This window comes from Pseudomonas sp. FA-1, assembly GCF_056856075.1.
The window spans coordinates 225839-281581 of record NZ_JBWXTH010000001.1 but is presented as its reverse complement, the minus strand read 5'-3'; the positions used below and the strand labels follow the sequence as shown (position 1 = coordinate 281581).

54 protein-coding genes, 1 pseudogene and 1 riboswitch (2 of these 56 only partly in view) are annotated in these 55743 nt (G+C 64.8%); of the genes and pseudogenes, 17 read left to right on the top strand and 38 right to left on the bottom strand.

What is annotated here, in order from left to right:
• The 10 genes from AC1MHZ_RS01290 to ubiE all read right to left on the bottom strand — a co-directional run.
• Positions 1-1395, bottom strand: the 5' portion of a protein-coding gene (locus tag AC1MHZ_RS01290; protein WP_084853974.1) for a methyl-accepting chemotaxis protein. 207 nt of this gene lie to the left of the window's left edge; the window shows 1395 of its 1602 coding nt (coding positions 1-1395); its start codon is at positions 1393-1395; the stop codon falls past the left edge of the window.
• 94 nt (positions 1396-1489) lie between these two features.
• Positions 1490-2197 carry a 16S rRNA (uracil(1498)-N(3))-methyltransferase gene (locus tag AC1MHZ_RS01285; RefSeq protein WP_482965941.1) on the bottom strand — a complete coding sequence of 236 codons (708 nt, stop codon included), beginning with the start codon at positions 2195-2197 and terminating at the stop codon, positions 1490-1492.
• Entirely contained in the window at positions 2194-2985 is a 792-nt protein-coding gene (gene tatC / locus AC1MHZ_RS01280; protein WP_084853977.1) for a twin-arginine translocase subunit TatC, read from the bottom strand. The genes AC1MHZ_RS01285 and tatC overlap by 4 nt, the downstream gene beginning before the upstream one ends.
• A complete protein-coding gene (gene tatB / locus AC1MHZ_RS01275; protein ID WP_084853979.1) occupies positions 2982-3338 on the bottom strand; it encodes a Sec-independent protein translocase protein TatB in 357 nt (118 codons plus the stop codon). Before tatB ends, tatC begins: the two co-directional genes overlap by 4 nt.
• A 3-nt stretch (positions 3339-3341) precedes the next feature.
• A complete protein-coding gene (locus tag AC1MHZ_RS01270) occupies positions 3342-3614 on the bottom strand; it encodes a twin-arginine translocase TatA/TatE family subunit (RefSeq protein ID WP_324816465.1) in 273 nt (90 codons plus the stop codon).
• A gap of 169 nt (positions 3615-3783) precedes the next feature.
• Entirely contained in the window at positions 3784-4119 is a 336-nt protein-coding gene (locus AC1MHZ_RS01265; RefSeq protein ID WP_084853982.1) for a phosphoribosyl-ATP diphosphatase, read from the bottom strand.
• A gap of 1 nt (position 4120) precedes the next feature.
• A complete protein-coding gene (gene hisI, locus AC1MHZ_RS01260; protein ID WP_482965940.1) occupies positions 4121-4513 on the bottom strand; it encodes a phosphoribosyl-AMP cyclohydrolase in 393 nt (130 codons plus the stop codon).
• A gap of 73 nt (positions 4514-4586) precedes the next feature.
• Positions 4587-6197, bottom strand: coding sequence for a ubiquinone biosynthesis regulatory protein kinase UbiB (ubiB, locus tag AC1MHZ_RS01255; RefSeq protein ID WP_084853984.1), 1611 nt, complete (start codon positions 6195-6197; stop codon positions 4587-4589).
• Positions 6194-6817 (bottom strand): ubiquinone biosynthesis accessory factor UbiJ, encoded by a 624-nt coding sequence (locus AC1MHZ_RS01250; protein WP_224457179.1) that lies wholly within the window; start codon positions 6815-6817, stop codon positions 6194-6196. Before AC1MHZ_RS01250 ends, ubiB begins: the two co-directional genes overlap by 4 nt.
• Positions 6817-7587 (bottom strand): bifunctional demethylmenaquinone methyltransferase/2-methoxy-6-polyprenyl-1,4-benzoquinol methylase UbiE, encoded by a 771-nt coding sequence (ubiE, locus tag AC1MHZ_RS01245; protein WP_084853987.1) that lies wholly within the window; start codon positions 7585-7587, stop codon positions 6817-6819. The genes AC1MHZ_RS01250 and ubiE overlap by 1 nt, the downstream gene beginning before the upstream one ends.
• A gap of 124 nt (positions 7588-7711) precedes the next feature.
• Between ubiE and AC1MHZ_RS01240 the strand changes: the two genes are divergently transcribed.
• The 3 genes from AC1MHZ_RS01240 (at position 7712) to AC1MHZ_RS01230 (ending at position 9404) form a co-directional block, all read left to right on the top strand.
• Positions 7712-7987: a polyhydroxyalkanoic acid system family protein gene (locus tag AC1MHZ_RS01240; RefSeq protein ID WP_084853988.1), complete on the top strand. Its 276-nt coding sequence runs from the start codon at positions 7712-7714 to the stop codon at positions 7985-7987.
• 219 nt (positions 7988-8206) lie between these two features.
• Positions 8207-8629, top strand: a complete 423-nt coding sequence (locus AC1MHZ_RS01235; RefSeq protein WP_084853990.1) for a phasin family protein — start codon at positions 8207-8209, stop codon at positions 8627-8629.
• Between the two features lie 10 nt (positions 8630-8639).
• Positions 8640-9404, top strand: coding sequence for a phasin family protein (locus tag AC1MHZ_RS01230; protein WP_084853992.1), 765 nt, complete (start codon positions 8640-8642; stop codon positions 9402-9404).
• 116 nt (positions 9405-9520) lie between these two features.
• Here the strand turns inward: AC1MHZ_RS01230 and AC1MHZ_RS01225 are convergent, their stop codons facing one another.
• The 14 genes from AC1MHZ_RS01225 to gshB form a co-directional block, all read right to left on the bottom strand.
• Positions 9521-10135 (bottom strand): TetR/AcrR family transcriptional regulator, encoded by a 615-nt coding sequence (locus tag AC1MHZ_RS01225; protein ID WP_084853993.1) that lies wholly within the window; start codon positions 10133-10135, stop codon positions 9521-9523.
• A 4-nt stretch (positions 10136-10139) separates the two neighbouring features.
• Positions 10140-11822, bottom strand: coding sequence for a class II poly(R)-hydroxyalkanoic acid synthase (gene phaC / locus AC1MHZ_RS01220; protein WP_084853995.1), 1683 nt, complete (start codon positions 11820-11822; stop codon positions 10140-10142).
• A gap of 48 nt (positions 11823-11870) precedes the next feature.
• Positions 11871-12716 (bottom strand): poly(3-hydroxyalkanoate) depolymerase, encoded by an 846-nt coding sequence (gene phaZ, locus AC1MHZ_RS01215; RefSeq protein ID WP_084853997.1) that lies wholly within the window; start codon positions 12714-12716, stop codon positions 11871-11873.
• 63 nt (positions 12717-12779) lie between these two features.
• Complete coding sequence (gene phaC, locus AC1MHZ_RS01210) at positions 12780-14456, bottom strand: class II poly(R)-hydroxyalkanoic acid synthase (RefSeq protein ID WP_084853999.1); 1677 nt, start codon at positions 14454-14456, stop codon at positions 12780-12782.
• Between the two features lie 350 nt (positions 14457-14806).
• Positions 14807-15184 carry a gamma-butyrobetaine hydroxylase family protein gene (locus tag AC1MHZ_RS01205; RefSeq protein WP_084854001.1) on the bottom strand — a complete coding sequence of 126 codons (378 nt, stop codon included), beginning with the start codon at positions 15182-15184 and terminating at the stop codon, positions 14807-14809.
• 172 nt (positions 15185-15356) lie between these two features.
• On the bottom strand, positions 15357-16700 hold the full coding sequence (hslU, locus tag AC1MHZ_RS01200; protein ID WP_084854003.1) for an ATP-dependent protease ATPase subunit HslU: 1344 nt from the start codon (positions 16698-16700) through the stop codon (positions 15357-15359).
• 74 nt (positions 16701-16774) lie between these two features.
• Complete coding sequence (hslV, locus tag AC1MHZ_RS01195) at positions 16775-17305, bottom strand: ATP-dependent protease subunit HslV (RefSeq protein WP_084854004.1); 531 nt, start codon at positions 17303-17305, stop codon at positions 16775-16777.
• A 247-nt stretch (positions 17306-17552) separates the two neighbouring features.
• Positions 17553-18824, bottom strand: coding sequence for a dihydroorotase (locus AC1MHZ_RS01190; protein ID WP_084854006.1), 1272 nt, complete (start codon positions 18822-18824; stop codon positions 17553-17555).
• Entirely contained in the window at positions 18821-19825 is a 1005-nt protein-coding gene (locus AC1MHZ_RS01185) for an aspartate carbamoyltransferase catalytic subunit (RefSeq protein ID WP_224457169.1), read from the bottom strand. Before AC1MHZ_RS01185 ends, AC1MHZ_RS01190 begins: the two co-directional genes overlap by 4 nt.
• A 12-nt stretch (positions 19826-19837) precedes the next feature.
• Complete coding sequence (gene pyrR / locus AC1MHZ_RS01180; protein WP_084854009.1) at positions 19838-20356, bottom strand: bifunctional pyr operon transcriptional regulator/uracil phosphoribosyltransferase PyrR; 519 nt, start codon at positions 20354-20356, stop codon at positions 19838-19840.
• A gap of 49 nt (positions 20357-20405) precedes the next feature.
• Entirely contained in the window at positions 20406-20831 is a 426-nt protein-coding gene (gene ruvX, locus AC1MHZ_RS01175; protein ID WP_084854011.1) for a Holliday junction resolvase RuvX, read from the bottom strand.
• Entirely contained in the window at positions 20831-21400 is a 570-nt protein-coding gene (locus AC1MHZ_RS01170) for a YqgE/AlgH family protein (RefSeq protein WP_084854298.1), read from the bottom strand. Before AC1MHZ_RS01170 ends, ruvX begins: the two co-directional genes overlap by 1 nt.
• A gap of 136 nt (positions 21401-21536) precedes the next feature.
• Entirely contained in the window at positions 21537-22433 is an 897-nt protein-coding gene (locus AC1MHZ_RS01165; protein ID WP_084854012.1) for an energy transducer TonB, read from the bottom strand.
• Positions 22434-22524: 91 nt separating this feature from the next.
• Positions 22525-23478, bottom strand: a complete 954-nt coding sequence (gene gshB / locus AC1MHZ_RS01160) for a glutathione synthase (RefSeq protein WP_084854014.1) — start codon at positions 23476-23478, stop codon at positions 22525-22527.
• Between the two features lie 336 nt (positions 23479-23814).
• On the opposite strand from gshB, the gene AC1MHZ_RS01155 reads away from it, so the two are divergent.
• The 7 genes from AC1MHZ_RS01155 (at position 23815) to trhA (ending at position 33317) form a co-directional block, all read left to right on the top strand.
• On the top strand, positions 23815-24216 hold the full coding sequence (locus AC1MHZ_RS01155) for a response regulator (protein ID WP_482965939.1): 402 nt from the start codon (positions 23815-23817) through the stop codon (positions 24214-24216).
• A gap of 46 nt (positions 24217-24262) precedes the next feature.
• Positions 24263-24628: a twitching motility response regulator PilH gene (pilH, locus tag AC1MHZ_RS01150; protein WP_084854018.1), complete on the top strand. Its 366-nt coding sequence runs from the start codon at positions 24263-24265 to the stop codon at positions 24626-24628.
• A complete protein-coding gene (locus AC1MHZ_RS01145; RefSeq protein WP_084854019.1) occupies positions 24625-25179 on the top strand; it encodes a chemotaxis protein CheW in 555 nt (184 codons plus the stop codon). Before pilH ends, AC1MHZ_RS01145 begins: the two co-directional genes overlap by 4 nt.
• Before the next feature lie 50 nt (positions 25180-25229).
• A complete protein-coding gene (locus AC1MHZ_RS01140; protein ID WP_253249299.1) occupies positions 25230-27254 on the top strand; it encodes a methyl-accepting chemotaxis protein in 2025 nt (674 codons plus the stop codon).
• Positions 27255-27264: 10 nt separating this feature from the next.
• The gene (locus AC1MHZ_RS01135) at positions 27265-32160 is read left to right on the top strand and encodes an Hpt domain-containing protein (RefSeq protein ID WP_482965938.1); all 4896 of its coding nucleotides are present in this window, start codon (positions 27265-27267) and stop codon (positions 32158-32160) included.
• Positions 32153-32626 (top strand): chemotaxis protein CheW, encoded by a 474-nt coding sequence (locus AC1MHZ_RS01130; protein ID WP_084854022.1) that lies wholly within the window; start codon positions 32153-32155, stop codon positions 32624-32626. The genes AC1MHZ_RS01135 and AC1MHZ_RS01130 overlap by 8 nt, the downstream gene beginning before the upstream one ends.
• 73 nt (positions 32627-32699) lie before the next feature.
• A complete protein-coding gene (gene trhA / locus AC1MHZ_RS01125) occupies positions 32700-33317 on the top strand; it encodes a PAQR family membrane homeostasis protein TrhA (protein ID WP_084854024.1) in 618 nt (205 codons plus the stop codon).
• A 67-nt stretch (positions 33318-33384) separates the two neighbouring features.
• Here trhA and AC1MHZ_RS01120 read toward each other — a convergent pair whose 3' ends face one another.
• Both AC1MHZ_RS01120 and AC1MHZ_RS01115 read right to left on the bottom strand, forming a co-directional pair.
• On the bottom strand, positions 33385-34104 hold the full coding sequence (locus tag AC1MHZ_RS01120; protein WP_084854026.1) for a 16S rRNA (uracil(1498)-N(3))-methyltransferase: 720 nt from the start codon (positions 34102-34104) through the stop codon (positions 33385-33387).
• A 173-nt stretch (positions 34105-34277) separates the two neighbouring features.
• A complete protein-coding gene (locus tag AC1MHZ_RS01115) occupies positions 34278-35684 on the bottom strand; it encodes an adenosylmethionine--8-amino-7-oxononanoate transaminase (RefSeq protein WP_482965937.1) in 1407 nt (468 codons plus the stop codon).
• Positions 35685-35914: 230 nt separating this feature from the next.
• Here AC1MHZ_RS01115 and AC1MHZ_RS01110 point away from each other — a divergent pair.
• The 3 genes and pseudogenes from AC1MHZ_RS01110 to AC1MHZ_RS01100 all read left to right on the top strand — a co-directional run.
• Positions 35915-37549, top strand: a pseudogene (locus AC1MHZ_RS01110) (flavin monoamine oxidase family protein); the annotation flags it as partial.
• Between the two features lie 229 nt (positions 37550-37778).
• The gene (locus tag AC1MHZ_RS01105) at positions 37779-38330 is read left to right on the top strand and encodes a cytochrome b (protein ID WP_084854029.1); all 552 of its coding nucleotides are present in this window, start codon (positions 37779-37781) and stop codon (positions 38328-38330) included.
• A 34-nt stretch (positions 38331-38364) separates the two neighbouring features.
• Complete coding sequence (locus AC1MHZ_RS01100) at positions 38365-38943, top strand: YceI family protein (protein WP_224457159.1); 579 nt, start codon at positions 38365-38367, stop codon at positions 38941-38943.
• Between the two features lie 84 nt (positions 38944-39027).
• Here the strand turns inward: AC1MHZ_RS01100 and AC1MHZ_RS01095 are convergent, their stop codons facing one another.
• The 6 genes from AC1MHZ_RS01095 to ahcY form a co-directional block, all read right to left on the bottom strand.
• Positions 39028-40554, bottom strand: coding sequence for a M60 family metallopeptidase (locus tag AC1MHZ_RS01095; protein ID WP_084854033.1), 1527 nt, complete (start codon positions 40552-40554; stop codon positions 39028-39030).
• A 253-nt stretch (positions 40555-40807) separates the two neighbouring features.
• Positions 40808-42697: an RNA helicase RhlE2 gene (gene rhlE2, locus AC1MHZ_RS01090; RefSeq protein WP_172402931.1), complete on the bottom strand. Its 1890-nt coding sequence runs from the start codon at positions 42695-42697 to the stop codon at positions 40808-40810.
• Between the two features lie 219 nt (positions 42698-42916).
• Positions 42917-43705 (bottom strand): substrate-binding periplasmic protein, encoded by a 789-nt coding sequence (locus AC1MHZ_RS01085; protein ID WP_084854035.1) that lies wholly within the window; start codon positions 43703-43705, stop codon positions 42917-42919.
• A 48-nt stretch (positions 43706-43753) separates the two neighbouring features.
• Positions 43754-44830 carry a hypothetical protein gene (locus AC1MHZ_RS01080; RefSeq protein ID WP_084854037.1) on the bottom strand — a complete coding sequence of 359 codons (1077 nt, stop codon included), beginning with the start codon at positions 44828-44830 and terminating at the stop codon, positions 43754-43756.
• Positions 44831-44923: 93 nt separating this feature from the next.
• Positions 44924-45769, bottom strand: a complete 846-nt coding sequence (metF, locus tag AC1MHZ_RS01075; RefSeq protein WP_196145954.1) for a methylenetetrahydrofolate reductase [NAD(P)H] — start codon at positions 45767-45769, stop codon at positions 44924-44926.
• A gap of 145 nt (positions 45770-45914) precedes the next feature.
• Positions 45915-47324 (bottom strand): adenosylhomocysteinase, encoded by a 1410-nt coding sequence (gene ahcY, locus AC1MHZ_RS01070; protein ID WP_084854040.1) that lies wholly within the window; start codon positions 47322-47324, stop codon positions 45915-45917.
• Between the two features lie 21 nt (positions 47325-47345).
• A riboswitch (S-adenosyl-L-homocysteine riboswitch) is annotated at positions 47346-47441 on the bottom strand.
• Between the two features lie 179 nt (positions 47442-47620).
• On the opposite strand from ahcY, the gene AC1MHZ_RS01065 reads away from it, so the two are divergent.
• The gene (locus tag AC1MHZ_RS01065; RefSeq protein ID WP_043207235.1) at positions 47621-48022 is read left to right on the top strand and encodes an acyl-CoA thioesterase; all 402 of its coding nucleotides are present in this window, start codon (positions 47621-47623) and stop codon (positions 48020-48022) included.
• Positions 48023-48090: 68 nt separating this feature from the next.
• Here the strand turns inward: AC1MHZ_RS01065 and AC1MHZ_RS01060 are convergent, their stop codons facing one another.
• Positions 48091-49326: a cation:proton antiporter gene (locus AC1MHZ_RS01060; RefSeq protein WP_084854042.1), complete on the bottom strand. Its 1236-nt coding sequence runs from the start codon at positions 49324-49326 to the stop codon at positions 48091-48093.
• 227 nt (positions 49327-49553) lie between these two features.
• Between AC1MHZ_RS01060 and AC1MHZ_RS01055 the strand changes: the two genes are divergently transcribed.
• Together AC1MHZ_RS01055 and AC1MHZ_RS01050 are read left to right on the top strand one after the other, a co-directional pair.
• Positions 49554-50387: an EamA family transporter gene (locus tag AC1MHZ_RS01055; RefSeq protein WP_196145950.1), complete on the top strand. Its 834-nt coding sequence runs from the start codon at positions 49554-49556 to the stop codon at positions 50385-50387.
• 28 nt (positions 50388-50415) lie between these two features.
• Complete coding sequence (locus tag AC1MHZ_RS01050) at positions 50416-50802, top strand: MAPEG family protein (protein WP_084854046.1); 387 nt, start codon at positions 50416-50418, stop codon at positions 50800-50802.
• Positions 50803-50907: 105 nt separating this feature from the next.
• Here the strand turns inward: AC1MHZ_RS01050 and mltA are convergent, their stop codons facing one another.
• Positions 50908-52059: a murein transglycosylase A gene (mltA, locus tag AC1MHZ_RS01045; protein WP_084854047.1), complete on the bottom strand. Its 1152-nt coding sequence runs from the start codon at positions 52057-52059 to the stop codon at positions 50908-50910.
• Between the two features lie 118 nt (positions 52060-52177).
• On the opposite strand from mltA, the gene AC1MHZ_RS01040 reads away from it, so the two are divergent.
• Positions 52178-52624 (top strand): c-type cytochrome, encoded by a 447-nt coding sequence (locus AC1MHZ_RS01040; RefSeq protein ID WP_084854049.1) that lies wholly within the window; start codon positions 52178-52180, stop codon positions 52622-52624.
• Between the two features lie 36 nt (positions 52625-52660).
• Here AC1MHZ_RS01040 and AC1MHZ_RS01035 read toward each other — a convergent pair whose 3' ends face one another.
• From AC1MHZ_RS01035 to metK, 4 genes are all read right to left on the bottom strand, one after another.
• Complete coding sequence (locus tag AC1MHZ_RS01035) at positions 52661-53056, bottom strand: DUF1090 domain-containing protein (RefSeq protein WP_084854051.1); 396 nt, start codon at positions 53054-53056, stop codon at positions 52661-52663.
• A 126-nt stretch (positions 53057-53182) separates the two neighbouring features.
• Positions 53183-53578 (bottom strand): DUF1090 domain-containing protein, encoded by a 396-nt coding sequence (locus AC1MHZ_RS01030; protein WP_482965936.1) that lies wholly within the window; start codon positions 53576-53578, stop codon positions 53183-53185.
• 61 nt (positions 53579-53639) lie between these two features.
• Positions 53640-55313, bottom strand: coding sequence for an NAD-dependent DNA ligase LigB (gene ligB / locus AC1MHZ_RS01025; RefSeq protein WP_084854055.1), 1674 nt, complete (start codon positions 55311-55313; stop codon positions 53640-53642).
• Positions 55314-55610: 297 nt separating this feature from the next.
• A protein-coding gene (gene metK, locus AC1MHZ_RS01020) for a methionine adenosyltransferase (RefSeq protein ID WP_196145943.1) crosses the window boundary here: on the bottom strand, positions 55611-55743 show its end. 1058 nt of this gene lie beyond the right edge of the window; the window shows 133 of its 1191 coding nt (coding positions 1059-1191); its start codon lies off the right edge, out of view — the gene reads right to left on this strand; its stop codon occupies positions 55611-55613.

Below are 55743 nucleotides of genomic sequence, written 5' to 3'. Positions count from 1 at the left end.
CACGGTGCGGGTGATGGTCGCCAGCGAGCCGCCGGCACGGCGGGTCAGTTCGACGCTGCTGTCGGTCAGCGCACGGCTGCCATCCATCACGCCAGCGACTCGCTGGGTGCCGTTCTGCAGGCTGGCGATCAGCTCCTCGATTTCCTCCGTGGACTGCTGGGTACGCTGGGCCAGGCTGCGTACTTCGTCGGCCACCACGGCGAAGCCTCGGCCGGCCTCGCCAGCCCGGGCCGCCTCGATAGCAGCATTGAGCGCCAGCAGGTTGGTCTGCTGGGCCACCGACTTGATCACGTCCAGCACGCTGCCGATCTTTTCGCTTTCGTCCTTGAGCTGGTTCATGGCTTCGCTGGAGTTGATCACTTCGTTGGCCAGGCGCTCGATCTGGGCGATGGCTTCACCCACCACCCGGTCCCCTTCGCGCGCCTGCTGGTCGGCTGCCACGGCAGCCTCCGAGGCTTGTTCGGCGTTGCGTGCCACCTCGTGCACCGTGGCGGCCATTTCGTTCATCGCCGTGGCCACCTGGTCGGTCTCTATCTTCTGGTTGTTGACGCCGGCACTGGTCTGCTCGGTAACGGCCGACAACTGTTCGGCGGCGCTGGCGATCTGGGTGACGCCATCGCCGATACCGCCGATCAACTCCCGTAGCCCCTGGGTCATGCGTTGCATGCTGGCCTGCAGCTGGCCCAGCTCGTCACGACGCTGCACCGGCGGCTCCTGGCGCAAGTCGCCACTGGCCACACGTTCGGCGGCGGCCAGGGTCTGGCGCAGGGGCGCTACGATCTGGCGGGTGATAGCCCAGGCGGCCAGCAGGCCGAGCAGCAGCGCCAGGGTCGTAGCCCCGGCCAGGGTCTGCTTGGCCTTGCGGGTGCCGGCATCGCGTACCGCAGTCTGCGAGGTGGTCAAGGCCTGGCTCGTATTTTTGAGCACAGTGCCTTGCGCGGCCATGTGCTCCAGGGCCTGCTGGCTGGCCGCCATGGCGTCGTCGACCAGATTGCCGCGGCGCTGGTCGGCCTGCTTGAGCCGGTCGAACGCCTGGCGATACTGGCGGGTGGCCTCGAGCTGCTGTTGCAGACGCTGCTGGTCGGCGGGCTGTTCGATCTGCCCGAGCATCGTCTGGATCTGCTGTTCCAGGTGATCGAGGGTCTTCTCCAGTTCGCCGATCGCGGCCTGGTCGTGGCTTGTCTGGTAGTTGAGCCGGGCGATGCGCAGGTCCTGGGTGGTCTCGTAGATCATCGAGATATTACCCAGCTTGTCACCCCGGTTGGTGACGTTGTCCAGGCTGATCCAGCCGGTCACGGTGATGGCCAGGGTCAAGAGCAATACCAGGCCGAAACCGAAACCCAGCTTGCGATTGACGCTCATATTCCCCAGCGACTGGTTAAACCATCGGTACATGTTCTACTCCCCGGCAACGGTAGCATTTTTGTAATGTTGCCTAGGCCATCGGCCTGGACCGGGGAAACTTGACGGGGTGAGCCTGACCCGTCCGTCAGAAAATACGCGAGAGCAGTGCCGTGACGGCGGTTTCCACGCGCAGGATGCGATCGCCCAACTGCACCGGTGCCAGGCCAGCCTTGCCCAGCAGGTCGACTTCATAGGGGATCCAGCCGCCTTCAGGGCCGATCGCCAGGGTAACCGGCTCCTCGACCGCGCGCGGGCAGGTGGGGTAGGGGCCGGGGTGGCCGACCAGGCCCAGGGTGCCGCTGGCGATCGCTGGTAGACGGTCTTCGACGAACGGCTTGAAGCGTTTTTCGATGATCACCTCGGGCAGCACCGTGTCGCGTGCCTGCTCCAGGCCCAGGATCAGGTTCTCGCGGATGCTCTCGGGGTTCAGGAACGGGGTCTGCCAGAAGCTTTTTTCGACCTTGTAGCTGTTGACCAGGATCAGCCGCGGCACCCCCAGGGTGGCGACCGTCTGGAACAGGCGGCGCAGCATCTTGGGGCGCGGTACGGCAAGGATCAGCGTCAGCGGCAGCTTGGCCGGTGGTGGCTGGTCGAAGGCGACCTGCAGCTCGGCCTCATGGCCCTCCAGGCGCAGCACGCTGGCCTGGCCCATCAGCCCGCCGATGCGGCCGACCCGCAAGGTGTCCCCCACCGCCACGCGATGGATCTCCTGCATGTGGATGAAGCGCCGATCGGCCAGCACCACACGGTCGGCCGCGATGAAATCGGCCTCCTCGAGCAACAACAGGTTCACGATTGGGTCGCTGGCGGTTGGTCGTTATGGTCGTCCGGTGCGCCTTCCTGGGCGTGGCTGCGCTTGCGGATCAGGCTGCCGCAGAGCACGCCTACCTCGAACAGCATCCACATGGGCACGGCGAGCAGGGTCTGGGAGAAGATGTCCGGTGGCGTCAGGACCATGCCAACCACGAAGCAGCCGATGATCACGTAGGGGCGGATCTTCTTCAGGTATTGCACGTCCACCACGCCGATCCACACCAGCAGCACCACGGCCACCGGAATCTCGAAGGCGACGCCGAAGGCGAAGAACAGCGTCATGACGAAGTCCAGGTAGCTGGCAATGTCCGTCATCATCGATACGCCTTCAGGCGTGGCGCTGGCGAAGAAGCCGAAGATCAGCGGGAACACCAGGAAATAGGCGAACGCCATGCCGGCGTAGAACAGCAGGATGCTCGACACCAGCAGCGGGATGGCGATGCGTTTTTCATGGCGATACAGCCCTGGCGCGATGAAGCCCCAGATCTGCTGGAGAATGAATGGGATGGCCAGGAACAGCGAGACGATCATGGTCAGCTTGAACGGCGTCAGGAACGGCGAAGCCACGTCGGTGGCGATCATCGTCGCGTTGGCCGGCAAGTGCGCGCGCAAGGGCGCCGAGACCAGGGTGTAGATCTGCTGGGCGAAGGAGAACAGCCCGGCGAAGATCAGGAAGACGGCGGCAACGCAGCGCAGCAGGCGGGTGCGCAGCTCGGTCAGGTGCGAGACCAGCGGCATCGGCTGGTCGGTTTCCGGTCTATCGCTCATGGGGCTCGTGGCGGTTGGGGAGGCTCGGATGGCGTGGCCGGGGCCGCAGGGTGGCTCGCCGTCGGGTTGGCAGGTGCTTCGGTGCTGCTCGGCTGGGCCGGTGGCGTCTGCGGGTTGAGGATGCGCCGGGCCTCCTGTTCCATCGACAGGATGTGCTCGTTGTGCAGCTGGCGGCGGATCTCGTCGGCGCCGATCTCACGCTCGACTTCCATCTTGATGCTGTTGAAGCTGCGCTTGAGCCGGCCGATCCACAGGCCTGCGGTGCGGGCGGCACCGGGCAGGCGCTCGGGGCCGAGCACCAGCAGGGCGACCAGGCCGACGAGCAGCAGCTCGCTGAAGCTGATGCCGAACATGGGTCAGTCTTTCCGCTGCGGCTCTTGGACCGGTTGGGCCTGGCCTTCGATGGTGTGGCCCTGGTTCTGCTGCGCGGTATTCTGCACGGGCTGGGCGGGTTGCGCCGGTGGCGGGGTCTGCTCGGCCGGCTTGGTCTCTTCCTCGTTCATGGCCTTGCGAAAGCCCTTGATCGATTCGCCCAGGTCGCTGCCCAGGTTCTTCAGCTTCTTGGTGCCGAAGACGAGGACCACGACGACCAGCAGGACGATCCAGTGTTTCCAGTCAAAAATACCCATTTCGTACTCCTGAAAATGTGTGTTGGTCTGTTGACCCTTGGGGCTGCGTTGCAGCCCATCGCGGCACGAGGCCGCTCCTACAGGAAACTGCGAATCTGCAAGGCGGCGCGGGCTCCTGTAGGAGCGGCCTTGCGCCGCGAAAGGGGCGCAAGGCGCCCCCGGCAATAGTTCAGGCAGACGGCTGGCGCGCGGCCTTCTCGTCATGCCCGGAAAGCCCGAAGCGGCGCTCCAGCTCGTCGAGCACCGCCTGGGGATGCTGGCCCAGGGCGCTGAGCATCACCAGGCTATGAAACCACAGGTCGGCAGTTTCATAGATGACATCGCTGTAATCCTGGCTGACGGCAGCATCCTTGGCGGCGATGATGGTCTCCACGGACTCTTCGCCGAGCTTCTCGAGGATCTTGTTCAGCCCCTTGTGGTACAGGCTGGCCACATAGGAACTGTCGGGCGCCGCCTGCTTGCGTTGCTCCAGCACCTCGGCGAGGCGGTTGAGGGTGTCGCTCATGTCAGTGTCCTGCGCTGTAGATGGCACCCGGGTCCTTCAGGACCGGGTCGACGGTTTTCCACTGGCCGTCTTCGAAGACGCGGTAGAAGCAGCTTTCACGGCCGGTATGGCAGGCGATATGGCCCAACTGCTCGACCATCAGGATGATCACGTCGGCATCGCAGTCCAGGCGCATCTCGTGCAGCTTTTGTACATGCCCCGACTCTTCGCCCTTGCGCCACAGTTTGCCACGCGAACGCGACCAGTAGATGGCACGTTGTTCGGCGGCGGTCAGGGCCAGGGATTCGCGGTTCATCCAGGCCATCATCAGTACGCGCCCGGTCTTGTGGTCCTGCGCGATCGCCGGCACCAGGCCCTCGCTGTTCCACTTGATCTCGTCCAGCCAGTCTTTCATCGTCGACTCCAAATCCGGGCCCGCGCCAGTGCCGGGCCCTTTGCGCTAGTGTGCCAGCCAGCTGCGCAGCTGGCTATTGGCGCACGACCAGGTAGAGCCCGGCCGCAAGCATCAGCCAGGCCGGCCACGCGGCCGGGGCGCTGAGGCTGGCGGCGCCGGTGGCCAGCGTGGCGCCGCCTGCGAGCAGGCCGGCGCCCAGCAGACGCAGGGCCCAGCGGTCGCCCTGGCGTCGCCGCTCGGGCATCTGCGGGTCGTGCAGGTGCGGTTGCGACAGGCGTTCGAGCAGGTCGCGGGTCATGTCGGCCAGGTGCGGCAGTTGCTCCACCTGGCTCTGCAGGTTGCCGAACACCGCCTTGGGACTCATGCGTTCGCGCATCCAACGCTCCAGGTACGGCTTGGCTGTGCTCCACAGGTCCAGGTCAGGGTACAGCTGGCGGCCCAGGCCTTCGATATTGAGCAGGGTCTTCTGCAGCAGCACCAGTTGCGGCTGGACTTCCATGTTGAAGCGCCGGGCGGTCTGGAACAGGCGCATCAGCACCTGCCCGAAGGAGATGTCCTTGAGCGGCTTTTCGAAGATCGGCTCGCACACCGTGCGGATCGCCGCCTCGAACTCATTGACCTTGGTCTGTGCCGGCACCCAGCCAGAGTCGATGTGCAACTGGGCGACACGGCGATAGTCACGCTTGAAGAACGCGATCAGGTTGCGCGCCAGGTAGTCCTGGTCTTCGCCGGTGAGGCTGCCGACGATGCCGCAGTCGATGGCGATGTATTGCGGGCTCCACGGCTTGACCGTGCTGACGAAGATGTTGCCCGGGTGCATGTCGGCGTGGAAGAAGCTGTCGCGGAACACTTGGGTGAAGAAGATCTCCACGCCGCGCTCGGCCAGCAGCTTCATGTCGGTGCGTTGGTCGGCCAGGGTGGCCAGGTCGGTGACCGGCACGCCATAGATGCGCTCCATCACCAGCACCTTGGGGCGGCACCAGTCCCAGTACACCTGGGGCACGTACATCAGTTCCGAGCCTTCGAAGTTACGACGCAGCTGACTGGCGTTGGCCGCCTCGCGCAGCAGGTCGAGCTCGTCGTAGATGGTCTTCTCGTAGTCGCTGACCACTTCGACCGGGTGCAGGCGGCGCGCGTCGGCGGACACCCGCTCGGCGCCCTTGGCGATCAGGAACAGCCAGGCCAGGTCCTGGGCGATCACCGGCTTGAGGCCCGGGCGCACCACCTTGACCACGACCTCTTCGCCGCTCTTGAGGCGCGCAGCATGTACCTGGGCCACCGAGGCCGAAGCCAGCGGTTCGACGTCGAAACGGCTGAACACCTCGCCGACCTTGGCGCCAAGCTGCTCTTCGATCAGTTCCACAGCCTTCTTCGGGTCGAAGGGCGGCACCCGGTCCTGCAGCAGCATCAGCTCATCGGCGATGTCGGTGGGCAGCAGGTCGCGGCGGGTGGACAGCAGTTGGCCGAACTTGATGAAAATCGGCCCCAGGTCCTGCAGGGCCATGCGCAGTCGCGCGCCCCGGCTGAGCGCGGACGGCTTGCGCGGCAGCCAACGCCAGGGCAGCAGCAGGCGCAGGCTCATCAGCCACCAGGGCAGGGGAAGGTCGAACAGCAGGTCATCGAGGCGGTAGCGGATCACGACGCGCTGGATGCGCAACAGACGGCGGACGGCGAGCAGCTTCATGCGTTATCGCTGGTATCAAGGGATCGGGCGAGGCGACGGATGCGTGCCTCGAGGCGTTCAATGTCGACCTTCAGGGCATCGAGCTCGCTGAAAGCCGCTTCGGCTTCGCGCCGGCCGACCAGGGTGCGGGATTCTTCGGCCAGGTATTCGGAGAGGTTCTGGCTGAAGCGTGACAGGCCCTGGCGGGTCCAGCGGGCGCGCAGGCGGATATGCCCGGCGACCAGTGCAGTGGCCACGGGGCCCAGCCAGCGCGACAGCTCGTACTCCCAGTCCAGCTCCAGGTCCTGGAGCACGCCGACCAAGTCGAGCAGTACAGCGCTGTCACCGTGCAGCTCGACCTGCGGGCTGTGCAGCACGGCGGTCTTGTCCTTGGCCAAGGCCAGTTGCGCCAGGCTGCCGGCCGGGGCGCGCAGGGTGCAATCGACCTCGCCCTCCCAGTGGGCGGCGAGCATCAGGCCTTCGTCGTCTGGCAGGATGAACAGCTGCAGGGCCGGTTGCAGGCAGTCGATCTCGACCACCTTGCCCTCGAGCGCGGCCAGGCGCGGCAGGGCCGTGCTGTCCATGCGCAGCACGCGGTTGAGCCCGTGCTCGACGCTGGCGAGCAGCCCGGCCAGGAGCATCAGGGCTTGATCCCCCGGTGCACGGCGACGATGCCGCTGGTCATGTTGTGGTACGTGACGCGGTCGAAGCCGGCGTCGACCATCATGGCCTTGAGGGTTTCCTGGTCCGGGTGCATGCGGATCGATTCGGCCAGGTAGCGGTAGCTTTCCGAGTCGTTGGTGATCAGCTTGCCGGCCAGGGGCATGAAGGCGAACGAGTAGGCGTCGTAGGCCTTGGACATGAATTTGTTGGTCGGCTTGGAGAACTCCAGCACCAGCAGGCGGCCACCGGGCTTGAGCACGCGCAGCATGGAGCGGATGGCGTCTTCCTTGTGGGTGACGTTGCGCAGGCCGAAGGCGATGGTCACGCAGTCGAAGTGGTTGTCCGGGAACGGCAGCTTCTCGGCGTCGGCCTGGACGAACTCGATGTTGCCGGCCACACCACGGTCGAGCAGACGGTCGCGGCCGACCTTGAGCATCGACTCGTTGATGTCGGCCAGCACCACCTGGCCGGTAGGGCCGACCAGGCGCGAGAACTTGGCGGCCAGGTCGCCCGTGCCGCCGGCGATATCCAGCACCCGGTTACCGCTGCGCACGCCGGACAGCTCGATGGTGAAGCGCTTCCACAACCGGTGCATGCCACCGGAAAGGACGTCGTTCATCAGGTCGTACTTGGCGGCTACGGAGTGGAACACCTCGGCGACTTTCTTCGCCTTCTGGCTCTCGGGTACGTTCTGGTAGCCGAAATGGGTGGTGGGTTCGGCGTGGTCGCCTTTGCGCTGGTCGTTCATATCGCTTCACCGGAAAAAATTACCGCCATTCTAGGGGCATCGGGCCAATTTGTCTTGGCGGGGTGCTCCGTTGGATGGGCACGGGCATAATGCGTTCATTGTGTTGATATCCAGGATTACCCGCATGACCCAGATCAGCGTTGAACGCAAGCACTCCCTCGGCCGTGAAGCCGCGCGCGCCAAGGCCGAGGCGCTGGTGGAGCGCCTGACCCGCGAATACGACCTCAAGGCCTCCTGGCAGGGCGACCGCGTCGATGTGGCGCGCAGCGGCGCCAACGGCAGCGTGCATATCGGCGAGGACACCATCCGTGTGGAGCTCAAGCTCGGCATGATGCTGTCGATGATGAGCGGCACCATCAAGGGCGAGATCGAGCGGGCGCTGGACAAGGCGCTGGCCTGATCGTCGCCTGCCGTTCGAAACAGGGCCGGGGCAGGCAACTCAAGACAGTCGCTCCCACCACTACAGCGTTGTGTGGAGCGGTCCTTGCTGCATCCTGCGGGGCATCTAGCCTGAGCCTTCCTTGTTGCTTAGGGTGAGCATTCTAATTTTTCGCCCTACCTTATGCTCGAGCCCGCATTCAATGGGCACATGTCCCTTCATGAGCATGAGGTGCCGAACATGGCCAACGTGAACGTTAGGAAAAAGGACGACGCCCCGGGCAGCACTCTGGGCGAGGTGCGCGGCTATGCGCGTAGGATCTGGCTGGCAGGCCTGGGTGCCTATGCCCGCGTTGGCCAGGAAGGTTCGGATTACTTCAAGGAGCTGGTCAAGGCCGGCGAAAGCATCGAGAAACGTGGCAAGAAACGCGTGGGTCAACAACTCGATGCGGCCAACCACCCGATCGACGAAGCGACCCTTGCAGCAAGCCGCGTACGCGGCAGGGTCGAAGTTCAACTGGACAAGATCGAAAAAGCTTTCGATGCACGGGTCGCCCGCGCCTTGAATCGCTTCGGCATTGCGTCTAAACATGACGTTGAGGCGTTGTCCATCAAACTCGAACAGCTGACCGAGTTGCTCGAGCGTGTCGCGCGCAAACCATAAGGAGAGCAGGATGGCTGGCAAGAAGAACACCGAGAAAGAAGGCGGCTCGTGGGTCGGCGGTATCGAAAAATACTCGCGCAAGATCTGGCTGGCTGGCCTGGGCATCTATTCCAAGATCGACCAGGACGGCCCCAAGCTGTTCGATTCGTTGGTCAAGGACGGCGAGAAGGCTGAAAGGCAGGCGAAGAAAAGCGCAGGCTCGGCTGCCGACACCGCCAAGTCCGCGACGTCCTCGCGGGTGTCGGATGTGAAGGAGCGTGCGCTGGGCAAATGGAGCGAGCTGGAGGAAGCTTTCGACAAGCGTCTGAACAGCGCCATTTCGCGCCTGGGTGTGCCGAGCCGCAACGAGATCAAGGCCCTGCACCAGCAGGTCGATAGCCTGACCAAGCAGATCGAGAAACTGACCGGCGCTTCGGTGGCCCCGGTTTCGAAGGCGGCAGCCAGCAAGACCACCGCCAAGCCCCTGGCCAAGGCTGCGGCCAAGCCGGCGGCCAAAACCGCTGTGGCAAAACCTGCTGCGGCAAAACCTGCTGCCAAGGCTGCGGCTAAACCTGCGGCGAAGGCCGCTGCGGCAAAACCTGCAGCCAAGACGGCTGCGGCCAAGCCAGCAGTTGCCAAGCCGGCGGCAAAGCCTGCGGCGAAAAAACCTGCAGTGAAGAAGGCGCCGGCAAAAGCGGCTGCGACGAAGGCTGCACCGGCAGTCAATGCAGCACCGGCAGCGGCACCGGCCAGCAACGTACCGGCGGCACCGGCCACTCCGGCTTCCCAGGCCTGACCGCGTCGCCTATATCGCGGGACAAGCCCGCTCCCACAGGTTCAGCGCAAACCTCCAGGAGGGCGTTGCATCTGTGGGAGCGGGCTTGTCCCGCGATTGAGCCCGCGCAGGCGGTCCTACCCTTCCAGGTATTTTCCCGCCAGTTGCTCCGCCGCTTCCCGCGCCGGCCCCACCAGGTGCGGCGCCACCAGCATCATCACCTGGTACACCACAACCCCCACATCCCCCTGCCGCCCCAGCACGCGCTGATAATCCAGCGAGAACATCAACGTCAGGGTGATCTGCTCCACCAGTTGCCCCAGCGCCTGTGTCTCACTGGTCACCTGCCCGTGTGCCTTCAGGCTGGCCAGCAGGGCGGCGAGGGTACGTTTGAGGGCATTGATCAGGCTGCGCATGTTCCGGGCCAGCTTCGGCAGCCGCCCGGTCAGGTTGGAGAGGTCCTGGAACAGGAACCGGTAGTGAGCCATCTGCTCGACGATCAGGTGCAGGAACAGCCAGTAGTCCTCGGCACCCAGGCGCACCCCGATGGGGGGATCGAGCAGCGGCATGAGCCCTTCCTCGAAGCGTTCGAACAAGCCCAGCACCAACGGCTCCTTGCCGTGGAAGTGATAGTACAGGTTGCCAGGGCTGATCCCCAGTTCGTTGGCGATTTCCAACGTCGAGACGTTCGGCTCACCCTGTTGGTTGAACAGCTGCAGGGCGCATTCGAGGATCCGGTCGCGGGTCTTCATCCGCTCAACGTGTCCGTACGTAGCTGCCCGGCGCCGGGCCCAGCGGTGGGTAGGTGGCGTTGCCCAGCTCGCTGCGCGGCGCCTTCAGCCGGCCGGAGCGCTGGGCGATCCAGGCCTGCCATTGCGGCCACCAACTGCCTTCGTGGCGCGTGGCATCATGCACCCAGGCACGTGGGTCGCTGGAAAGCGTCGGGTTCTCCAGGAAGAAGGCCTTGGGGTTGCCGGGCGGGTTGATGATGCTCTGGATATGGCCGCTGTTGGCCAGCACGAAGCGGCGATCGCCTCCGAGCAGCAGGGCCGAGCGATAGACGGCGTCCCACGGGGTGATGTGGTCGTTGCTGCCGGCGACGGTGAAACTGTCGAGGTCGACCTGGCCCAGATCGATGGGCGTGCCGCACACTTGCAGCCCTTGCGGTTGGGTCAGCGGGTTGAGCTTGAAGAAGTCCAGCAGCTCGCCGTGGAAGGCAGCGGGCAGGCGGGTGTTGTCGGCGTTCCAATAGAGGATGTCGAACGCCGGCGGCGTGCGGCCAAGCAGGTAGTTGTTGACCCAGTAGTTCCAGATCAGGTCGTTGGGCCGCATCCAGGCGAAGATCCGCGCCACCTCGCCCCCGTCCAGCACGCCACGCTGGTAGGAACGCCGTTTGGAGGCCTCGATGGTCTGTTCGTCGGCGAACAGGCTGGCGGGGCTGTCGAACTGGCTGTCCAGCAGGCTCACCAGGTAGGTGGCGCTGCGCACCCGACGCAGCTGACGCTTGGCCTGCAGGTGGCCCAGCAATGCGGCCATGGTCAACCCGCCGGCACAGGCGCCCATCAGGTTCGGGTCGCGACTGCCGGTGATGCTGCGGCATGCCGCGAGCGCCTCCTCCAGCGCCTGGACATAGCTGGACAGGCCCCACTCGCGATGACGCGGGTCCGGGTTGCGCCAGCTGACCATGAACACCTGCAGGCCACTCTTGAGCATGTACTGGACGAAGCTGTTGGTCGGTCCCAGGTCGAAGATATAGAACTTGTTGATCTGGGGCGGGATGATCAGCAGCGGCCGGGCGTACTGTTTCTCGCTCATCGGCCGGTACTGGATAAGCTCGAGCAACTCGTTGCGAAACACCACCGCGCCGGGTGTGGTTGCCAGGTTGACGCCAACCTCGAAGGCGCGTTCATCCACCTGGCGTGGCAGGCCATCGTTGTGGCGCAGGTCGTCGACCAGGTGGGCCAGGCCGCGCACCAGGCTCTGCCCGCCGGTATTGAACAGTTCCTTGACCGCCAACGGGTTGAGCAACGAATTGCTCGGTGCCAGGGCATCGTTGAGCAGGTTGAACAGGAAGTGCACCCGGGCGCGCTCGTCGTCGTCCAGCGAGCTTTCCTCGATCCATTGGCGGGTCTGCTTCTGCCACGCGAGGTAGGCTTGCAGGCCGCGGCGGTAGAACGGGTTCTGGCTCCAGGTCGGGTCGCTGAAACGGTTGTCGCGCGGGTGTGGCTGGTGCGGCGTTTCGCCGAGCATCACTCGCCCCAGCTGGCTGCCCAGGGCCAGCAGGTGGTGTGCGGTATGCAACGGGTTGCCCAGGCTCAGGCGACCGACGTTGCGCAGCGTGGAGAACAGGTCACGACCGCGCAGGCCGGTGATCGCGTTCTGTACATTGATGCTCGCAGCGGGGACCGGTCTCGTCCCTTTTGCCGGTTTGTCTTTCATCCCTCACTCCGTCGTCAGCGATCATCCGGGTTCGTGTGTCATGGGTTGTCAGCCTTCGGGGCGAGGGTGCATCACCGCGCGTTGGCGTTCCTGCTGGAGGAATTTCATGATGATCGGCGCGACCGCCTCGGCCCGGGTGATCAGGAACAGGTGCCCGTCGTCGATAATATGTAGCTGGGCATTGGGAATTCGCCAGGCCAGCAGGCGCATGTTGACCAGCGGGATCAGCGGGTCGTCGTCGCCGGCCAGTACCAGGGTCGGTTGGTGGAGCTTGTGCAGCCAGTGGATGCTGGTCCAGCCCAGGCCTGCAAACAGTTGCCAGTAGTAGCCGGTCTTGCCGCTGGAGCGCACCTTGGCCGCGTGATGCAGGGCCAGGTCCGGATCGCGACGGAAACCGCCACCGTAGACCTGCGCCGCGATGCGCAGCACGTGAGAGGGCTGTACATAGCGTCGGGGGCTGGCCATCGCCCACAGCACCTTGGGCTTGCCGGGCACCATGAAGGCACCGGCGGCGGTGGCGGCAAGGATCAGCTTCTTGCAGCGCTCGGGGTAGTCATGGGCGAATTGCTGGGCCAGGCCCCCGCCCCAGGAAACCCCGATGACATTGACCTGGCCGTAGTCCAGGTAGTCGAGCATGCGTGCGGTGAGCTTGGCCAGGCCGGAGAAACGATACGGACGGCTGGGCGTGGAAGAGCCCCCGACACCGGGCACATCGAAGGCGATGACTTCGATGTCCGGGTCCAGCGCCTCGATGAGCGGGAAGATCAGCTCCATGTTGGCGCCGATGCCGTTGAAGATCAGCAGCGGCGTCAGCTCTGGCTTGCCTGGGCGGACCGCGGTGCGGATGGACTGGTTGTCCAACTCGACGGTCCTGAAGATGTACGGTTGCGCCATGCACGAAACTCTAGGTGGATAAGTCGCTCTGTCATCGTATCAAATGGCCATGATTGCGGTGGCCTATCGTTCGTGCACATAAGTGCCCGGTGCTGACTCGCCAGCGCTATAGGTGCGATTACCCAGGCGTGCGGGGGCTTTCTTCAGGTCGCCCGCGCGCTCGCCCAGCCAGGCTTGCCAGTGCAGCCACCAGGAGTCAGCATGCTTGACCGCGTTGTCCTGCCAGGCCACCGGGTCGTCCGGGCGGTCCTCGCCGGTCATGAAGCGTGCCTTGGGGTTGCCGGGCGGGTTGAGGATGCTCTGGATATGCCCGCTGTTGGACAGCACGAACTCGATCTTGCCGCCGAACAGGTGGGCCGAGCGATAGCAGGATTGCCACGGCGTGATGTGGTCGGCGGTGCCGGCGACGCTGTAGATATCGCACTGGACCTTCTTCAGGTCGATTGACGTGCCGCACACTTCCAGGGCATCGGCGCGGGTCAGGGGGTTGTTCTTGAACATCTCGATCAGGTCGCCGTGGAAAGCGGCCGGCAGGCGCGTGGTGTCGTTGTTCCAGAAGAGGATGTCGAACACCGGCGGCTCGTTGCCGAGCAGGTAGTTGTTGACCCAGTAGTTCCAGATCAGGTCGTTGGGGCGCATCCAGGCGAACACCTTGGCCATGTCGCTGCCCTCGAGCACACCGGCCTGATAGGAGTGGCGCTTGGCGGCCTCGAGGGTCTGTTCGTCGACGAACAGCGCGACCTGGTTGTCCAGGGTGGTATCGAGCACGCTGACCAGCAGGGTCAGGGCATTGACCTTGTTCTCGCCCAATGCGGCGTAATGGCCGACCAGGGCGGTGCAGGTGATGCCTCCGGAGCAGGCGCCCAGCATGTTCAGGTCCGTGCTGCCGGTGATCGCCAGCACGGCGTCCACCGCTTCCTTGAGCGCGTCGATATAGGTCGACAGGCCCCATTCGCGCTGGGCCTTGGTCGGGTTGCGCCAACTGATGATGAAGGTCTGCTGGCTGGAGCGCAGGCAGAAGCGTGCCAGGCTCTTCTCCGGGCTGAGGTCGAAGACGTAGAACTTGTTGATCTGCGGCGGCACGATCAGCAGCGGGCGGGCATGCACCTGCTCGGTGATGGGGCTGTACTGGATCAATTCCAGCACATCGTTGCGATACACCACCACCCCTTCGCTGGTGGCCAGGTTCTTGCCCACCTCGAAGGCATCCATGTTCACCTGGCTCGGCATGCCGCCGTTGTTGACCATGTCCTTGGCCAGGTTGGACAGGCCGTCGAGCAGGCTCTTGCCGCCGGTTTCGAAGAAGCGCTTGACCGCTGCCGGGTTGGCCAGGGTATTGGTGGGCGCCATCGCCTCGGTCATCAGGTTGATGACGAACTGCCCGCGGCTGACGTCCTGGGGCGACAGGTCGCTGTTGCCGATCCACTCCTGCAGCTCCTTGCGCCAGGCCAGGTAGGTCTGCAGGTAGCGGCGGTACAGCGGGTTGTGGCTCCAGGCGGGGTCGCTGAAGCGGCGGTCGTCGCTGCCGGGCTGCAGGTTGGACTTGCCCAGCAGCACGTTCTTGAGCTCCAGGCCGAAATGCGCCACGTGCTTGGCGCTGTGCAATGGCTGGCGAACCGCCTGGCGCAATACGGTGCGCGCCGAACTCAGCAGGTCCTTGCGGCGAATGCCGATGACCGGGTTCAGGCCCAGGGTGTTTGCCGAGGCCTGCCGCTGCAACTCATCGTTGTTCTTACTCATCTACGACGCTCCGTTGTCCTGAGACGAGTACCGGTTGGCTGTGGCGGGTACACAGACGACTGCCCGGTACTGCTGCTCGGGTGACCAAGTGATAAGAAACAGCGGTTGCGGACCGTATGTGTGTGGCGACGAGCGGCGGGTTTTCCTGCGGTTGAAGACAGCCTGCTTTCGCTCGCGACCTCTACATGCCGGCCCGGCCCTGATCGCGCGATGAACGATGCAGGGAACTTGCCAGCTCCATTGGTTACCCGACTTTCATGTAATGCGCAAGACAGCCTGTGATTGGCAGGTGCAGGGGCATTCAAGCAGATGACTTTAGAAAATGCGCTCTAAAACCTGCAGGCCTCGCGCTAGAGCATCAGCTTGACCACGGCCTCCGACGGGTCGCGGGACTTGCCGGCCTTGTGCAGGTCATCGAGATACTCGGCCCACAGTGCCTCTTGGCGCAGGCACAGCTGCTCGAGGTATTCCCAGGTGAACAGGCCGCTGTCATGGCCGTCGTCGAAGGTCAGTTTCAGTGCGTACTGGCCGGCAGGCTCGAGGCCGACGAGGCCGACGTTGATCTTGCCGAATTGCAGGATAGGGTTGCCGTGGCCCTGGACTTCGGCGGAAGGGGAGTGCACCCGCAGGAACTCGGCGGGCAGATGGTAGACCTCGTTCGGCCCGTAGGTGAGGGTGAGGGTCTTGGAGGCTTTGTGCAGGTTGATGGCGGTGGGGAGGCGGGCCATGGGCTGGTTCTCTTGTGAGCTGATGCTGCAAGCTTCGGAAGAATCCGGCCAATGTGCAAGGGGGCTGCTGCGCAGCCCTTTCGCGGCACAAGGCCGCTCCTACAGCAATGCGTGTGCCCAGGTAGGAGCGGCCTTGCGCCGCGAAAGGGCCGCGCAGCGGCCCCGTGCGGGCTTACAGGATGTAGCGCGACAGGTCTTCGTTCTGCGCCAGTTCGCCCAGGTGGCTGTTCACGTACGCGGCGTCGATCTTGATCGGCGCTTCGTCGTGGGCACTGGCCAGGTCGCCGGCACTGAACGATACCTCTTCGAGCAGGCGCTCGAGCAGGGTGTGCAGGCGACGGGCACCGATGTTCTCGGTCTTCTCGTTGACCTGGTAGGCGATCTCGGCCAGGCGCTTGATGCCCTCGGCGGCGAATTCGATGTTCAGGCCTTCGGTCTTGAGCAGCTCACGGTACTGTTCGGTCAGCGAAGCATGCGGCTCCTGCAGGATGCGCTCGAAGTCTTCCGGGGTCAGGGCCTTGAGCTCGACGCGGATCGGCAGGCGGCCCTGCAGCTCGGGCACCAGGTCGCTCGGCTTGCTCAGGTGGAACGCGCCGGAGGCGATGAACAGGATGTGGTCGGTCTTGACCATGCCCAGCTTGGTGTTGACAGTGCAACCCTCGATCAGCGGCAGCAGGTCGCGCTGCACGCCTTCACGGGACACATCGGCACCGCCGACGTTGCCGCGCTTGGCCACCTTGTCGATCTCGTCGATGAACACGATGCCGTGCTGCTCGACCGCTTCCAGGGCCTTGGCCTTGAGTTCTTCCTCGTTGACCAGGCGGCTGGCTTCCTCGTCGCGGACCATCTTCAGCGCTTCCTTGACCTTGAGCTTGCGCGCCTTGCGCTTGCCCTTGCCCATGTTGGCGAACAGGCTCTGCAGCTGGTTGGTCATCTCTTCCATGCCGGGCGGCGCGGCGATCTCGACGCCCATGGACTCGGCCACTTCGATCTCGATTTCCTTGTCGTCCAGCTGGCCTTCGCGCAGGCGCTTGCGGAACAGCTGGCGGGTGTTGGAGTCGGTGCTCGATTGCGACGCTTCCTCAGAGAAGCTGCTGACCCGGGCCTGGGGCAGCAGGGCGTCGAGGATACGATCTTCGGCGGCGTCTTCGGCGCGGTGGCGCACGCGGATGATTTCCTGCTCGCGCAGCATCTTCAGTGCAGCATCGGCCAGGTCGCGGATGATCGACTCGACATCACGGCCGACATAGCCGACTTCGGTGAACTTGGTCGCTTCGACCTTGATGAACGGCGCGTTGGCCAGCTTGGCCAGGCGGCGGGCGATTTCGGTCTTGCCCACGCCGGTGGGGCCGATCATCAGGATGTTCTTGGGCGTGACTTCGGCGCGTAGCTCGGCCGGCAGTTGCATGCGCCGCCAGCGGTTGCGCAGGGCAATGGCCACGGCGCGCTTGGCGTCGTCCTGGCCGATGATGTGGCGGTTGAGTTCGTGGACGATCTCGCGGGGGGTCATGGACATGATGAAAATGGTCCTCGGGCGGAATGAATCAGCGTGGAAAAGCCCCGCTCACGGCGGGACGCCAGAACAACTGATTATTCGGCCAGGTCCTGCTCCTCGATGGTCAGGTTGTGGTTGGTGAACACGCAGATATCGCCGGCGATGTTCAGGGCGGTCTCGGCGATTTCGCGGGCCGAGAGGTCGGTCTTGTTCAGCAGGGCACGGGCCGCGGCCTGGGCGTAGGCGCCGCCGGAGCCCATGGCGATCAGCCCGTCTTCGGGCTCGACCACGTCACCGTTGCCGGTAATGATCAGCGAGGCGTCCTTGTTGGCCACGGCGAGCATGGCTTCCAGGCGGCTCAGGGAACGGTCGGTACGCCATTCCTTGGCCAGCTCTACGGCGGCGCGGACCAGGTGGCCCTGGTGTTTTTCCAGCTGGCCTTCGAAGCGCTCGAAGAGGGTGAAGGCGTCGGCAGTGGCACCGGCGAAGCCGGCAATGACCTGACCGTGGTACAAGCGGCGGACTTTCTTCGCATTGCCTTTCATCACGGTGTTGCCGAGGGAAACCTGGCCGTCGCCGCCCATGACGACTTTGCCGTGGCGGCGGACTGAAACGATGGTAGTCAAGGGGAGAGTCTCCACGCAGCGGGGCGAAAATGCCTGTTGCAGACTCATATGGGGGTGGGGGGAAGGATTTCAACCGTGGGGGATGAACGGTTGCGATGGATTTCAGGTGATGCACCACCTGTGTAGGAGCGGCCTCGTGCCGCGAAAGGGCTGCGTAGCAGCCCCGGGATCTTTGCCTGATGCATGCATTGCCGGGGCCGCCTTACGGCCCTTTCGCGGCACAAGGCCGCTCCTACAAAGTCGCCGCTCAGGCCTCGTGGCAAACGTGCCCGTCGACCAAGGTATAACGCACCGCGCCTGGCAGGCAATGGCCAATGAACGGGCAGTTCTCGCCACGCGAATACCATTGCTCGCCAGCGACCGTGGAGGCCTGTGGGTCGAACAGCACCAGGTCCGCCGCCGCACCGACCTTCAGCTCGCCCGCCGGCAGGCGCATGGCCTTGGCCGGGCCGCAGGTCAGGCGGGCCAGCAGGGTCGGCAGGTCGAGCAGGCCGTCCTGCACCAGGGTCATGGCCAGCGGCAGCAGCAGCTCGACGCTGCTGATGCCAGGCTCGGTGGCGCCGAACGGGGCCAGTTTGGCGTCGCGCTCATGGGGCTGGTGATGGCTGGAGATCGCCTGGATCACCCCGGCCTTCACCGCTTCGCGCAGGCCATCGCGGTCGGCGGCGGTGCGCAGCGGAGGCTGTACGTGGTAGAGGCTGGAGAAGTCGCGCAGGGCTTCGTCCGTGAGGATCAGCTGGTACAGCGCCACGTCGGCGGTGACCGGTAGGCCCAGCTGCTGGGCCTGGGCGATCAGCCGCGCGCCACGGGCGCTGGTGATCTGAGTGAAGTGGGCACGTACGCCGGTCTGTTCGACCAGCAGCAGGTTGCGCGCCAGTGCCACGGTTTCCGCGGTTTCCGGGATGCCCGCCAGGCCGAGGAAACTGGCCATGGCACCTTCATGGGCCAGGCCGCCTTGGGCCAGGTCGCCGTCCTGGGAGTGGAACACCACCGTCAGGTCGAAGGTGGCGGCGTATTCCAGGGCGCGGACCAGGGTGCGGTTGTTGGGAATGTCCTTCAGGCCATTGCCGAACGCAACGCAGCCGGTGTCACGCAGGGCGACCAGCTCGGCCAGTTGCTCGCCTTCCAGGCCCTTGGTCAGCGCACCGACCGGGTAGACCTTGCTGTTGCCGGCTTCGCGGGCGCGATCGAGGATCAGCTCGGCCACGGCCGAGGTGTCGAGAATCGGTCGGGTCTGGGGTGGGCAGCACAGGCTGGTGACACCGCCGGCCACTGCGGCGCGGGTCTCGCTGGCGATGGTGCCCTTGCGGCTGTAGCCCGGCTCGCGCAGGGCGACGTCGAGGTCCACCAGACCGGGTGCTGCGACCAGGCCGTCGGCCTGCAGGGTGCGGCTGGCGCTGAAGCCTGCCGGTGCGGCGCCGATGGCGACGATGCGACCGCCGTCCAGGTGCAGGTCGGTGATTTGGTCCAGGCCGCTGCTGGGGTCGATGACCCGGGCGCCAAGAATACTGATGCTCACAGGGCGTTCTCCTGGTCGAGTTGACGTTGCGCGGCCTGGCCGCTCATGGCCATGGACAGCACCGCCATGCGCACGGCGATGCCGTAGGTGACCTGGTTGAGAATCACCGAATGGGCGCCGTCGGCCACTGCCGACTCGATCTCCACGCCGCGGTTGATCGGCCCCGGGTGCATGACGATGGCGTCGGGCTTGGCCCCGGCCAGGCGTGCGGTGGTCAGGCCGAACAGGCGGTAGAATTCGCCTTCGCTGGGCAGCAGGCCGCCGGCCATGCGCTCACGTTGCAGGCGCAGCATGATCACCACGTCGACGTCCTTCAGGCCTTGGGCCAGGTCGGTATAGACCTTCACGCCATACTGCTCGATACCCACGGGAATCAAGGTCTTCGGGCCGACCACGCGGATATCCGGGCAGCCCAGCGCCTTGAGCGCGAGCATGTCGGAGCGGGCCACGCGCGAGTGCAGGATGTCACCGACGATGGCCACCGAGAGGTTCTCGAAGCTGCCCTTGTGGCGACGGATGGTCAGCATGTCGAGCATGCCCTGGGTCGGGTGCGCATGGCGGCCGTCGCCGCCGTTGATCACCGCCACGTCCGGGCAGACGTGCTCGGCGATGAAGTGCGCGGCGCCGGAGTCGGAATGGCGCACGACGAACATGTCGGCGGCCATGGCCTCCAGGTTGCGCAGGGTGTCGAACAGGGTCTCGCCCTTGCTGGTCGAGGAGGTCGACACGTTCAGGCTGATCACATCGGCCGACAGGCGCTGGGCGGCCAGTTCGAAGGTGGTGCGGGTGCGGGTCGAGTTCTCGAAGAACACGTTGCACACGGTCTTGCCGCGCAGCAACGGGACTTTTTTCACGGCCCGGGCACCGACTTCCAGGAAGGAGTCGGCGGTGTCGAGGATCTCGGTCAGCAGTTCGCGGGGCAAACCGTCGAGCGAGAGAAAGTGGCGCAGCTGGCCCTGGTCATTGAGCTGCAGCGGGCGCTTGGCGTCGAATGGCGTCATCGCGGGGGACTCTTAAAGGGCGGAAGCGGTGGCGAGGTCCTGGCGCTCGAGGGCGAGCGGTGCGGGTCCGGTCAATTTTACCCGTTCAGTGGGCGCCAGTTGCAAGGTGGCACCGAGCACGTTGGGGCGGATCGGCAGTTCGCCGGCGTCGAGGTCCAGCAGGCAGACCAGGGTGACGCTGGCCGGGCGGCCATAGTCGAACAGTTCGTTGAGTGCGGCGCGGATGGTGCGCCCGCTCATCAGCACGTCGTCCACCAGTACCAGGTGCTGGCCTTCGACCTCGAAGGGCAGTTCCGAAGGGCGCACCTGCGGATGCAGGCCGTTCTGGCTGAAGTCGTCGCGGTAGAAGGAGACGTCCAGGGTGCCCAGTGCGCTGCTGTCGCCCAGCGCCTGCTGCAAGGCCTGGGCTACCCACACACCGCCGGTGCGGATGCCGATGAAGCGTGGCTCGGTGATGGCACGGCGGGCCAGGTGGGCGCGAAGGTCGACGGCCATCTGCCGGATCAGGTCGGCGGGGTTGGGTAGGCTCATTGCGTGCTCCTCGGGAGGGGGCGCCGGGTGGGCCGGCGGCAAAGCGGATTTAAGTGTTGGCCTCCAGCCAGCCTTGCAGGAGCAGGGCGGCGGCGATGGCATCGACCGGGTTGTCGCGGTAGCTGCCGTGGCGCATGCCGCGGGCCATCTGCTCGCCCTTGGCTTCGAAGGTGGTCAGGCGTTCGTCGTGGGTGTGCACGGGCAGGTTATAGCGGCCATGCAGGCGCCGGGCGAACTTCTCGGCGCGCTCGCTCATCTCGCTGGGCGTACCGTCCATGTTCAGTGGCAGGCCGACGACGATGGCATCGGGCTTCCATTCCTTGATGAGTCTTTCCACCTGGGCCCAGTCCGGCACGCCGTTCTGGGCCTTGAGCGTGCACAGCTCGCGGGCCTGGCCGGTAATCACCTGGCCGACGGCCACACCGATCTGTTTGCTGCCGTAGTCGAAGCCCAGCAGCAGGCGCAATTCGGCCATCAGGCGTGGCCCGCCTGGCTGGTCAGCAGGCTGAGGTTGATGCCCAGGCTCGCGGCGGCTGCCTCCAGGCGTTGGTCGCTGGCCAGGCCGAAGATGATCTCGGGGTCGAACGGGCAGTTGAGCCAGGCGTTGTCGGCAAGCTCGGCTTCCAGCTGGCCTGCCTCCCAGCCGGCGTAGCCCAGGGTGATCAGGCTCTGTTTCGGCCCTACGCCATCGGCGATGGCGAACAGCACGTCCTGGGAGGTGGAAAGCGACAGGCCCTGCAGCTCGACGGTAGCCTGGTAGCTGCATTCGCTTGTGTGCAATACGAAACCGCGATCGGTCTGCACCGGGCCACCCTGGTAGATCGGCACCTGCAGGGTACTGGCCGGCGGCTCTTCGTCCGGGCGCAGCTGCTCCAGGATGTCCGCCAGGTTCAGCTCCTGAGGCCGATTGACCACCAGGCCCATGGCGCCATTGGCGTTGTGCTCGACGATATAGGTGAGAGTCTGGGCAAAGTTCGGGTCGGCCATGTGCGGCATGGCGATGAGGAACTGGTGCTTGAGGTAGCTCGGGCTGAGGGTTTTCATGGGTGATAGTGTGGCGTCAGGTGGCGAGGCTGACAAGGTGCCAGTGTGTTGCTGGGCGTTGTGCAGGTCGGTGGTTTCGGGGCGCCTGATGACGCGTGCGCCACCGCACATTCAAGCCCTACGGATCAACCATCATTCAATTACTGGACAGGCGGTCACCGCGGGCAAAGCGCCAGGTGCGGATGATCTCCAGCCGGTCGAACTCGGCCAGGTCGCCGGTGAACGGTGCGAACGGTGCCGACAGGCGGACGATGCGCTGGGCTGCCTGGTCGAGCACCGGCTGGCCGGAGGACTCCAGCACCAGCACCTCGTACAGCGAACCGTCGCGGTTGATCGACACCATCATCCGCAGGCTGCCGTAGATCTGCTGGCGACGTGCCTGCTCGGGGTAGTTGAGGTTGCCGACCCGCTCGACCTTCTTGCGCCACTCTTCCTTGTACCAGGCGCCCTTGTCGCGCATGGTCGAAGCGGCGTTGAGGCGGTGGATGCGCGGGCGCTTGGCGTACAGCTGCTGTTCGTTGGAAAGCTCCGCCTCGAGGCTGGCGATCTGGCTGGACAATTGCGAGCTGTCGAAGTCCGGCACTGCCTGGGGCTTGGGCTGGGGCTTGCTTTCCTTGGGCTTGGGCTCGACCTTCTGCGGCTTGGGGGCCTTGGTGGCCACGGCGGACTTCTGCGGGGCCGGCGGGCTCTCCCGCTTGGCGGCCGGGGGCGGGGTGACCTTGTTGATCTTGCTGTCCTGGAACGGCGCGACCTCGGTGGTCTTGGGCACCGCCTTCTTCTCCAGGGTGCCGCTGCCCTGCTGGTTGTCCTGGGCCTGGAAGTCGGCCTTCTCGGGCGGTTTCTCGCTCTTGAAGGTCGCCAGGGTGATTTCCATGGTGCGGCGGATTTCGCTGGGCTTGGTGATGGTGAAGCTCACGCCCAGGATCAGCGCCAGGTGCACCAGGGCAGCCAGGAACAGGGTGAAGCCGAGCCGGTCCGCAGGGCGGACGCGGGGAGGCAGCAGGTCGGCGGGGATGTCGGCAGGCAGCGTCATCAGGTATCCAGCAACCGCAAAGCGGGGTGGCGGCTCAGTCGAAAAGGACTGGCATCATACCCCACTGCGCGAAATTGCTCCGCGTCGGCGGTCAGCGCGCCTTGAGCTGGCGATCAATGGCATCCATCAGTTGCCCGCCGATATCGGTGTTGTAGGCCGCGTCGATCTCGCGGATGCAGGTGGGGCTGGTGACGTTGATCTCGGTGAGGTAGTCGCCGATCACGTCCAGGCCGACGAACAGCAAGCCTTTTTCACGCAGGGTCGGGCCGACCTGGGCAGCGATCCAGCGGTCGCGCTCGGTCAACGGGCGGGCCTCGCCACGCCCCCCGGCGGCCAGGTTGCCGCGGGTTTCGCCGCTGGCCGGGATGCGTGCCAGGCAGTAGTCGACCGGCTCGCCGTCGATCATCAGGATGCGCTTGTCGCCGTCGACGATCTGCGGCAGGTACTCCTGGGCCATGATTTGCTGGGTGCCGTGCTGGGTCAGGGTCTCGAGGATCACCGACAGGTTCGGGTCGTCCTTGCGGTGGCGGAACACCGAGGCGCCGCCCATGCCGTCCAGCGGCTTGAGGATCACGTCGCCGCGGCTGTTGGCGAACTCGCGCAGGATGTCCACGCGGCGGCTGACCAGGGTCGGCGCCATGCACTGCGGAAACTGGGTGGCGAACAGCTTCTCGTTGCAGTCGCGCAGGCTCTGCGGCCGGTTGACCACCAGCACGCCCTCGCGCTCGGCCTGCTCCAGCAGGTAGGTGCTGTAGACGAACTCCATGTCGAAGGGCGGATCCTTGCGCATCAGGATCACGTCCAGGTCGGCCAGGGCACTGTCCTGCTCTTCGCCCAGCTCGAACCAGCGGGCCGGATCGGCGAACACCTTCAACGGGCGCATCTGCGCGCGGGCCTGGCCCGCACCCAGGTAGAGGTCGCGCTGCTCCATGTAGAACAGGGTCCAGCCACGGGCCTGGGCCGCCAGCAGCATGGCCAGCGAGCTGTCCTTCTTGTAGGAGATGGACGCGATGGGGTCCATGACAATCCCGAGGCGAACGCTCATGGGTAATTCCTCATTGGCGGCGATTGCCGCGATGGTTCGATGAAAAGTGGCTCAGGGTGGCGCCGGGAACGCCGATGGTCAAGGGGGCGGCGGATGGAATGCCCCTGCGGACTGTGCTAAAAATGCCAGGCATAGTGCTTGATGCCGTTCACAGGAGCCAAGCATGATGTCGCTTGGGACTGCTGCGCAGTCCATCGCGGGGCAAGCCCGCTCCCACAGGGTCTGTGCCGGGCTCGGGGCTCTGTTGTCGCAGGGCCGTGTAGGAGCGGGCCTGCCCCGCGATGGGGCGCGAAGCGGCCCCGGATGTCAGCCAGAGCCGCGATGGTAGCCCAACTTATGGAACAACCCCTGAAGGTGATGGTGATCGACGATTCCCGCACGATCCGCCGCACCGCCCAGATGTTGCTCGGCGAAGCAGGCTGCGAGGTGATCACCGCCAGCGACGGCTTCGATGCCCTGGCCAAGATCGTCGACCACAAGCCCCGGATCATCTTCGTCGATGTGCTGATGCCGCGCCTGGACGGCTACCAGACCTGCGCAGTGATCAAGCAGAACAGCGCCTTCAAGGACACCCCGGTCATCCTGCTGTCCTCACGCGACGGCCTGTTCGACAAGGCCCGTGGCCGGGTGGTCGGCTCCGACCAGTTCCTGACCAAACCGTTCAGCAAGGAAGAACTGCTCGAAGCGATCAGGGCCCATGTGCCCGGGTTCGCCGCGCAGGCCCAACACGCACCCTGACCCCGCCCGCCATGGCGGTGTCTTCTTTCCTTCATGGGGAAACAGCATGGCCCGAGTTTTGATCGTCGACGACTCGCCGACAGAGATGTACAAGCTGACCGCCTGGCTGGAGAAGCATGGCCACCAGGTGCTCAAGGCAGACAATGGCGCCGATGGCGTGGCCTTGGCCCGCCAGGAAAAGCCCGACGCGGTGTTGATGGACATCGTCATGCCCGGCATGAACGGTTTCCAGGCCACCCGGCAGTTGAGCAAGGATCCCGAGACCCGCGCCATTCCGGTGATCGTGGTGACCACCAAGGACCAGGAAACCGACCGGGTCTGGGCCACGCGCCAGGGCGCGCGGGACTTCCTGACCAAGCCGGTGGAGGAAGCGGCGCTGATCGACAAGCTCAAAGAGGTCATCGGGGCTTGACCACCCGTCCGCAGGGCGCGTCGCTGACCGCCTTCGAACTGCTGCTGGACATCGACCGGCGCTGTCGTCTGCTGGTGGCCGACCAACCGCCCCAGGACACGCGCCAGCAACAGTGGAGCGGTATCGGCTTTCGCGTTGCCCGGCAGTGGTTCGTGGCGCCCATGGGCGAGGTCGCCGAAGTATTGCATGAGCCGCGCAGCAGCCGGGTGCCTGGTGTCCAGCCCTGGGTCTGCGGGGTGGCCAACCTGCGTGGCCGGCTGTTGCCGGTCATGGACCTGAGCGCGTTCTTCGGCCTTGGCCCGGCATTGGCGGGCAAGCAGCGGCGGGTGCTGGTGCTGGACCATGAAGCGCTGTTCGCAGGCCTGTTGGTGGATGAAGTCCTGGGCCTGCAGCACTTCGCCCTGAGCAGCCTGGAGTTGTCCCCGCCGCAGCCGCTGCTGCGCGCTGCCGCGCCCTTCGTCCAGGGCCATTTCTCCCGTGAACGCAACTGGGCGATCTTCAGCCCGTTCGCCTTGGCCCAGGCGCCGGGCTTTCTCGACGTGGCGTTGTAGAGGACCCATCGACCGTGAACAAACCCGCCACACCCGTTGCCCCGGCTGTCGTGAGCCCGCGTCGGCGCAGCATCGCGCAGATCACCGTGCTGTTCCTGCTGCTGATCCTGTCGATCATCCTGCTGTTCGCCAACTTCGCCTACCTCAACACCCAGGCCAACTACGACAAGCAGTACATCGGCCATGCCGGCGAGTTGCGCGTGCTTTCCCAGCGCATCGCCAAGAACGCCACCGAGGCGGCGGCCGGCAAGGCGCTGGCCTTCAAGTTGCTGTCCGATGCGCGCAACGACTTCGAGCGGCGCTGGCGCTACCTGCGCGAGGGTGATCAGGCCACTGGGCTGCCGCCGGCGCCCATGGCCGTGCGCGACGAAATGGACGCCGTGCGCCAGGACTGGGAAAACCTGCGCAAGAACACCGACACGATCCTTGCCAGCGAGCAGACCGTGCTGTCACTGCACCAGGTGGCAGCGACCCTGGCCGAGACCGTGCCGCAGTTGCAGGTCGAGTATGAAAAGGTCGTGGAGATCCTCCTGCAGAGCGGGGCGCCGGCCAGCCAGGTGGCTGTGGCCCAGCGCCAGCTGCTGCTGGCCGAGCGCATCCTCGGCTCGGTCAACACGGTGCTGGCGGGCGACGACACCTCGGCCCAGGCGGCGGACGCCTTCGGGCGCGATGCCAGCCGTTTCGGCCAGGTGCTCGAGGGCATGCTCGGCGGCAACCCAGCGATCCAGGTGACCAAGGTCGAGGACGCCGACGCCCGCGCGCGGCTGGCCGAAATCGCCGAGCTGTTCCAGTTCGTCGCAGGCTCCGTGGACGAAATCCTCGAGACCTCGCCGGAGCTGCTGCGTGTGCGCGAGGCGGCCGGCAACATCTTCAGCCTGTCGCAGACCCTGCTCGACGAAGCCTCGCACCTGGCCAACGGTTTCGAGAACCTGGCCAGTGGTCGCACCCTGGCCACCATCGGCGGCTACCTGTTGGGGCTGGTGGCCCTGGCCTCGATCATCCTCATCGGCCTGGTGATGGTACGCGCCACCCACCGCCAGCTGCGCGAGACCGCCGAGAAGAACGAACGCAACCAACAGGCGATCATGCGCCTGCTCGACGAGATCGAAGAGCTGGCCGACGGCGACCTGACCGTCACCGTGTCGGTCACCGAGGACTTCACCGGGGCCATCGCCGACTCGATCAACTATTCGGTCGACCAGTTGCGCGACCTGGTGGCGACCATCAACCACAGTGCCGAGCAGGTCGCCGCGGCCGTGCAGGACACCCAGAACACCGCCCGCCAGTTGGCCAAGGCCTCCGAGCACCAGGCCGAACAGATCAGCGAGGCGTCCCTGGCGGTAGGTGACATGGTCGAGTCGATCGACCGGGTATCGGCCCACGCCTACGAATCGGCGAAGGTAGCCGAGCGCTCGGTGGCCATCGCCAACAAGGGCAACGAGGTGGTGCACAACACCATCCACGGCATGGACAACATCCGTGAGCAGATCCAGGACACCGCCAAGCGGATCAAGCGCCTGGGCGAGTCTTCCCAGGAGATCGGCGACATCGTCAGCCTGATCGACGACATCGCCGACCAGACCAACATCCTCGCCCTCAATGCGGCGATCCAGGCCTCCCTTGCCGGCGAGGCCGGGCGTGGTTTCGCCGTGGTCGCCGACGAGGTGCAGCGCCTGGCCGAGCGTTCGTCGTCGGCCACCCGGCAGATCGAGGCGCTAGTGCGCACCATCCAGGCCGATACCAACGAGGCGGTGATCTCCATGGAACAGACCACCGCCGAAGTGGTGCGAGGCGCGCGCCTGGCCCAGGACGCCGGCGTCGCCCTGGCCGAGATCGAGGGCGTGTCGCAGACGCTGGCCGACCTTATCCACAGCATCTCGGACGCCGCCCAACTGCAAACATCCTCGGCTGGGCAGATTTCCCACACCATGGCGGTGATCCAGCAGATCACCGCGCAGACCTCCGCCGGCTCCGGCGCCACCGCCGACAGCATCCGCCACCTGGCGCGCATGGCCAGCGAGATGCGCCGCTCGGTCTCCGGCTTCACCCTGCCGGCCCCCGCCGAACCACGTTGAGGAGCGAGCCATGGTGCCCACGACCGTGAGCCCCGAGCGCCACGACACCGTTGCCCTGGCCTGGGCCAAGGCAGCCATCCTCGACTGCCTGGGTCAGGCCCGCCAGGCCCTGGAGCGTTTCGCCAGCGAGCCGGAAGACCCGGCGATGCTGGCCTTCTTCATCGACAATCTGCACCAGGTGCACGGCTGCCTGCGCATGCTTGAGCTGCGCGGTGCGACTCACCTGGCCGAGGAACTGGAGCTGCTCGGCCGGGCCATGGCCGATGGCCAGGTCAGCCCCCGGGGCGATTGCCTCGGCGCGCTGTTCCGGGGGCTCGAGCAGTTGCCCCCGTACCTGGAGCGCTTGCGCGGGGCACGTCACGACCTGCCGTTGGTGGTGGTGCCGTTGCTGAACCAGTTGCGCGGGTGCCGAGGTGTCGAGCCGTTGCCCCAGGGCAGCCTGGTCGGCCATGCGGCGCAGCGCCTGGCAGGGGCTGCCGACCTGGCGGACCTGGACCTGTCCCTGGGCAATTGGCGCGAACAGTTGCAGGCAGGGCAAGGCCGCGACGCGTTGCGTTCGGTGGTGATGGCGCTGTGCGACGACCTGGTCCGGATCAAGGAGCGGTTGGACCTGTTCGTGCGTGGCGATCGCCAGCAGCGCGAGCAGCTGGAGGCCCTGCTGGCGCCGCTGCGCCAGGTCGCCGATACCTTGGCGGTACTGGCCTTCCAGCAACCGCGCCGGGTGATCATCGACCAGGTGCTGGCCTTGCAGGCCCTGGCCCAGGGCGAGCGGGCCGTGGACGACGCGGTGCTGATGGATATCGCCGGCGCCTTGTTGTACGTGGAGGCGACCCTCAACGGCATGGTCGGACCCTTGGATGAAAGCGGCCAGGGCAACCTGCCGGGCGCCGACGTGATCGAGATCCGCCAGCTGGTGTTGAACGAGGCGCTGGCGGTGTTGCAGCAGGCCAAGGACCTGATCGGCGATTGCCTGGAGTCCGGCTGGCCACGCGAGCGCCTGCAGCCGCTGCCAGGCCTGTTGCACCAGGTGCGCGGTGCCTTGTCCATGCTCATGCTGCCGGAGATGGCCGAGGTGTTCGGTGGTTGCGCCGGTTACATGCAGGGCTGGCTTGCCCACCTGGAACAGGAACCACCCGCCGAGGAGCTTGCGCACCTGGCCGAAGCGCTGAGTGCCGGCGAAATGTATCTGCAATGGCGCGTAGCCGACCCCCTGGCCGATGCCCAGCCCTTCCTCGACATGGCCCGTGCCAGCCTGGCGGCGATCGGCGTGGTGTGCCAGCAGCCCCAGGCCTGCCTCGAGCCCGAGGCGATCGATGACGAGCTGCGCGACGTTTTCCTCGAGGAAGCCGGCGAGCTGCTGCCGGAGATCGAACGCCACTGGTTGCGCTGGCGTGCCGACAACACCTTGCGCGATGCGCTGGTAGAGGTGCGCCGGGCGCTGCACACCCTCAAGGGCAGTGGGCGAATGGTGCATGCCGAGGCCCTGGCGGAGCTGGCCTGGGGCGCCGAGCACCTGCTCAACCGGGTATTGGAGGGGCGCATCACCCTGGCGGCGGAGGGGGTGGTGGCCTTGCAGCAGGTATTGGTGCGTTTGCCGGACCTGCTGGCCGATTTCGCGGTGGGTCACCCGACGCCGCTGGCCGAGGCCGAGGCCTTGTCCAGCCATCTGCATCAGCTGGCCATCCATAATCCACCAGTGGCGGCGGCCCATGGGCTGGACCCTCAATTGCTGGAAATCTTCCGCAACGAGGCCCAGGGCCACCTGGGCAGCCTGGAAACCTACCTGCGCGGTGCGGACGGCGAGGGCTCGCCCGTCAGCGACAGCCTGCAGCGCGCGCTGCATACCCTCAAGGGCAGCGCGGCCATGGCGGGTGTCATGCCGATAGCCGAGCTGGCCACGGCGTTCGATCGTCTGGTTCGGGAATACAAAGGGCACGGGCTGGCGTTGCAGGTAGCCGAGCTCGAATGGCTGGAGGCAGCCCGGGCTTTGTTCCACCTGGGCCTCGCCCAGCTCGACAGCACGCCCTTGGCGCCCATCCCGGACGCCGCGGCGCTGATCGAGCAGGTCGGCCAGGCGGTGGATGCGCGCCTGGCATTTCTTGAGCAGCACCCGCACCCGGCCCAACGTTCCGGGCGCGACCCGCAGCGTATCGCCGCCTTCCTGGCGCAGGGCATGGACATCTTGCTCGATGCCGAATCGCTGCTGTCGCGCTGGCAGGAGCACCCGGGCGAGCGCCAGGAGCTGGAAACCCTGCTCGATGACCTGACGGCCCTCGGGCAGGCGGCCCACCTGGCCGAGCTGTGGCAGGTGGATGAAATCTGTGAAGCGCTGCTCGATCTGTACGGCGCCGTGGAGGAGGGCAGCCTGGCCGCCAATGGGCGCTTCTTCGGCCTGGCCCAGCAGGCTCACGAAGCCTTGCTCGACATGTTCGATGAGATCGCCGCCGGGCAGCAGGTCGAGGCGCGGCTGGAATGCGTGGCGGCCCTGCGTGGCCTGTTAGACGATGCCCTGGCGCCTGACGCGATGGGCAAGGTCGGCCTCGACACGGTGACGCCTTTGCCCTTCCCGACCGCTCCGGTTGTCGAGCCTGCGGCAGGCGAGGCCCAGAGCCCGGGCGACAGCGAACTGCGTGAAGTCTTCCTGGAAGAAAGCTCGGATATCGTCGAAAGCGCCGCGGCCTCCTTGGCCCGCTGGCAGGCCGACCCGCGCAACAGCATCGAGGTCGAGAACTTGCTACGCGACCTGCACACCCTCAAGGGTGGGGCGCGGATGGTCGAGGTCGCGGCGATCGGCGACCTGGCCCATGAGTTGGAATTCCTCTACGAACTGCTCGCCGCTGGCCGACTGCCACCGAGCCCGGCGCTGTTCGCCCTGCTGCAGAACTGCCATGACCGCCTCGCCCATATGCTTGACGCGGTGCGCCTAGGCCAACCGCTGCACGCCGCTACGGCGTTGATCGACTATATCCGCAACTTCAGCAGCGCGGCGTTGACCGACAGCGCCGCGGGCCAGGCACAGGCCGAGGTGCCTGCCGCCGAAGCACCAGCGGTCACCCCGGAGCGGGCCGCAGGCGACATGGTCAAGGTGGATGCCGAGCTGCTGGACGACCTGGGCAACCTGGCCAGCGAGCATTCGATCATCCGGGGCCGCATCGAGCAGCAAGTCAACGATGCCCAGTTCGCCCTCAACGAAATGGAAACCACCCTGGAGCGCATGCGCGACCAGTTGCTGCGCCTGGATATCGAGACCCAGGGGCGGATGTCCAGCCGTTACCAGGCCGAAGGCGATGCCTATGACGACTTCGACCCCCTGGAAATGGACCGCCATTCCCAGTTGCAGCAGTTGTCGCGGGCGCTGTTCGAGTCGGCCTCCGATCTGCTCGATCTCAAGGAGACCCTGGCCCAGCGTGCCCAGGACGCCTACAGCCTGCTGCAGCAGCAGGCGCGGGTGAACAGCCAGTTGCAGGAGGGCCTGACGGCCACTTTGATGGTGCCCTTCGAGCGCCTGGTGCCGCGCCTGCAGCGTGTGGTGCGGCAGGTGGCCAGCGAGCTGGGCAAGCAGGTGGAACTGGTGGTCGGCAATGCCGAGGGGGAGTTGGACCGCAGCGTGCTCGAACGCATGGTGGCGCCGCTCGAGCACATGCTGCGCAACGCGGTTGACCATGGCCTGGAAACCCGGGAAGTGCGCCTGGCGGCCGGCAAGCCGGAGCAGGGCACCATCCACCTGAACCTGCTTCATGAGGGGGCCGACATCGTCATCGAGATGAGCGACGACGGAGCCGGTGTGCCTTTGCAGGCAGTGCGCGCCAAGGCGATCAAGCGTGGCCTGCTGGACCCACAGGCCTACCTGAGCGACCACGAGATCCTGCAGTTCATCCTGCGCCCCGGGTTTTCCACCGCTGAGAAGATCACCCAGATTTCCGGCCGCGGGCTTGGCATGGACGTGGTCCATGAAGAGGTCAAGCAGCTGGGCGGCTCCATGAGCATCGAGTCGAGCCCGGGCAAGGGCGCACGCTTCCTGATTCGCCTGCCGTTCACCGTCTCCATGAACCGGGCGCTGATGGTGCACCTGGATGATGAACAATACGCGATACCGCTCAACACCATCGAGGGCATCGTACGCGTGCCGCCCGCGGAGCTCGAGGCCTGTTACCAGTTGAGTGCGCCGCGCTATGTCTATGCCGGGCACGAATACCACCTGCGGTACCTTGGCGAAGTGCTGCAAGGGGGCAGGCCTCGTCCCAGCCTGCTGGGCCAGAGCGTGCCGCTGCCGGTGTTGCTGGTGCACTCCCAGGAGCAATCCTTCGCCATCCAGGTAGACAGCCTGTCGCCCAGCCGTGAGATCGTGGTCAAGAGCCTGGGGCCGCAGTTCGCGGCGGTGCCGGGGCTGTCCGGCGCGACCTTGCTGGGCGATGGCCGGGTGGTGCTGATCCTCGACCTGCTCGGCCAGTTGCGTGGCCAGCAGCGACGCCTGGCGCGCCTGCCGGGTGGCTATGGCGACCAGCGGCCGTTGCTCGGGCCGGCGCCACGCCGGCGTCTGCTGGTGATGGTGGTGGACGACTCGGTGACCGTGCGCAAGGTCACCAGCCGCCTGCTCGAGCGCCATGGCATGAACGTGCTCACGGCCAAGGACGGGGTGGATGCCATGACCCTGCTCGAGGAACATCGCCCGGACGTGCTGCTGCTGGATATCGAAATGCCGCGCATGGACGGTTTCGAGGTGGCCACCCGTATCCGGCGCGACGCGCGGCTCAAGGACCTGCCGATCATCATGATCACTTCGCGTACAGGCCAGAAACATCGCGACCGGGCGATGGCCATCGGTGTCAACGACTACCTGGGCAAGCCGTACCAGGAGTCGGTACTGCTCGCGAGCATCGCCCACTGGAGCCAGACCCATGCTTGAACATATCGCCGGCCAGCGCAGCAGCCTGACCGGCTTGCTGCTGCCCATGAGCGACCGGACCCTGGTGCTGCCCAATGTCGCCGTGGCCGAACTGATCGGCCAGCGCGCGTTCGCCTGCGAGGCCCATGAGCCGGCCTGGCACCTGGGCTGGATCGACTGGCGCCAGCAGCGGCTGCCGCTGATCGGTTTCGAGGCGGCCTGTGGTGGCGAAACCCTTTGCGGTGATCGGGCTCGTGTCGTGGTGCTCAACGCCCTGGGCGATACCGGGCTTCGCTACCTGGCGCTGCTGCTGCAGGACATTCCGCGATCATGCAAGCTCGACAGCCAGCTCAATTATGTGGATGTGCCGCTGGCCAGCCTGGAGCTGGCCGCGGTGCAGGTGGGCGAGCAGGTGGCCAGGGTCCCGGACCTGGCAGGGTTGGAACGGATGGTGCGTGACGCCGATCTGCAACCTCTGGGCGGGTAGGATATCGGGCTCGTCCCGCGATGAGGGCCGAGGTGATCTGGAACCTGGCCCGTTTCAGGAGGTCTGTGTCTGCATGTACTACGGTGAACGTTTCAATGCCTGGACGCACCTGGTCGGTGCCGTGCTGGCCTGTATCGGCGCCATCTGGCTGATCGTCGTGGCCGGGCTGCAGGGCGACCCCTGGAAGATCGTCAGCTTCTCCATCTATGGCAGCACCCTGCTGCTGCTCTACAGCATCTCCACCCTGTACCACAGCACCCGTGGCCGGGCGAAGGTGATCATGCGCAAGCTCGATCACTTGTCGATCTACCTGCTGATCGCCGGCAGCTATACCCCGTTCTGCCTGGTCAGCCTGCGTGGCCCCTGGGGCTGGAGCCTTTTCGGCGTGGTCTGGGGGCTGGCGGTGATCGGCATGCTCCAGGAGATCAAGCCGCGCTCGGAGGCGCGGATCCTGTCGATCGTCATCTATGCGGTGATGGGCTGGATCGTCCTGGTGGCGGTCAAGCCCCTGCTGCACACCCTCGGCGGCGCCGGGTTCGCCTGGCTGGCGGCGGGCGGGGCGTTCTACACCATCGGCATCCTGTTCTTCGCCTTCGACAGCCGCTTCCGCCATTGGCATGGCATCTGGCACCTGTTCGTCATCGCCGGCAGCCTGATGCACTTCGTCGCGGTGTTCTTCTACGTGCGCTAGTGTGGTGTTTTGCAAATACGACCAAAAATCGCTCGCGAGTTATGGTCGTTATTTGTGAAACACCACACTAGATATCCCCCCACAGCTGCTGCGCCACCGCCAGCGCGACCACCGGTGCGGTCTCGGTGCGCAGCACGCGCGGGCCGAGGCGTGCCGACTGGAAGCCGGCCGCCTTGGCCTGCTCCACCTCGGTATCGCTCAGGCCGCCTTCCGGGCCGATCAGGAAGGCCAGGCGCGCCGGGCGTTCGTGGCGGGTCAAGGGCTCTGCGACCGGGTGCAGCACCAGCTTGAGGTCGGCGTCGGTTTGCTTGAGCCAGTCGGCAAGCGTCACCGGCGGGTGGATCACCGGCACGGTCGAGCGACCGCATTGCTCGCAGGCGCTGATCGCTACCTGGCGCCAGTGGGCCAGGCGCTTGTCGGCGCGCTCATCCTTCAGGCGTACTTCGCAGCGTTCGCTGACGATCGGCGTGATGGCGCTGACGCCCAGCTCGGTGGCCTTCTGGATCGCCCAGTCCATTCGTTCGCCCCGGGACAGGCCTTGGCCAAGGTGCACCTGCAGCGGCGATTCGGCTTGGCCGGGCAGGGCCTCGTCGAGCGCTACGCGCACGGCCTTCTTGCCGACCTCCAGCAATTGGCCACGGAATTCCTGGCCACTGCCGTCGAACAGTTGCACGGCGTCGCCAGGGGCCATGCGCAGCACGCGGCCGATGTAATGGGCCTGGGCTTCGGGCAACTCGTGTTCGCCGAGGCTCAAGGGGGCGTCGATGAAAAAGCGGGACAGTCTCATGGAGTACTCGTCAAAAAGGGTTACGCACACTGTGTAGGAGCGGCCTTGTGCCGCGAAAGGGCCGCAAAGTGGCCCCTGGCGCTCAACGCCAACGCCCCAATCGCCGGGGCTGCCACGCAGCCCTTTCGCGGCACAAGGCCGCTCCTACAGGGGGAGGTGGATGGGGTTGCAGGCTAGCCCGGATCGCGGAAATCGGGGTGGAAGTTCGTCGGCACCGCCACGCTGACACTGTCGCGGGTGGCGATGTCGATGCCTTCGCTGGCCACCTCGGCCAGAAAATCGATCTGCTCCGGGGTGATCACGTACGGCGGCAGGAAGTACACCACGCTGCCCAACGGCCGAAGCAGCGCGCCGCGGGTCAGGGCGTGCTCGAAGACCTTAAGGCCGCGGCGCTCCTGCCAGGGGTAGGCGACCTTGCCGGCCTTGTCCTGGACCATTTCGATGGCCAGGGCCATGCCGGTCTGGCGGATCTCGGCGACATGGGCATGCTCGGCCAGGTGCGCGGTGGCGCTGGCCATGCGCGCCGACAGGGTCTTGTTGGCCTCGATCACATTGTCTTGCTCGAAGATATCCAGGGTCGCCAGCGCCGCGGCACAGGCCAGCGGGTTGCCGGTATAGCTGTGCGAATGAAGGAAGGCGCGCAGGGTCGGGTAGTCGTCGTAGAAGGCCTGGTACACATCGTCGGTGGTCAGGCAGGCGGCCAGCGGCAGGTAGCCGCCGGTCAGGGCCTTGGACAGGCACAGGAAATCCGGGCGGATACCAGCCTGTTCGCAGGCGAACATCGTGCCGGTACGGCCGAAGCCCACGGCGATCTCGTCGTGGATCAGGTGCACGCCGTAGCGGTCGCACGCCTGGCGCAGCAGCTTGAGGTACACCGGGTGGTACATGCGCATGCCGCCGGCACCCTGGATCAGCGGCTCGACGATCACCGCGGCGATGCTGGCGTGGTGCTCGGCCAGGGTCTGCTCCATCAGCGCGAACATGTTGCGCGAATGCTCTTCCCAGCCCATGCCGTCGGGGCGCAGGTAGCAGTCCGGGCTCGGCACCTTGATGGTGTCGAGCAGCAGTGCCTTGTAGGTTTCGGTGAACAGCGGCACGTCGCCCACCGACATGGCGGCGATGGTCTCGCCGTGATAGCTGTTGGTCAGGGTGACGAAGCGCTTCTTGTCCACCTGTCCCTTGTTCTGCCAGTAGTGGTAGCTCATCTTCAGCGCCACTTCGATGCAGGATGAGCCGTTGTCGGCGTAGAACACCCGGTCCAGGCCAGCCGGCGTCATGGCGACGAGGCGCTCGGACAGCTCGATGACCGGCTGGTGGCTGAAGCCGGCCAGGATCACGTGCTCGAGCTGGTCGACCTGGTCCTTGATGCGCTGGTTGATGCGCGGGTTGGCATGGCCGAACACGTTGACCCACCAGGAACTGACGGCATCCAGGTAGCGCTTGCCTTCGAAGTCTTCCAGCCACACGCCTTCACCACGGCGGATCGGGATCAGCGGCAGTTGCTCGTGGTCTTTCATCTGGGTGCAGGGGTGCCACAGGACTTTCAGGTCGCGTTGCATCCACTGTTGGTTGAGGCCCATGGGCAGATCTCCTGGCGGGGCGTGCTTTGGCCGACAAGCCTAAGCAATGGGGCCGCGCAGGACAACCGACGCGCTGCGTGCGGCGGTGTCGAAAACTAAATTTCCTGTGCCGACGGGCACTTGATGTCACTACGCTGGCAGGGTCTGGATGCCTGACGTATTCTTAACGCATCACATCCTGGGGCGTTCTTCCCCTCTTTTTGTCACCTCTATTTCCGGAGTTCGCCAAAATGGCTGCTGCTTGGGTGCGCCTGTGTGCGTTGGTATTGATTGGTGTGTCCAGCGCCGGCGCGCTGGCCAAGGACAAGAGCCCCACGGCGATCGTCGTGGGTGGCGGGCTGGCGGGCCTGACTGCGGCCTATGAGCTGCAGAACAAGGGCTGGCAGGTGACGGTGCTGGAAGCGAAGACCGGCATGGGCGGGCGCTCGGGCCTGGCCACCAGCGAATGGATCGGCAACGGCAAGAGCCAGCCGGTGCTCAACCAGTACCTGGACCGCTTCAAGCTTGAAACGCTGCCTGCGCCGGAGTTCGTACGTACCCCCGGCTACCTGATCGACGGCGAGTACTACAGCGCCAGCGACCTGGCGGCCAAGCAGCCGGCCACCGCAGATGCGCTCAAACGCTACGAGAAGACCCTCGACGACCTGGCCCGGTCGATCGACGACCCGTTGAACCCGGCGGCCACCAGCACCTTGTTCGCCCTCGACCAGATGAACGTCTCCACCTGGCTGGACAAGCTGCAGTTGCCGGCCACCGCCCGGCAACTGGTCAACCAGCAGATCCGGACCCGTTACGACGAACCGTCGCGTCTGTCGTTGCTCTACTTCGCCCAGCAGACACGCGTCTATCGTGGGGTCAGCGACCGCGACCTGCGCGCCGCGCGCCTGCCAGGAGGCAGCCCGGTGCTGGCCCAGGCCTTCGTCAAGCAGCTCAAGACCATCAAGACCCGTTCGCCGGTGACCGCGATCATCCAGGACAAGACCGGCGTGACGGTCAAGGTCGGTAGCGTCGGCTACCAGGCCGATTACCTGGTGATGGCCGTGCCGCTGCGGGCGCTGGCGAAGATCCAGATGACCCCGGGCCTGGACGGCAAGCACCTGGCTGCCCTCAAGGGAACCAACTACGGTTGGCGCGACCAGCTGATGCTCAAGTTCAAGAAGCCAGTGTGGGAAAGCCGTGCGCGCATGTCGGGCGAAATCTTCAGTAATGCAGGGCTTGGCATGCTGTGGATCGAGCCTGCGCTCAAGGGAGGGGCCAATGTGGTGATCAACCTTTCGGGCGACAACGCCCGTCTGCTGCAGGCCTTCGGTGACAAGCAGATGGTCGACCAGGTGCTGATCCGCATGCATGCCTTCTACCCACAGGCTCGTGGCGCCTTCACCGGATACGAGGTGCGTCGCTACAGCACCGACGCCGGAATGGGCGGTGCCTACCTGGCTTACGGTCCTGGCCAGATCAGCAAGTACTGGCGTTTGTGGGAGCGCCCGGTGCAACGCATCGCCTTTGCCGGTGAGCACACCGATGCGCTCTACCCCGGCACGCTGGAGGGTGCGCTGCGCAGTGGCCAGCGTGCCGCGAGCCAGGTGCAGGACCTGGCGGACGGCAAGTCGTTCGAGCCGGCCAAGGTTGTACCTGTCGCCGCTGCTCCGAGTGCAGCGAACGCGAAGGAAAAGGGCGGGTTCCTCTCCAACCTGTTCGGTGGTGCATCGGGCAAGGCCGACAAGGCGAATGCTGAGCCAGTGAAGCCGGCGCAGGCCAAGGAAGGCAAGCCTGGCTTCTTCTCGCGAATGTTCGGTGGCGCCGATAAGGTCGATGTGCCTGCCAAGGCCGAGCCTGAGGCGGCGGCAGAGCCCAAGGCCAAGGCTGGCTGAATCTTGTCGTAGCCAGTGCGGGCCCCAATCGTGAGGCAAGTCGGACCGCGATGGGGCCCGCACTGGCAGTAGCGCTGTGAGCGACTATCGTTAATGTTTCCTTAATGGGAAGGTTTCACAATACATATCTAATTTTTCGATCATCCGAAGCAAGTTTTTCCGCTTTTTTTCGATACGTTATGCGCTAGTCTGTGCACCAGCTTTCACGGGGAAACACACCAACATGCAACTGCGCAATTCATCCTCTCGTTATGGCCTGGTCAGCATCGTGATGCATTGGGGCGTGGCCCTGGCAGTCTTCGGGCTGTTCGGCCTGGGCCTGTGGATGGTCGGCCTCGACTACTACAGCCCGTGGCGCAAGTCCGCGCCCGACCTGCATAAAAGCATCGGCCTGGTGCTGCTGGGGGTGATGTTGTTGCGTGTGATCTGGCGCTTCGTCAGCCCGCCACCGCCGGCGCCGGCCAGCCACGGGGCATTCACCCGCCTGGCCGCCAAGCTGGGGCATGCGTTGCTCTACCTTGGCCTGTTCGGCGTGATGATCGCAGGTTACCTGATCTCCACCGCCGACGGCGTGGGCATCCCGGTATTCGGCTTGTTCGAGGTTCCGGCGCTTGTCAGCGATCTGCCCGACCAGGCTGATGTTGCTGGGGTCATCCACCTCTACCTGGCCTGGGGGCTGGTGATTTTCGCCATCCTGCATGCCTTGGCAGCACTGAAACACCACTTCATCGACCGTGACGCGACCCTGGCCCGCATGCTGGGCCGCAAAGCTTGACTCTCTACCTCAATTGCATAGGAAGGAAGTAAGGATGTTCAAAAAGACTTTTGCCGCTCTGGCGCTCGGTACCGCACTGCTCTCCGCTGGCCAGGCCATGGCCGCCGAGTACAAGATCGACAAGGAAGGCCAGCACGCGTTCGTCGACTGGAAGATCAGCCACCTGGGCTATAGCTTCATCCATGGCACCTTCAAGGACTTCGACGGTAACTTCACCTGGGACAGCGCCAAGCCGGAAGACAGCAAGATCAACGTCGAACTGAAGACTGCGAGCCTGTGGTCGAACCACGCCGAGCGTGACAAGCACATCGCCAGTGCGGACTTCCTGGATGTGAAGAAGTATCCAGAAGCCAAGTTCGTCTCCACCAGCGTGAAGAAGACCGGCGACAAGACTGCCGATGTGACCGGCGACCTGACCATGCACGGTGTGACCAAGCCAGTCACCTTCAAGGCTACCTTCAACGGTGAAGGCAAGGACCCATGGGGCGGCGAGCGCGCTGGCTTCAATGCCACCACCACGCTGAACCTGAACGACTTCGGCATCAAGGGCCCAGGCGCGACCTCCCAGACCCTGGACCTGGATATCAGTGTCGAAGGTGTGAAGCAGAAGTAATTCGAACGGTTTGAAAGCGGGGGGCTGCTGCGCAGCCCTTTCGCGGCCTTGTGCCGCGAGAGGGCCGCGTAGCGGCCCCTATGCTTATGTGTACGGAACTTGATGAATCAGCCCCGCAGGTGCTGCTGGCAGTCGCAGGGCATGTAACGCGCGCCAGGTGGCATCACCCTCCTTGATGACACCCCAGTCGGCAAAGAAATCCGCCAGGTTGCAGTTGGCCACCTTGCATAGCGAGGCGGTGAAGTTGACAAGGTCATTACCGTTGATAGGGTTCTCCCTGGCAAAGCGGTCCCAGGCGGGCAGGTAATGGTTGCCGAATCCTTTTCTGAGCTGTTCGAAGATAGCGTGCGTATCTGGAGACTCCGGATAATGTTTTTGATCGCGTGGCTTGGCCAGCCATGCCTTCAGCCCCGGCCAACGTTTGGGAAATTCTTCGCTGTAATCGTTCGAATGGATACGCCCGACCGCGAGGGCATAGATGTTCACTGAGTTTTCGTCGAACAACGGCGCCAATGTGTTCGTCCGGTTTTGAAAATGATGGCCGTACTCATGCAGGGTGACCCACAGCTCATGTGCACGCCCGCCCAACAATGCATTCATGTACGAGCTGCCTTGGCTACGACTGTGGGGCAGGCCAATGTAGCCCGTGGTGGCATAGGGCGAACTACTGGATACGCTTTCTACGGCATGAATCCATAAATTGCTTCGCGTATGCCTCGGTGAAGACCCGTCCAGACCGGCGGCAATCGCTTCGATTTTCAAGACTTCTTCATGGGACCTGACAATCTCTCCAACATCGGGGTGCGCGAATAACCGGTAGGTATCGGCGTAGGCGGATATGACCACTCGGTCGCCGACGAGCTGGACTTCTGTTTGGTGATCGCTTTTATCGAGCATGCGATGCCAGTCGTTCGGCGGAGTCTGCCCAAGGATGTAGTAAGGAATGGGCTGGAAGGCGCCGTCGAGAATAACGCGGCAGCCGGACTTACCCGTATTGCGAATATGGATCACGCCGCCGACGAGATCGGGCCGCAGCCGGTTGTCACCGCGTTGTAAGCGAACCTCGCGCATGTTTGGGGTTTGTATCGCGCGGTTCGATTGCTCAGCCAGCCCTTGTACGCCTATCAGGACTGTCACATCTTCATCGTCCCCTTCAAGCCAGAGGGAGGCGCTTTTGCCGGCAGGCAATTTATAGCCGGTGGGTTGATAGTCGGCCCACTGTAGACTCCATTGGTAAAACGCTTGGTCGTTGGCTTTGGCCGCCGTTGGGCCTATGTAGATGGACCGCGGATGGACAAAGCTATCCGTCGCTGTGACGGGATGGGAGAGCCCCGAACTGTTGACGCGCACGTGTACGGTATCAGCGGTCAGCAGGTAGCTATCTGGCAAGTCGGGATTATGAAAGCGTCCATCGGCTTTTACGTCGGCAATCCCTTTCCAAGTACCATTGGAGAAGGCTTCGATCACACCTTGGGTTACGGATGTGCTTCCTCGGACATCATTCTTTGCACCCCGCCTTAGCGAAAGGCTGGTAATGACCGGTGTTGCGGTAGTTGTGCCGGCCGAGGACTCGGTTTTATTGGATTTTGGAGTCGGTGTAAAAGTATTCATGTTGAGCCACTTATTACGTTATGGCTCTTCAGTGTTCAGATGGGCAATAGTTTTAAAAACTGGCTGAACTAACAGTTTTGCGCAACATACGTGCAGACCACCAAAATCCGTGGCGTTATTGGATTCGTACTACTGGAGGCGGTAAGAATACTGAGGCGCGTCGGTTACTAAACTTTCGCGTGGCTTGATTCGGCAACTGCCGGTATTGCGCCTTTCGCTGAGCTGGCAGCGAAAGGCGCAACATACCCGGTTGTCAGCCCTTGCGAGTCAACAGCGCGGGGCGCTCACCGCGTGGGCGGCTGGGCAGGTCATCCAGCTGCTCGGGCGTCGGATAACGGTCGAGCTTGGACTCCTTGCGGATGATCACTGGCTGGTGGGTTTCGCGCGGGTTGCGCACTGCCGGTTCCTGGCGGGAAAGGTCGTCACGACCGCCGGAGCGGTTGCGACCGCCGCCATTGTTGTCACGGCGCGCACCGCCGTTGTTGCTGTTGCGGGCGCGTTTCTCGCCGGAACCCTGCCCCTGGCGTTGACCGCCATTGCCACGCCCCTGGCCGCCGCCATTGCGCTGGCCTTGGCCCTGGGCCTGCCCCTGGCCGCCATTGCCGCCTGGGCGGCGGTTGCGGCCTTGGTTCTTGGTGTTCTGGTACGGGCTGACATAGTCGGCGCGGTTGCCGAAATTGTCGATCTCATCGTCCAGGAACTCTTCCGGGTCACGATCGGCCGGAACCGGCGGGATGCCGGCCTGGCCCTGGGAGGCCTGCTGCTGGCGCGGCTTCTTGTTGCGCGGTTTGCGCTGCTGCTGTGCCTTGTCGCCGGCCTTTTCCTTGTCGGCAGGCTTCTCGGCAGCCTGCTGCTTGGCCTTGCCTTTGTCCTTGCCTTTGTCCTTGCGCCCGCCGCTGCCGTCCTTGCCGCCTTCGGCGCGCGGCTGGTTGCGCCCGCCACGGCCATTGTTCTGCGGGCGTTCGCGTACTTCAGGCTTCTCGGCCTCTACCTGGCTTGGGTCGAAGCCCATCAGGTCGCCGTCCGGAATCTTCTGTTTGGTGACCCGCTCGATGCTCTTGAGCAGTTTCTCTTCATCCGGCGCGACCATCGAGATCGCCTCGCCCGAGCGGCCGGCACGACCGGTACGGCCGATACGGTGGACGTAGTCTTCCTCCACGTTCGGCAACTCGAAGTTGACCACATGAGGCAGTTGATCGATATCCAGGCCACGTGCGGCGATATCGGTGGCCACCAGCACACGTACGGTATTGGCCTTGAAATCGGCCAAGGCCTTGGTCCGGGCATTCTGGCTCTTGTTGCCATGGATCGCGGCGGCGCTCAGGCCGTGCTTTTCCAGGTACTCGGCCAGGCGGTTGGCGCCGTGCTTGGTGCGGGTGAACACCAGCACCTGTTCCCAGGCACCCAGGGTGATCAGGTGCGCCAGCAGGGCGCGTTTATGGCTGGCCGGCAAGCGGTAGACGCGCTGCTCGATCCGCTCGACCGTAGTGTTCGGCGGCGTGACCTCGATGCGCTCGGGGTTGTGCAGCAGCTTGTCGGCGAGGTCGGTGATGTCCTTGGAGAAGGTCGCCGAGAACAGCAAGTTCTGGCGCTTGGCCGGCAGGCGCGCAAGGACCTTCTTGACGTCGTGGATGAAGCCCATGTCTAGCATGCGGTCGGCTTCGTCGAGGACCAGGATCTCGACATGGGAGAGGTCCACGCTGCCTTGGCCGGCCAGGTCGAGCAGACGGCCGGGGCAGGCCACCAGCACGTCCACACCCTTGGCCATGGCCTGGACCTGCGGGTTCATGCCGACGCCACCGAAGATACAGGCGCTGACCAGGTGCAAGTCGCGGGCATAGACCTTGAAGCTGTCATGAACCTGAGCGGCCAGCTCGCGGGTGGGCGTGAGCACCAGTACGCGGGGTTGGCGTGGGCCGTGGCGCTGGGACTTGTCTGGGTGGCCGCCCGGGAACAGGCGCTCGAGAATCGGCAGGGCGAAGCCGCCGGTTTTACCAGTACCGGTCTGGGCAGCGACCATCAGGTCGCGACCTTGCAACACGGCGGGAATCGCCCGCTGTTGCACTGGGGTGGGCTGGGTATAGCCCGCTGCCTCGATAGCGCGGACAAGAGCCTCGGAGAGACCGAGGGAAGCAAAGGACATGGGCAATCCTGTTCTCGTGGGGGCTGGGCCCGATGGGATGATCTGCCTGGCGCGACGGGCATCGGCGGGATGCGATCGCGTCCGGTCCAGCTGGGCGTTCACTGCGCATCCTGGAAGCGTCGGGGAAGCACTGGGGGTGCGTGGGCGACGGTCGAGATGCCTGTTGCGAGGCCGAGCGTCCGGGCGTGAGCCGGGCGGGAAGGCCCGAGTATAACAGAGCTAGCGCGCCGTGCTGCGTTCGTGCTGCTCAACGGCGTCAGGAATATTTCCCTGGTCGCTTTCATAGCGAGCACTGATCGCCGCATAGGCCGGCTCCTGCTTGAAGCGGCGCAGCTCGTCGGCGAAGACCGTGGCCAGGCGTTCGCGCCCTGGCTTGCGGGCAAGGCCCAAATATTGGGCATGGCGGCTGATCACCAGGGGCAGCTCCTCGACCTGTTGCTCCAGGCCCAGGTGCCTGCGCAAGTAGCGGCCTGCGCGGCGGTCGGTCACCAGCAGGTCGATGCGCCCGAGCATCAGCTTGCCGAAATTCGCCTCGTGGGTCGGGGCCGATTCCCGCTGGAACAGCGGTGACGTATTGAAGGCCGGGTTGTACGTGTAGCCGGGCGAGGTCCCCACGGTCAGGCCTGCGAGGTCTTCCAGACGTTCTATTGCACGGTGCTGGGCGGTCGACTGGAACAACACGAACTGCACGTGCGAAAGGGGCTCCTCCGGGTAGACCATGAAGGGTTCGCGTGACTCGAGCTGGAAGATGTCCAGCACCCCATCGGCCAGGCCTTGCTCGACCATGGCCAGGCAGCGCCTCCAAGGCAGCAATTGCCAGTCGACATCGATACCCAGGCGCTTGAGTACTTCGTTGGTGACTTCGTAGTCGATGCCCTTGAGGTGACCATCGTGCCAATAGATGTAGGGCGCCCAGTCGTCACTGACCAGGCGCAAACGCTCTGCCTGGGCCAGCGGGCTCAGGCAGGCGAGCAGCAGGATGCAGGTCAGGCGCAGGAAATTGGGCATGGCGGCAGGGTACGTGCAATGCGCGCCCAACGCCAGTAGCCGTTGCGGTCAGGCTCCGGAAGGTCCGAGCAGGTGGGCTTGCACTTCCTTGTGCCTGCTGCCCAGGGACAGGCGCAGGCCGGGCTGGCGCAACAGCCGCGCCAGTTGTTCGGGGTCCTTGCGGCCATGCATGCCCTGGAAGTTCTCCAGTGCCTTGTCCCACCAGGCGGGTGCGCAGGCCCGGTCGAACTCGTTGTCGTAGGGGTAGCAGCCGTAGAGCAGTTCACGGGCAAACTGGCGCTGGTGACTGGGGAGCGTCAGGCTCAGGGCCTTGCAGCGCAGGCGATGCAGGGTAGGCGGGCGCGGCAGTTGGTCGTTGACCAGCGCCACGTCGGCCAGCGCCGCCTCGCTGAGCGGATCCTGGCCATGCTTGCCCAGCCAGGCTTGGACCTTGGCGCGAAACAGGGCCTTGCGGCTCCAATAGTGATGGATGACGTCGGTGCACGCGGCCACCGCCAGGGTACGGTACGCGGCCACGGCCAGGCAGAACTCCTCGAGGGTATAGGCGTTGGGCACCTGGGGGTGGAATTCATCCATCAAGGCGATGGACTGGTCGAGAACCGAGGCATCGATGGCATGCAGGCCGATGACCCCGGAATTGAGCAGGCCCATCCGCCCATCTGCCAGGCCACGATCCTGAAGGATGCCCTGCAGCTTGCTGTACAGCTGGCATTGCCGGTTGGCGTCGTAGCGCCCGCCGATGGCATTGCACAGCAGGCTGCCGGGGGCGATCCGCTGGAACAGCTGCAAAGGCGACTCGCGGAAGAAGGTATCGGTGTCGATCAAGGCGGCCACGGGATATTGCTGCAGGACCTGGCGCAACAGCACGTGCTTGCTGCGAAAGTGATAGCCATGGGGCTGGTTCCAGGCCGTCCGGGTGGCTTCATCCAGCAGGTGCAGCGTGACGGGCAGCTTCGCGTAAGGGGCCGGGTCGTCGGTATAGACCTGGATATCCAGTGCCTGGCCGGGCGCCTTGTGTAACTGTGCGAGGGCGCTGACGATGCTGAAACAGGCTTCCTGATGGTAGGTCGAGCGACCGAATGCCAGGTAGATGAGTTGTGGATTCGAAGCGGAAGACGGCTGCATCGTTCGGTAACTTATCGGGCTGCAGAAAGAAATAAGGCTTTAGCCTAATGCCAAAGCCTTAACTCTTCCTTAAGCACTTATTGCCGAAATGTGTCAGCGCGGTAGCTTGAGGTTGTTCCAGATCGCCAGGCTGGGCTCGGCCTGGTTCAGGGTGTAGAAATGCAGGCCCGGTGCGCCGCCTTGCAGCAGTTGTTCGCACATGCGGGTGATCACCTCCTCGCCGAACGCCTGGATGCTGGCAGTGTCGTCGCCGTAGGCTTCCAGCTGCTTGCGGATCCAGCGTGGAATCTCGGCGCCGCAGGCGTCGGAGAAGCGCGCCAGCTTGCTGTAGTTGGTGATCGGCATGATGCCGGGCACCACCGGGATATCCACACCCATCTTGCGGGCGCGCTCGACGAAGTAGAAGTAGCTGTCGGCGTTGAAGAAGTACTGGGTGATGGCGCTGTCGGCACCGGCCTTGACCTTGTGCACGAAGTTGGCCAGGTCGCTTTCGAAGTTGCGCGCCTGCGGGTGCATTTCCGGGTAGGCGGCCACTTCCAGGTGGAAGTGATCACCGCTTTCCTGGCGAATGAATTCGACCAGGTCGCTGGCGTAGCGCAGCTCGCCATAGGCCATGCCCATGCCGGACGGCAGGTCACCACGCAGGGCGACGATGCGCTTGATCCCGGCGGCCTTGTACTGGTTGATCAGGGTGCGCAGTTCATCCTTGCTGTCGCCGACGCAGGACAAGTGCGGTGCGGCCGGGATCTTCACCTCGCTTTCCAGCTGCAGCACCGTGTTGAGGGTGCGGTCGCGGGTCGAACCGCCGGCGCCGTAGGTGCAGGAGAAGAAGTCCGGGTTGTAGCCAGCCAGCTGGCGGGCCACGGCCATCAGCTTTTCATGGCCGGCATCGGTCTTGGTGGGGAAGAATTCGAAGCTGTAGCGGCGTTCTTGTGACATCTCTTATTCCTCAGCTGCAAGCGACAAGCCGCAAGCTGCAAGTAAAAGCCAGGGCGGTGGGGGCCGGCCTGGCTTGGGCATCCATCAAGATCTACAGGCTGCGAGCGCCAGGCCGGTTGTCGCCGCCTGGCACTCGTAGCGCCGCTTAGTAGCGGTAGGTGTCTGGCTTGAACGGGCCTTCGACGGTGACGCCGATATATTCGGCCTGCTGCGGGGTCAGCTGGGTGACCACACCGCCGAAGCCGCGGACCATTTCCAGGGCCACTTCTTCGTCGAGTTTCTTCGGCAGCACTTCCACGGTCAGGCGCTCGGCCTTCTGCGCGGCTGGCAGCTCGGCGAACTTCTGCTGGAACAGGAAGATCTGTGCCAGCACTTGGTTGGCGAACGAGCCGTCCATGATGCGGCTTGGGTGGCCGGTGGCATTGCCCAGGTTCACCAGGCGGCCTTCGGCCAGCAGGATCAGGTAGTCGTCGTTCTGCGGGTCGAAGGTGCCGGCGCCGGTGCGGTGGATCTTGTGGACCTGCGGCTTGACCTCTTCCCATGCCCAGTTCTTGCGCATGAAGGCGGTGTCGATTTCGTTGTCGAAGTGGCCGATGTTGCAGACCACGGCGCGCTTCTTCAGGGCCTTGAGCATGTTGGCGTCGCAGACGTTGACGTTACCGGTGGTGGTGACGATCAGGTCGATGCGGCCGAGCAGGTCACGGTTGATGCCGTCTTCGGTGCCGGTGTTGATACCGTCCTTGAACGGCGAGACCACTTCGAAGCCGTCCATGCAGGCCTGCATGGCGCAGATCGGGTCAACTTCGGTGACCTTGACGATCATGCCTTCCTGGCGCAGGGACTGGGCCGAGCCCTTGCCCACGTCGCCATAGCCGATCACCAGCGCCTGCTTGCCCGACAGCAGGTGGTCGGTGCCGCGCTTGATGGCGTCGTTGAGGCTGTGGCGGCAGCCGTACTTGTTGTCGTTCTTGCTCTTGGTGACCGAGTCGTTGACGTTGATCGCCGGGACTTTCAGCTCGCCCTTGGCCAGCATGTCCAGCAAGCGGTGTACGCCGGTGGTGGTCTCTTCGGTGATGCCGTGGATCTTCTCCAGCATCGCAGGGTATTTCTTGTGCAGGATCTCGGTCAGGTCGCCGCCATCGTCCAGCACCATGTTGGCGTCCCATGGCTGGCCATCCTTGAGGATGGTCTGCTCGATGCACCACTCGTACTCCTGCTCGGTCTCGCCCTTCCAGGCGAATACCGGAATGCCGGCGGCCGCGATGGCGGCGGCGGCCTGGTCTTGGGTGGAGAAGATGTTGCACGACGACCAGCGTACTTCGGCACCCAGGGCGACCAGGGTTTCGATCAGCACGGCGGTCTGGATGGTCATGTGGATGCAGCCCAGGATCTTCGCGCCCTTGAGCGGTTGTTCAGCCTGGTACTTGCGGCGCAGGCCCATCAGTGCGGGCATTTCCGATTCGGCGATGATGACTTCCTTGCGGCCCCAGTCGGCCAGGGAAATGTCGGCGACCTTGAAGTCGGAAAAACCTGCAGGCGTGTTTACAGCGCTCATCGAGAGCCTCCATTCGTAGTGTGCGAATGGGCGCCGTTGTGCGTTAAGCGTCCGCGGTGCGGACAACGCCCCAACCGAGCCTGACAGGTCGAACCTGCTGCAGCGCCCCTCGGCTGGGTGGCGGGATGACCCCCGCGGCGGGTGGCCATGTGAATCGGCAGGGATTATAGCCGTGGCACCGGGCCACGCCCAAGGTTTTCTGTCGATTAATCGAGACGATAGTCGATGTTCAATGGAGCACTGCCGAAGGCTCTGCCATCATTACCGCACGTCAGCCAAGCAGGTCAGGAGTCCCGATGAATTTCCACACCCGCAAATGGGTAAAACCCGAAGACCTCAACCCCAACGGCACGCTGTTCGGCGGCAGCCTGTTGCGCTGGATCGACGAAGAGGCGGCGATCTACGCCATCGTCCAGCTGGGCAACCAGCGCGTGGTGACCAAGTACATGTCGGAGATCAACTTCGTCAGCGCCTCGCGCCAGGGCGACATCATCGAGCTGGGCATCACTGCCACCGAGTTCGGCCGCACCTCCATCACCCTCAAGTGCGAAGTGCGCAACAAGATCACCCGCAAGAGCATCCTGACGGTGGACAAGATGGTCTTCGTCAACCTGGGCGAGGACGGCCTGCCGGCCCCGCATGGGCGAACCGAGATCAAGTACATCCAGGACCAGTTCCCCGACACCGCGGTGGAATGACGCTTGCGCGCCCCGTCTGTGGGAGCGGCCTTGTGCCGCGAAAGGGCCGCAAAGCGGCCCCAAAAACTTCAAGGCTGCGCGGTTACCCCGCGCACCACCCGCCCGATGCTCAACCCCTGCACCAGGATCGACGACAGCACCACGATATAGGTGATCGATAGCAACAGGTCGCGCTCAGGCCCACTGGGCAGCGACAGCGCCAGGGCCACCGACACGCCACCGCGCAGGCCGCCCCAGGTCAGTACGCGCACGGTGCCCTTGGGCACGCTGCGCCAGCGGCGCAGCAGGACGATGGCCGGGGCCACGGTGAGCAGCCGCGACAGCAGCACCGCCACGGCCAGCACGCTGCCGGCGGCCAGGTGCAGCCAGTTGAACGGCAGCAGCAACAGCTCCAGGCCGATCAGGGCGAACAGCAAAGCATTGAGCATGTCGTCGATCAGTTCCCAGAAGCCGTCCATGTAGCGTCGGGTCATGTCGTTCATCGCCAGGTTGCGCCCCAGGTTGCCGATGATCAGGCCGGCCACCACCATGGCGATCGGCGCCGACACGTGCAGCTCGTAGCACATGGCCGACCCGCCGATGACCAGCGCCAAGGTCAGCATGACCTCGACCTGGTACTGCTCGACGCTCTTGATCATGCGGTAGGTGGCATAGCCGATCACGCCACCGAAGACGACGCCGCCGATGGCTTCGCGGGCGAACAGCACGGCCGTGTCGGCGAAGCTGGGCGCCTCGCCGAGCTGGACAATGCCGAGCAGCACGGTGAACACCACCACTGCCGTGCCGTCATTGAACAGCGACTCGCCGACGATGGTGGTCTTCAAGGGCTTGGACGCGTTGGCGGTACGCAGCGCACCGAGCACGGCGATCGGGTCGGTGGGCGAGATCAGCGCGCCGAACAGCAGGCAGTAGATCAGTGGCACGTCCCAGCCGAACAGGGCGAAGACCCAATGCGCGAGGAAACCGATCACCACGGTGGCGATCAGCACGCCCAGGGTGGCCAGCAGGCCAATCGGCCAGCGGTAGCTGCGCAGGTCGGCGAGGTTGACATGCAGGGCGCCGGCGAACAGCAGGAACGACAACATCCAGTGCATCAACAGGTCGTTGAAGTCGATCTGGTTCATCAGGCCTTCGACGCGGGCCTCCAGGCCAGGGAAGCCGATCAGGCTCAAGCCCTGCAATATCAAGGAGAACAACAGCGCGGTGACCATCACGCCGATGGCCGGCGGCAGGCCGATGAAGCGGTAGTTGACGTAGGTGAGGAGGGTAGTCAGGCAAATAAACGCAGCAACAAGTTCAAGCATCCCAAATCCTGTAACAGTGGCTTCCAAGTCGTGGCCCGAATCGCTCGGGCAGTTGTTCGATGACTTGACGAGGGGTTCGGGACACAGGATTTGACCAGAATTGTCGGAATCGTTCTGCTTGGCTGAGGATTTGTGGTGCGGCTGGGATCGAGCGCAATGAAGCTCTACCGCCCTGCACTTCGACCCCCTATATTCACAACCATAAAACGTAGTAAGGACAACAAGGCGTGTTGGCAACTTCGCTGGTGTTGGTCGCCGCCCTGCTGCACGCGACCTGGAATACCCTGATCAAATTCAGTGGCGAGCGCTTGCTGGTGATCGCCAGCATGGACCTGGTGGCCCTGGTTTTCGCCGTATTGGCAGTGGCCTTCGTCGACTTTCCACCCGGGGAGATCTGGCCCTGGTTGCTGGCTTCGGCCCTGGCCGAGCAGTTGTACCGTTTCCTGCTGATCCAGGCCTACCGGGTCGGTGACCTGGGGCTGGTCTATCCTCTGATGCGGGGCTTGTCGCCGCTGGTGGTGCTGGGGCTGACCCTGGCTTTCGCCGGCGAGGCGCTGAGCGACAAGCAGATCATCGGCATCCTGCTGATCCCCTGTGGCATGGCGTGCCTGTTGTGGCAGGGCGGCGGGGGTGACCGGCTGCCCTGGTCGATGCTGCCGGTGGTGGCGCTGATCGGCCTGTGCATCGGTTGCTACACCTGGTTCGACGGCAAGGCGGTGCAGCTGTGGGGCAAGCCGATGGACTACCTGGTCTGGCTGACGTTGCTCAGCGCCTGGCCGTTCCCGTTGCTGGCCTGTGTGGCACGGCGAGCGCCGTTCGCGTTGTTCTGGCGGACGCAGTGGCGCCTGGGGCTGGCGGTAGGGTTGTGCGTATTGTTGAGCTACGCCCTGGTGCTGTGGGCCATGCACCTGGGCTCGATCGCCGAGGCGGCGGCGTTGCGTGAGCTGAGCGTGATCCTGGTGGTGCTCATGGGCATGCGCTACCTCAAAGAACCTTTTGGCGGGCCAAGACTCCTAGCTTGCGGGCTGGTCCTGGCAGGCATGCTGGTGATGAAGCTCTGACCAACGATTTGAACAAGGAGTCCTGTCCATGACCGTAGCCCTGTGGTGCATCCTGATCGCCCTCATCCTGCCACCGCTGTGCGGGTTGACGGCCAAGCTGAGCAGTGGCCGCTTCGGCCTGCGCGACAACCATGACCCACGTGCGTTTCTCGACACCCTCTCGGGCCTGCCACGGCGCGCCCACGCAGCGCAGCAGAACGGTTACGAGGCGTTTCCGGCATTCGCTGCGGCAGTGCTGGTGGCCGACATCGTCGGCAATGCCGAGCAGGTGACCCAGGATGTGCTGGCGGTGCTGTATATCACCAGCCGCCTGCTCTACATCATCTGCTACCTGGCTGACCTGGCGATCCTGCGTTCGCTGGTCTGGTTCGCCGGGCTGGCGATGATCGTGGCGTTGTTCGTGGTCTCGATCTGACTGGAAGGCCAATCGCCGGCAAGCCGGCTCCCACAATAGAGCAGCGCTTGTGAGAGCAGCGCTGGCCTGGTGGGAGCCGGCTTGCCGGCGATTGGGCCGATGAGGTCAAGGCACTTTCGGCACGTCGGGCAGCGGCGCGCCCTTGGGCCACAGCAGCCAGATCTGCCCTTGCTGCTTCATGTTGCCCGCCAGCTCGCCGGCCTCGGGGCCGGTGCCCCAGAACAGGTCCGCACGCACCTCGCCGGTGATCGCACCGCCGGTGTCCTGTGCGCCCACTGGGCGCGCTACCGGTGTGCCATCGGGGCGGGTCGTCGACAGCCACAGCAAGCTGCCCAGTGGAATCACCTTGCGGTCGATGGCCACGCTGTACCCGGCCGTGAGCGGCACGTTCAGGGAGCCACGTGGGCCTTCGTTGCTGTCCGGTCGGGTGCTGAAGAATACGTAGCTCGGATTGCTGGCCAGCAGTTCCGGCACGCGCTGTGGGTTGGCCTGGGCCCAGGCATGGATGCTGCCCATGGTCACGTCTTCTTTCTTGAGTTGCCCCTGTTCGACCAGCCAGCGCCCGATGGGGCGGTACGGGTGGCCGTTCTGGTCGGCATAGCCGACGCGCAGTTGACGACCATCTTCGAGCTGGATGCGCCCCGAGCCCTGGATCTGCAGGAACTGCAGGTCCATCGGGTCGGTCAGCCAGGCCAGTACCGGTGCCTTGGCGCCGTCGCGGTAGATCACCTCGGCAGTGTCGTAGGGCTTGAGCACCCGCCCTTCGATACGCCCGCGCAGGCGCTTGCCCTTGAGCTCCGGGTAGACGCTGGCCAGGTCGACCACGATCATGTCCTCGGGCACGCCATAGACCGGCACATGGGCGGTTTCGGTGTGCTCCAGGCTGCCTGGGTAGACCGGTTCGTAGTAACCGGTGATCAGGCCGTTGGCGTTGTTCTCGGCCGAGCGCAAGCCGTAGACCTGCAGGTTCTGTTGCAGGAAGGCGCGTACCTGGGCGGCGTCGTCCGGCATGCGCGCGGCGGCCTCGCAGGTGGTGGCCCAGATCGGGTCACGCTTGAGCTTCTCGCAGCCATTGCGCCAGGCTTGGAAGCCCGCCAACAGGTCGCTGTCGCTGACGGTCGGCAGCTCTTGCCAGGTGGCCGAGGCATAGGTCGCCACGGCATGGGGTTCGGGCTTGGCGTTCTCGCCGCCATTGCAGCCGGCCAGCAGGGCCAGGGCAGGGAGCGCCCAGGCGAGGTGGCGCAGAGCAGATGTCATGGTCGAATCCTTGAGTGGGTGGCCGGGTGTGGGCTACCCATGGTTTTCGTAGGGGTATTGGTCTTTGTCGAGCAGACGAGGATACTGTTGGCCCTTTCCCTATGCCAATGTGACCGTGATGTTGAAATGTTTCACCGTTCTGCTGTTGGCTGGCCTGACCCTGGCGGCCTGCGACCGTGTCGATCCTAACTCACCCCTGGGCCAGCGCAAGGCGATCTTCAAGCAGATGCTCAAGACCAGCGAGGACATGGGCGGTATGCTGCGTGGGCGCCTGCCGTTCGACGGTGCCCGTTTCGCTGAAGGGGCCGTGAAGCTCGATGGCCTGGCTCATGCACCCTGGCAGCATTTTCCACAGGTCAAGGATGAAGGCGACAGCAGTGCGCGACCCGACGTGTGGGAGCGTCAGGCGCGTTTTCATGACTTGGCGCGGCAACTGGAGGGGGTGACGGGGGAATTGGTGGGCGCTACCCGTGAACAGCCGCTCGACGTAGCGCGGTTGAAGGCGCCGATGGACAAGGTGGAGGCGGCTTGCAAGGCGTGCCATACGGAGTTTCGTAACCACTGAGACCGCGAAAGGGCTGCGCAGCAGCCCCTGACAGGATCACTTGTCGAGCTCGAGCTCGGCTTGTTTCAGCTCGGCTTCGGATTCTGCAAGCTTGCGCTCGCGCTTGGCGATCTTGTCGGCATCGCCCTTGGCCTTGGCTTCGCGGAGGTCGGCCTGGCGCTCGGCGATCTCGGCCTTGGCTTTCTCGATCTTGGCCAGGCGCTCTTGGCGCAGGCCGGCGTCGGTGCAGTGCTCGGTGTTTTCCTTCAGGGCTTTTTCCAGGCCACGGATTTCGCCCCAGTTGTTGTGCTGCCTGGCGTACTCGAGCTGGTTCTCGATGGCGCTGCGCTTGGCCGCGCAGCCGGTCAGGCCTGGGCTGGGCTGCGCCGCTTGCAGCGAGCCTGCGGCCAAGCCGAGGGCAATCATCAGCGCCAAGGAGGAGCGTCGTTTCATGGCGGTTTCCTTTCGAAGTAATAGCAACAGAGAATGTAGGGAATAGTGCCTACATTCCTGCTGCCAGGTGAACTCCGATCGGAACTACCGCATCGTTTTCAGAAAATTCCTACGACTACCGCGGTATCAGCGCTCCAGCCTGTCAACGGCTTCCTGCAATTCTTTCTTGGCCTCGGCGAGTTTTTCCTTGCGCTTGTTGATCTTCTCGGCGTCGCCCTTCTTCATCGCCTTGTCCAAGTCCTTGGTGCGCTGGTTCACTTCGTGACGGGCGTCGAGCACCTTCTGTTCGCGCTCCTTGCGCAGGTTGGCGTCGGTGCAGTGTTCGGTGACTTCGTCGAGGGCCTTTTCCAGGCCGGTCTGTTGCTCGGCGTTGCCGTTGGCGCGGGCCTGTTCGATCTGTTCGCTGATGGCCTGGCGCTTGGCCGCGCAACCGGTCAGCCCAGGTTGCTCTTCAACGGCCAGCAGGGGGCCGGCAGCCAGGCCGAGCAAGGCGGTCAGGGCAAGGGACGAAAGCAGTTTCATCGGGGACTCCATTCGATGGCAGGGCAACGGAAAAGGGAAATGCTGCCCTGATCCGAGGAATTTAGAAACCCTCGATTGCCTGGGCTCGCAATTGTTCGGCCACCCGGCCAACCGATTCATCAGTGAAAAATGCCACCAGTTGTGCTGCTCGCCCAGGGCCGATACCGGGCTCGGCACGCCATTGTTCGACGCTTCGGGCTGCCAGGCTCGCCCAGTCGGGCGCAAGTTGCAGGCTGCTGGGCACCGGCGCGCCCAAGCCTCGAAGCCAGCGCTCGAAAGGCTGGCGCCTTGCTTGCGAGAAGGCCTTCAGCAACTGCTCCGCACGTGCCGTGCTGATGCCCGGTATACCCAGCAGGTCCTCGCGCTCCAGACCGAGCCAGGCATGCAGGTCGCTGATGACGCCATGCTCGACCAACTGCGCCCAGGTCGCGGGCCCTACACCCGGCATCTGCAGCCCCTGGCGCCCACCTAGCCAGGCCAGGCGGGCGAGGAATTGTTGCTTGCACGGTGCGTCTGGCCGCCAGCAACTGAGCGCATGATGTTGGCTGGGGTCCGGCGCCAGGACGGGCGGGCGATCAGTGCTGCGGTGCACCACGCCTTCGAACCTGGGCACGGTGAGGCCTGCCAGGGTGATCGCCACCTGGTCGCCGGGGCGGATGTCCAACGCTTGCCAGCGTGCCAGTGACCCAACGCTGACCACACTGATCCGGCGTTCATCCAGCATCACCGGGCTCAGGTGCAGCAAGGGTGTGATGCGCCCGGTTCGCCCGACCTTGAAGCGCACGTCTCGCACTTCGGCCAATGCCTGCTGGAAGGGGTACTTCCAGGCTGCGATCCAGTAGGGCGGCTTGGCGCGCCAGCGGCGGGCCGGTGGGCGGCTGTCCTGGCGCAGGATCACGCCGTCGGTGGCGAAGGGCAGGGGCGAGCGGTACCAATGCTGGCGCCAATGGGTGGCCTGCGCCATGTCGTCGATGGCGACGCTGTAGCGCTGGCTGTCGGGGAACCCGAGTTCGGCCAGCCGAGCCAGGCGTTCGTCCTGGTTGCTCGGCCCGCTCGGCCAGTCCCAGACGAACACGCCGACGCCTGCGCCTTGGGCAGCGGTCAACTGCTTCCTCGCCATCAGCCCGGCGATGGTGCTTCGGGCATTGGCGCCGCCTGCCTTGGCTTGAACGTGTTGCTCGAGGCGCCAGTACAGTTCACCTTGCAGCACCAGGTCCAATGGCTCGGGCAGGTGGCGCGGCAGGCCGGTTAGCTGTGCGATGTGCCGGCTCCAGTCGTGGCCTCGCACACCGTCGCCGCGGCTGAGCACCTGCACCAGCTGGCCGGATCGGTACACCAGGGTTGCGGCGACGCCATCCACCTTCGGTTGTATCCAGACGTTGCGCTTGCCATCGAGCCAGCGGGCCACAGCGCGCTCGTCCTCCAGCTTGGCCACGCCTGTATGTGCGACCGGGTGGGCAACAGGGCCGCCGGCGCCAGACAACGGGGCGTGCGCTTGAGGCAGGCCGAAGCAGGCCTGGAGCTGGCGCAGGCGTTGGAGGCTCTGGTCGTAGATTTCATCGGCGACCAGGGAGATGCCCTGGCGGTGGTAGTGATCGTCCCAGCGGGCGAGGGCCTCGCCCAGCTGCGCAGCCTCTTCGTTGGCGCGCTGCGCAGGCCAGTCGGGGCAGGGGGAGGCATTGGCCCAGAGGGCGAAAGAACACAACAACAGGGGCAAGAACAGCATGAAGCGCATGGCCGGCATCCGTGCGTGGCGTAGTCGAATGCTCAGCCTAGGCCGCTGCCATCGGGCGTGCCCGATCAAGGTGTCAGACGATGTTTCGTCGCTCTGTGGGTGGTGTGGCGGATGGGGCGCGTGCGTGGAGCATCGTCGGCAAGCCGGCTCCTACCTGCCCTGCGCGGTCCCAAAGACATCGCCATACCTGTGGGAGCCGGCTTGCCGGCGATTGGAGCGGAACAGGCGATGCAGGATGAAAAAAGCCCCCGCCGATCGCTCGGCGGGGGCTCGTCACAGGCAGCGCAAGCGAGACGCTTACAGGCCAGCTGCGTTGCGCAGGGTCTCGGCGCGGTCGGTGCGTTCCCAGGTGAAGGTGGTGAAGGTGTCGTCGCCGACGGTCTTCTGCTGCGGAATGCGGCCGAAGTGGCCGTAGGCAGCGGTCTCCTGG

Coding starts and splice junctions, on each gene's coding strand:
- tatC (WP_084853977.1), bottom strand. CDS start 2,985: ATGAGCGATAGACCGGAAACCGACCAGCCGATGCCGCTGGTCTCGCAC.
- tatB (WP_084853979.1), bottom strand. CDS start 3,338: ATGTTCGGCATCAGCTTCAGCGAGCTGCTGCTCGTCGGCCTGGTCGCC.
- AC1MHZ_RS01270 (WP_324816465.1), bottom strand. CDS start 3,614: ATGGGTATTTTTGACTGGAAACACTGGATCGTCCTGCTGGTCGTCGTG.
- AC1MHZ_RS01265 (WP_084853982.1), bottom strand. CDS start 4,119: ATGAGCGACACCCTCAACCGCCTCGCCGAGGTGCTGGAGCAACGCAAG.
- hisI (WP_482965940.1), bottom strand. CDS start 4,513: ATGAAAGACTGGCTGGACGAGATCAAGTGGAACAGCGAGGGCCTGGTG.
- ubiB (WP_084853984.1), bottom strand. CDS start 6,197: ATGAAGCTGCTCGCCGTCCGCCGTCTGTTGCGCATCCAGCGCGTCGTG.
- AC1MHZ_RS01250 (WP_224457179.1), bottom strand. CDS start 6,817: ATGCTCCTGGCCGGGCTGCTCGCCAGCGTCGAGCACGGGCTCAACCGC.
- ubiE (WP_084853987.1), bottom strand. CDS start 7,587: ATGAACGACCAGCGCAAAGGCGACCACGCCGAACCCACCACCCATTTC.
- AC1MHZ_RS01240 (WP_084853988.1), top strand. CDS start 7,712: ATGACCCAGATCAGCGTTGAACGCAAGCACTCCCTCGGCCGTGAAGCC.
- AC1MHZ_RS01235 (WP_084853990.1), top strand. CDS start 8,207: ATGGCCAACGTGAACGTTAGGAAAAAGGACGACGCCCCGGGCAGCACT.
- AC1MHZ_RS01230 (WP_084853992.1), top strand. CDS start 8,640: ATGGCTGGCAAGAAGAACACCGAGAAAGAAGGCGGCTCGTGGGTCGGC.
- AC1MHZ_RS01225 (WP_084853993.1), bottom strand. CDS start 10,135: ATGAAGACCCGCGACCGGATCCTCGAATGCGCCCTGCAGCTGTTCAAC.
- phaC (WP_084853995.1), bottom strand. CDS start 11,822: ATGAAAGACAAACCGGCAAAAGGGACGAGACCGGTCCCCGCTGCGAGC.
- phaZ (WP_084853997.1), bottom strand. CDS start 12,716: ATGGCGCAACCGTACATCTTCAGGACCGTCGAGTTGGACAACCAGTCC.
- phaC (WP_084853999.1), bottom strand. CDS start 14,456: ATGAGTAAGAACAACGATGAGTTGCAGCGGCAGGCCTCGGCAAACACC.
- AC1MHZ_RS01205 (WP_084854001.1), bottom strand. CDS start 15,184: ATGGCCCGCCTCCCCACCGCCATCAACCTGCACAAAGCCTCCAAGACC.
- hslU (WP_084854003.1), bottom strand. CDS start 16,700: ATGTCCATGACCCCCCGCGAGATCGTCCACGAACTCAACCGCCACATC.
- AC1MHZ_RS01185 (WP_224457169.1), bottom strand. CDS start 19,825: ATGACGCCATTCGACGCCAAGCGCCCGCTGCAGCTCAATGACCAGGGC.
- pyrR (WP_084854009.1), bottom strand. CDS start 20,356: ATGAGCCTACCCAACCCCGCCGACCTGATCCGGCAGATGGCCGTCGAC.
- ruvX (WP_084854011.1), bottom strand. CDS start 20,831: ATGGCCGAATTGCGCCTGCTGCTGGGCTTCGACTACGGCAGCAAACAG.
- AC1MHZ_RS01170 (WP_084854298.1), bottom strand. CDS start 21,400: ATGAAAACCCTCAGCCCGAGCTACCTCAAGCACCAGTTCCTCATCGCC.
- AC1MHZ_RS01165 (WP_084854012.1), bottom strand. CDS start 22,433: ATGACGCTGCCTGCCGACATCCCCGCCGACCTGCTGCCTCCCCGCGTC.
- gshB (WP_084854014.1), bottom strand. CDS start 23,478: ATGAGCGTTCGCCTCGGGATTGTCATGGACCCCATCGCGTCCATCTCC.
- AC1MHZ_RS01155 (WP_482965939.1), top strand. CDS start 23,815: ATGGAACAACCCCTGAAGGTGATGGTGATCGACGATTCCCGCACGATC.
- pilH (WP_084854018.1), top strand. CDS start 24,263: ATGGCCCGAGTTTTGATCGTCGACGACTCGCCGACAGAGATGTACAAG.
- AC1MHZ_RS01135 (WP_482965938.1), top strand. CDS start 27,265: ATGGTGCCCACGACCGTGAGCCCCGAGCGCCACGACACCGTTGCCCTG.
- AC1MHZ_RS01130 (WP_084854022.1), top strand. CDS start 32,153: ATGCTTGAACATATCGCCGGCCAGCGCAGCAGCCTGACCGGCTTGCTG.
- trhA (WP_084854024.1), top strand. CDS start 32,700: ATGTACTACGGTGAACGTTTCAATGCCTGGACGCACCTGGTCGGTGCC.
- AC1MHZ_RS01120 (WP_084854026.1), bottom strand. CDS start 34,104: ATGAGACTGTCCCGCTTTTTCATCGACGCCCCCTTGAGCCTCGGCGAA.
- AC1MHZ_RS01115 (WP_482965937.1), bottom strand. CDS start 35,684: ATGGGCCTCAACCAACAGTGGATGCAACGCGACCTGAAAGTCCTGTGG.
- AC1MHZ_RS01105 (WP_084854029.1), top strand. CDS start 37,779: ATGCAACTGCGCAATTCATCCTCTCGTTATGGCCTGGTCAGCATCGTG.
- AC1MHZ_RS01100 (WP_224457159.1), top strand. CDS start 38,365: ATGTTCAAAAAGACTTTTGCCGCTCTGGCGCTCGGTACCGCACTGCTC.
- AC1MHZ_RS01095 (WP_084854033.1), bottom strand. CDS start 40,554: ATGAATACTTTTACACCGACTCCAAAATCCAATAAAACCGAGTCCTCG.
- rhlE2 (WP_172402931.1), bottom strand. CDS start 42,697: ATGTCCTTTGCTTCCCTCGGTCTCTCCGAGGCTCTTGTCCGCGCTATC.
- AC1MHZ_RS01085 (WP_084854035.1), bottom strand. CDS start 43,705: ATGCCCAATTTCCTGCGCCTGACCTGCATCCTGCTGCTCGCCTGCCTG.
- AC1MHZ_RS01080 (WP_084854037.1), bottom strand. CDS start 44,830: ATGCAGCCGTCTTCCGCTTCGAATCCACAACTCATCTACCTGGCATTC.
- metF (WP_196145954.1), bottom strand. CDS start 45,769: ATGTCACAAGAACGCCGCTACAGCTTCGAATTCTTCCCCACCAAGACC.
- ahcY (WP_084854040.1), bottom strand. CDS start 47,324: ATGAGCGCTGTAAACACGCCTGCAGGTTTTTCCGACTTCAAGGTCGCC.
- AC1MHZ_RS01065 (WP_043207235.1), top strand. CDS start 47,621: ATGAATTTCCACACCCGCAAATGGGTAAAACCCGAAGACCTCAACCCC.
- AC1MHZ_RS01060 (WP_084854042.1), bottom strand. CDS start 49,326: ATGCTTGAACTTGTTGCTGCGTTTATTTGCCTGACTACCCTCCTCACC.
- AC1MHZ_RS01050 (WP_084854046.1), top strand. CDS start 50,416: ATGACCGTAGCCCTGTGGTGCATCCTGATCGCCCTCATCCTGCCACCG.
- mltA (WP_084854047.1), bottom strand. CDS start 52,059: ATGACATCTGCTCTGCGCCACCTCGCCTGGGCGCTCCCTGCCCTGGCC.
- AC1MHZ_RS01040 (WP_084854049.1), top strand. CDS start 52,178: ATGTTGAAATGTTTCACCGTTCTGCTGTTGGCTGGCCTGACCCTGGCG.
- AC1MHZ_RS01035 (WP_084854051.1), bottom strand. CDS start 53,056: ATGAAACGACGCTCCTCCTTGGCGCTGATGATTGCCCTCGGCTTGGCC.
- AC1MHZ_RS01030 (WP_482965936.1), bottom strand. CDS start 53,578: ATGAAACTGCTTTCGTCCCTTGCCCTGACCGCCTTGCTCGGCCTGGCT.
- ligB (WP_084854055.1), bottom strand. CDS start 55,313: ATGCGCTTCATGCTGTTCTTGCCCCTGTTGTTGTGTTCTTTCGCCCTC.